60 protein-coding genes (2 of these 60 running past the window's edge) are annotated in these 53174 nt (G+C 70.4%); 26 read left to right on the top strand and 34 right to left on the bottom strand.

What is annotated here, in order from left to right; translation table 11 throughout:
* The 8 genes from DFQ59_RS09520 to DFQ59_RS09485 form a co-directional block, all read right to left on the bottom strand.
* Window positions 1-79, bottom strand: the start of a protein-coding gene (locus DFQ59_RS09520; RefSeq protein ID WP_114279454.1) for a SulP family inorganic anion transporter. It extends 1400 nt beyond the left edge of the window; only the first 79 of its 1479 coding nucleotides appear in the window; it begins with the start codon at window positions 77-79; its stop codon lies beyond the left edge, outside the window.
* Between the two features lie 381 nt (window positions 80-460).
* Window positions 461-1777, bottom strand: a complete 1317-nt coding sequence (locus tag DFQ59_RS09515) for an alkaline phosphatase PhoX (protein WP_114279453.1) — start codon at window positions 1775-1777, stop codon at window positions 461-463.
* Between the two features lie 172 nt (window positions 1778-1949).
* Window positions 1950-2858 carry a c-type cytochrome gene (locus DFQ59_RS09510; RefSeq protein WP_245937240.1) on the bottom strand — a complete coding sequence of 303 codons (909 nt, stop codon included), beginning with the start codon at window positions 2856-2858 and terminating at the stop codon, window positions 1950-1952.
* 23 nt (window positions 2859-2881) lie between these two features.
* Window positions 2882-3517 (bottom strand): c-type cytochrome, encoded by a 636-nt coding sequence (locus tag DFQ59_RS09505; protein WP_114279452.1) that lies wholly within the window; start codon window positions 3515-3517, stop codon window positions 2882-2884.
* A gap of 204 nt (window positions 3518-3721) precedes the next feature.
* Window positions 3722-4795 carry a molybdenum ABC transporter ATP-binding protein gene (gene modC / locus DFQ59_RS09500; RefSeq protein ID WP_114279451.1) on the bottom strand — a complete coding sequence of 358 codons (1074 nt, stop codon included), beginning with the start codon at window positions 4793-4795 and terminating at the stop codon, window positions 3722-3724.
* Complete coding sequence (gene modB, locus DFQ59_RS09495; protein ID WP_114279450.1) at window positions 4792-5472, bottom strand: molybdate ABC transporter permease subunit; 681 nt, start codon at window positions 5470-5472, stop codon at window positions 4792-4794. The genes modC and modB overlap by 4 nt, the downstream gene beginning before the upstream one ends.
* A gap of 9 nt (window positions 5473-5481) precedes the next feature.
* Window positions 5482-6246 carry a molybdate ABC transporter substrate-binding protein gene (modA, locus tag DFQ59_RS09490; protein WP_114279449.1) on the bottom strand — a complete coding sequence of 255 codons (765 nt, stop codon included), beginning with the start codon at window positions 6244-6246 and terminating at the stop codon, window positions 5482-5484.
* Window positions 6247-6249: 3 nt separating this feature from the next.
* Window positions 6250-6651, bottom strand: coding sequence for a winged helix-turn-helix domain-containing protein (locus tag DFQ59_RS09485; protein WP_114279448.1), 402 nt, complete (start codon window positions 6649-6651; stop codon window positions 6250-6252).
* A gap of 245 nt (window positions 6652-6896) precedes the next feature.
* Here DFQ59_RS09485 and DFQ59_RS09480 point away from each other — a divergent pair, with 245 nt between their 5' ends.
* On the top strand, window positions 6897-7085 hold the full coding sequence (locus DFQ59_RS09480) for a PA3496 family putative envelope integrity protein (protein ID WP_114279447.1): 189 nt from the start codon (window positions 6897-6899) through the stop codon (window positions 7083-7085).
* A 44-nt stretch (window positions 7086-7129) separates the two neighbouring features.
* On the opposite strand, the gene DFQ59_RS09475 is transcribed toward DFQ59_RS09480, so the two are convergent.
* A complete protein-coding gene (locus tag DFQ59_RS09475; protein ID WP_114279446.1) occupies window positions 7130-7972 on the bottom strand; it encodes a LysR family transcriptional regulator in 843 nt (280 codons plus the stop codon).
* A 108-nt stretch (window positions 7973-8080) separates the two neighbouring features.
* Here DFQ59_RS09475 and phoB point away from each other — a divergent pair, with 108 nt between their 5' ends.
* From phoB to DFQ59_RS09420, 11 genes are all read left to right on the top strand, one after another.
* Window positions 8081-8773, top strand: coding sequence for a phosphate regulon transcriptional regulator PhoB (gene phoB / locus DFQ59_RS09470; RefSeq protein ID WP_114279445.1), 693 nt, complete (start codon window positions 8081-8083; stop codon window positions 8771-8773).
* A 182-nt stretch (window positions 8774-8955) separates the two neighbouring features.
* On the top strand, window positions 8956-9999 hold the full coding sequence (locus tag DFQ59_RS09465) for a PstS family phosphate ABC transporter substrate-binding protein (protein WP_114279559.1): 1044 nt from the start codon (window positions 8956-8958) through the stop codon (window positions 9997-9999).
* 123 nt (window positions 10000-10122) lie between these two features.
* Complete coding sequence (pstC, locus tag DFQ59_RS09460; RefSeq protein ID WP_114279444.1) at window positions 10123-11511, top strand: phosphate ABC transporter permease subunit PstC; 1389 nt, start codon at window positions 10123-10125, stop codon at window positions 11509-11511.
* 18 nt (window positions 11512-11529) lie between these two features.
* Window positions 11530-12813 carry a phosphate ABC transporter permease PstA gene (gene pstA, locus DFQ59_RS09455; RefSeq protein WP_114279443.1) on the top strand — a complete coding sequence of 428 codons (1284 nt, stop codon included), beginning with the start codon at window positions 11530-11532 and terminating at the stop codon, window positions 12811-12813.
* Window positions 12814-12973: 160 nt separating this feature from the next.
* Entirely contained in the window at window positions 12974-13753 is a 780-nt protein-coding gene (gene pstB, locus DFQ59_RS09450) for a phosphate ABC transporter ATP-binding protein PstB (protein ID WP_245937246.1), read from the top strand.
* A gap of 37 nt (window positions 13754-13790) precedes the next feature.
* A complete protein-coding gene (gene phoU / locus DFQ59_RS09445; protein ID WP_114279442.1) occupies window positions 13791-14516 on the top strand; it encodes a phosphate signaling complex protein PhoU in 726 nt (241 codons plus the stop codon).
* 77 nt (window positions 14517-14593) lie between these two features.
* On the top strand, window positions 14594-16015 hold the full coding sequence (phoR, locus tag DFQ59_RS09440) for a phosphate regulon sensor histidine kinase PhoR (RefSeq protein ID WP_211314858.1): 1422 nt from the start codon (window positions 14594-14596) through the stop codon (window positions 16013-16015).
* A 158-nt stretch (window positions 16016-16173) separates the two neighbouring features.
* Window positions 16174-16890, top strand: coding sequence for a phosphate signaling complex protein PhoU (gene phoU, locus DFQ59_RS09435; protein ID WP_114279441.1), 717 nt, complete (start codon window positions 16174-16176; stop codon window positions 16888-16890).
* Between the two features lie 73 nt (window positions 16891-16963).
* Window positions 16964-17872 carry a Ppx/GppA phosphatase family protein gene (locus tag DFQ59_RS09430; protein WP_211314857.1) on the top strand — a complete coding sequence of 303 codons (909 nt, stop codon included), beginning with the start codon at window positions 16964-16966 and terminating at the stop codon, window positions 17870-17872.
* A 72-nt stretch (window positions 17873-17944) separates the two neighbouring features.
* On the top strand, window positions 17945-18499 hold the full coding sequence (locus DFQ59_RS09425) for a universal stress protein (protein ID WP_114279440.1): 555 nt from the start codon (window positions 17945-17947) through the stop codon (window positions 18497-18499).
* 124 nt (window positions 18500-18623) lie between these two features.
* Window positions 18624-19400, top strand: a complete 777-nt coding sequence (locus DFQ59_RS09420) for a M90 family metallopeptidase (protein ID WP_114279439.1) — start codon at window positions 18624-18626, stop codon at window positions 19398-19400.
* Window positions 19401-19490: 90 nt separating this feature from the next.
* Here DFQ59_RS09420 and DFQ59_RS09415 read toward each other — a convergent pair whose 3' ends face one another.
* On the bottom strand, window positions 19491-19694 hold the full coding sequence (locus DFQ59_RS09415) for a cold-shock protein (protein ID WP_114279438.1): 204 nt from the start codon (window positions 19692-19694) through the stop codon (window positions 19491-19493).
* A gap of 290 nt (window positions 19695-19984) precedes the next feature.
* Between DFQ59_RS09415 and thiD the strand changes: the two genes are divergently transcribed.
* Window positions 19985-20794: a bifunctional hydroxymethylpyrimidine kinase/phosphomethylpyrimidine kinase gene (gene thiD / locus DFQ59_RS09410; RefSeq protein ID WP_114279437.1), complete on the top strand. Its 810-nt coding sequence runs from the start codon at window positions 19985-19987 to the stop codon at window positions 20792-20794.
* A 248-nt stretch (window positions 20795-21042) separates the two neighbouring features.
* Here the strand turns inward: thiD and DFQ59_RS09405 are convergent, their stop codons facing one another.
* Entirely contained in the window at window positions 21043-21747 is a 705-nt protein-coding gene (locus DFQ59_RS09405) for a ParA family protein (RefSeq protein ID WP_170142107.1), read from the bottom strand.
* Between the two features lie 138 nt (window positions 21748-21885).
* Between DFQ59_RS09405 and DFQ59_RS09400 the strand changes: the two genes are divergently transcribed.
* Window positions 21886-22917, top strand: a complete 1032-nt coding sequence (locus DFQ59_RS09400) for an alpha/beta fold hydrolase (protein WP_245937239.1) — start codon at window positions 21886-21888, stop codon at window positions 22915-22917.
* 16 nt (window positions 22918-22933) lie between these two features.
* On the opposite strand, the gene DFQ59_RS09395 is transcribed toward DFQ59_RS09400, so the two are convergent.
* Window positions 22934-23356, bottom strand: a complete 423-nt coding sequence (locus DFQ59_RS09395; protein WP_114279435.1) for a hypothetical protein — start codon at window positions 23354-23356, stop codon at window positions 22934-22936.
* 712 nt (window positions 23357-24068) lie between these two features.
* Here DFQ59_RS09395 and DFQ59_RS09390 point away from each other — a divergent pair.
* The 4 genes from DFQ59_RS09390 (at window position 24069) to DFQ59_RS09375 (ending at window position 27989) form a co-directional block, all read left to right on the top strand.
* Window positions 24069-25142 carry a lipoyl protein ligase domain-containing protein gene (locus DFQ59_RS09390; RefSeq protein WP_114279434.1) on the top strand — a complete coding sequence of 358 codons (1074 nt, stop codon included), beginning with the start codon at window positions 24069-24071 and terminating at the stop codon, window positions 25140-25142.
* Between the two features lie 104 nt (window positions 25143-25246).
* Window positions 25247-25588 carry a hypothetical protein gene (locus tag DFQ59_RS09385; RefSeq protein WP_114279433.1) on the top strand — a complete coding sequence of 114 codons (342 nt, stop codon included), beginning with the start codon at window positions 25247-25249 and terminating at the stop codon, window positions 25586-25588.
* A gap of 344 nt (window positions 25589-25932) precedes the next feature.
* Entirely contained in the window at window positions 25933-26739 is an 807-nt protein-coding gene (locus DFQ59_RS09380) for an ATP-grasp domain-containing protein (RefSeq protein ID WP_114279432.1), read from the top strand.
* 5 nt (window positions 26740-26744) lie between these two features.
* Window positions 26745-27989, top strand: coding sequence for an SLC13 family permease (locus DFQ59_RS09375; protein ID WP_211314856.1), 1245 nt, complete (start codon window positions 26745-26747; stop codon window positions 27987-27989).
* 67 nt (window positions 27990-28056) lie between these two features.
* Here the strand turns inward: DFQ59_RS09375 and DFQ59_RS09370 are convergent, their stop codons facing one another.
* Window positions 28057-28260, bottom strand: a complete 204-nt coding sequence (locus tag DFQ59_RS09370) for a cold-shock protein (RefSeq protein ID WP_114279431.1) — start codon at window positions 28258-28260, stop codon at window positions 28057-28059.
* A gap of 299 nt (window positions 28261-28559) precedes the next feature.
* Between DFQ59_RS09370 and DFQ59_RS09365 the strand changes: the two genes are divergently transcribed.
* On the top strand, window positions 28560-28769 hold the full coding sequence (locus DFQ59_RS09365; protein ID WP_114279430.1) for a hypothetical protein: 210 nt from the start codon (window positions 28560-28562) through the stop codon (window positions 28767-28769).
* A 1-nt stretch (window position 28770) separates the two neighbouring features.
* On the top strand, window positions 28771-29220 hold the full coding sequence (locus DFQ59_RS09360) for a CBS domain-containing protein (protein WP_114279429.1): 450 nt from the start codon (window positions 28771-28773) through the stop codon (window positions 29218-29220).
* A 30-nt stretch (window positions 29221-29250) separates the two neighbouring features.
* Here the strand turns inward: DFQ59_RS09360 and rtcA are convergent, their stop codons facing one another.
* Together rtcA and DFQ59_RS09350 are read right to left on the bottom strand one after the other, a co-directional pair.
* A complete protein-coding gene (gene rtcA / locus DFQ59_RS09355; RefSeq protein ID WP_245937238.1) occupies window positions 29251-30300 on the bottom strand; it encodes an RNA 3'-terminal phosphate cyclase in 1050 nt (349 codons plus the stop codon).
* Window positions 30301-30307: 7 nt separating this feature from the next.
* Window positions 30308-30853 carry a THUMP domain-containing protein gene (locus tag DFQ59_RS09350; RefSeq protein ID WP_114279428.1) on the bottom strand — a complete coding sequence of 182 codons (546 nt, stop codon included), beginning with the start codon at window positions 30851-30853 and terminating at the stop codon, window positions 30308-30310.
* A 166-nt stretch (window positions 30854-31019) separates the two neighbouring features.
* On the opposite strand from DFQ59_RS09350, the gene DFQ59_RS09345 reads away from it, so the two are divergent.
* From DFQ59_RS09345 to DFQ59_RS09335, 3 genes are read left to right on the top strand one after another with little or no spacing between them, the layout of a single operon-like run.
* Window positions 31020-31325 carry a hypothetical protein gene (locus DFQ59_RS09345; RefSeq protein WP_114279427.1) on the top strand — a complete coding sequence of 102 codons (306 nt, stop codon included), beginning with the start codon at window positions 31020-31022 and terminating at the stop codon, window positions 31323-31325.
* 8 nt (window positions 31326-31333) lie between these two features.
* A complete protein-coding gene (locus tag DFQ59_RS09340) occupies window positions 31334-31795 on the top strand; it encodes an NUDIX domain-containing protein (protein WP_114279426.1) in 462 nt (153 codons plus the stop codon).
* A gap of 12 nt (window positions 31796-31807) precedes the next feature.
* Complete coding sequence (locus DFQ59_RS09335) at window positions 31808-33265, top strand: formylglycine-generating enzyme family protein (RefSeq protein WP_114279425.1); 1458 nt, start codon at window positions 31808-31810, stop codon at window positions 33263-33265.
* Window positions 33266-33520: 255 nt separating this feature from the next.
* Here DFQ59_RS09335 and DFQ59_RS09330 read toward each other — a convergent pair whose 3' ends face one another.
* The 6 genes from DFQ59_RS09330 to DFQ59_RS09305 all read right to left on the bottom strand — a co-directional run bounded on the left by DFQ59_RS09330 (window position 33521) and on the right by DFQ59_RS09305 (window position 39654).
* Window positions 33521-34219 (bottom strand): SDR family oxidoreductase, encoded by a 699-nt coding sequence (locus DFQ59_RS09330; RefSeq protein ID WP_114279552.1) that lies wholly within the window; start codon window positions 34217-34219, stop codon window positions 33521-33523.
* A gap of 299 nt (window positions 34220-34518) precedes the next feature.
* On the bottom strand, window positions 34519-35589 hold the full coding sequence (locus DFQ59_RS09325; RefSeq protein ID WP_114279424.1) for a PA0069 family radical SAM protein: 1071 nt from the start codon (window positions 35587-35589) through the stop codon (window positions 34519-34521).
* A 22-nt stretch (window positions 35590-35611) separates the two neighbouring features.
* Window positions 35612-35962: an FKBP-type peptidyl-prolyl cis-trans isomerase gene (locus DFQ59_RS09320; RefSeq protein ID WP_114279551.1), complete on the bottom strand. Its 351-nt coding sequence runs from the start codon at window positions 35960-35962 to the stop codon at window positions 35612-35614.
* Between the two features lie 51 nt (window positions 35963-36013).
* Window positions 36014-37225, bottom strand: a complete 1212-nt coding sequence (locus DFQ59_RS09315) for a methyltransferase domain-containing protein (protein WP_114279423.1) — start codon at window positions 37223-37225, stop codon at window positions 36014-36016.
* A gap of 86 nt (window positions 37226-37311) precedes the next feature.
* Window positions 37312-37965: a 2OG-Fe(II) oxygenase gene (locus DFQ59_RS20510; RefSeq protein WP_114279422.1), complete on the bottom strand. Its 654-nt coding sequence runs from the start codon at window positions 37963-37965 to the stop codon at window positions 37312-37314.
* A gap of 90 nt (window positions 37966-38055) precedes the next feature.
* Window positions 38056-39654: a gamma-glutamyltransferase family protein gene (locus DFQ59_RS09305; RefSeq protein WP_114279550.1), complete on the bottom strand. Its 1599-nt coding sequence runs from the start codon at window positions 39652-39654 to the stop codon at window positions 38056-38058.
* A 301-nt stretch (window positions 39655-39955) separates the two neighbouring features.
* Between DFQ59_RS09305 and DFQ59_RS19825 the strand changes: the two genes are divergently transcribed.
* Both DFQ59_RS19825 and DFQ59_RS09295 read left to right on the top strand, forming a co-directional pair.
* The gene (locus DFQ59_RS19825; protein ID WP_170142106.1) at window positions 39956-40237 is read left to right on the top strand and encodes a hypothetical protein; all 282 of its coding nucleotides are present in this window, start codon (window positions 39956-39958) and stop codon (window positions 40235-40237) included.
* Window positions 40234-40767 (top strand): gamma carbonic anhydrase family protein, encoded by a 534-nt coding sequence (locus DFQ59_RS09295; protein ID WP_114279420.1) that lies wholly within the window; start codon window positions 40234-40236, stop codon window positions 40765-40767. Before DFQ59_RS19825 ends, DFQ59_RS09295 begins: the two co-directional genes overlap by 4 nt.
* Window positions 40768-40788: 21 nt before the next feature.
* Here the strand turns inward: DFQ59_RS09295 and DFQ59_RS20505 are convergent, their stop codons facing one another.
* Genes DFQ59_RS20505 through DFQ59_RS09275 form a run of 5 tightly spaced genes read right to left on the bottom strand, consistent with a single transcriptional unit; the run spans window position 40789 to window position 44732 of the window.
* Window positions 40789-40911 (bottom strand): hypothetical protein, encoded by a 123-nt coding sequence (locus tag DFQ59_RS20505; RefSeq protein ID WP_281268241.1) that lies wholly within the window; start codon window positions 40909-40911, stop codon window positions 40789-40791.
* 31 nt (window positions 40912-40942) lie between these two features.
* On the bottom strand, window positions 40943-41752 hold the full coding sequence (locus DFQ59_RS09290) for a sulfite exporter TauE/SafE family protein (RefSeq protein WP_114279419.1): 810 nt from the start codon (window positions 41750-41752) through the stop codon (window positions 40943-40945).
* 25 nt (window positions 41753-41777) lie between these two features.
* Entirely contained in the window at window positions 41778-43100 is a 1323-nt protein-coding gene (locus DFQ59_RS09285) for a TRAP transporter large permease (protein ID WP_114279418.1), read from the bottom strand.
* Complete coding sequence (locus tag DFQ59_RS09280; protein WP_114279417.1) at window positions 43082-43624, bottom strand: TRAP transporter small permease subunit; 543 nt, start codon at window positions 43622-43624, stop codon at window positions 43082-43084. Before DFQ59_RS09280 ends, DFQ59_RS09285 begins: the two co-directional genes overlap by 19 nt.
* A gap of 13 nt (window positions 43625-43637) precedes the next feature.
* Window positions 43638-44732 (bottom strand): TRAP transporter substrate-binding protein, encoded by a 1095-nt coding sequence (locus tag DFQ59_RS09275; protein ID WP_114279416.1) that lies wholly within the window; start codon window positions 44730-44732, stop codon window positions 43638-43640.
* Window positions 44733-45232: 500 nt separating this feature from the next.
* Here DFQ59_RS09275 and DFQ59_RS09270 point away from each other — a divergent pair, with 500 nt between their 5' ends.
* Window positions 45233-45679 carry an Lrp/AsnC family transcriptional regulator gene (locus DFQ59_RS09270; protein ID WP_114279415.1) on the top strand — a complete coding sequence of 149 codons (447 nt, stop codon included), beginning with the start codon at window positions 45233-45235 and terminating at the stop codon, window positions 45677-45679.
* Window positions 45680-45885: 206 nt separating this feature from the next.
* On the opposite strand, the gene DFQ59_RS09265 is transcribed toward DFQ59_RS09270, so the two are convergent.
* The 8 genes from DFQ59_RS09265 to urtC form a co-directional block, all read right to left on the bottom strand.
* A complete protein-coding gene (locus DFQ59_RS09265; protein ID WP_114279414.1) occupies window positions 45886-46212 on the bottom strand; it encodes a hypothetical protein in 327 nt (108 codons plus the stop codon).
* A 416-nt stretch (window positions 46213-46628) separates the two neighbouring features.
* Window positions 46629-46928: a hypothetical protein gene (locus DFQ59_RS09260; protein WP_114279413.1), complete on the bottom strand. Its 300-nt coding sequence runs from the start codon at window positions 46926-46928 to the stop codon at window positions 46629-46631.
* Between the two features lie 5 nt (window positions 46929-46933).
* Window positions 46934-47530, bottom strand: a complete 597-nt coding sequence (locus tag DFQ59_RS09255) for a cytochrome c oxidase subunit 3 family protein (RefSeq protein WP_114279412.1) — start codon at window positions 47528-47530, stop codon at window positions 46934-46936.
* Between the two features lie 239 nt (window positions 47531-47769).
* Window positions 47770-49557: a nitric oxide reductase activation protein NorD gene (locus DFQ59_RS09250; RefSeq protein ID WP_114279411.1), complete on the bottom strand. Its 1788-nt coding sequence runs from the start codon at window positions 49555-49557 to the stop codon at window positions 47770-47772.
* Window positions 49558-49620: 63 nt separating this feature from the next.
* Window positions 49621-50664 (bottom strand): aliphatic amidase, encoded by a 1044-nt coding sequence (locus DFQ59_RS09245; RefSeq protein ID WP_114279410.1) that lies wholly within the window; start codon window positions 50662-50664, stop codon window positions 49621-49623.
* 78 nt (window positions 50665-50742) lie between these two features.
* A complete protein-coding gene (gene urtE / locus DFQ59_RS09240; protein ID WP_114279409.1) occupies window positions 50743-51432 on the bottom strand; it encodes an urea ABC transporter ATP-binding subunit UrtE in 690 nt (229 codons plus the stop codon).
* 13 nt (window positions 51433-51445) lie between these two features.
* Window positions 51446-52195 carry an urea ABC transporter ATP-binding protein UrtD gene (gene urtD / locus DFQ59_RS09235; protein ID WP_114279408.1) on the bottom strand — a complete coding sequence of 250 codons (750 nt, stop codon included), beginning with the start codon at window positions 52193-52195 and terminating at the stop codon, window positions 51446-51448.
* Window positions 52192-53174 carry the 3' portion of an urea ABC transporter permease subunit UrtC gene (urtC, locus tag DFQ59_RS09230; RefSeq protein ID WP_114279407.1) on the bottom strand. The gene runs 115 nt beyond the window's last position, so 983 of the gene's 1098 nt are visible here — the last part of the coding sequence; its start codon lies off the right edge, out of view — the gene reads right to left on this strand; the stop codon is at window positions 52192-52194. Before urtC ends, urtD begins: the two co-directional genes overlap by 4 nt.

Below are 53174 nucleotides of genomic sequence, written 5' to 3'. Positions count from 1 at the left end.
GCGCCAGCGCCACGACGAGCCCGGCGAGCAGGTCGGCGCGGATGCTGATGAACCAGTTCTTGCGCAGGGTATCCAGCATTTTCCAGTCAGTCGGTTGTCGATGCCCCCGCCCCGATGGGCGGCGGGTGCGGGCGGGTACGGGCAATACCGGGCCGGCCGCGCGGGCCGGCGGCCTCTACGGGGGGCGGGATAAGGTCCCGGTGCGGCAGGAACCGGGCGTCGCTTCGGATTGCCGTGGCAGGGTGTGGCGGTCATCCGGGCGGAAACGGGCGGGCCCGGGCGGCTGCGGCTGTCCATATCGGACAACCCTGATAAAGGGCGCGCACGGTACCATACCGCCCCGCCCTTTGCACCCCGGGGCGGGCGGGCAATGAAGAAGAAGGCGGCGCCTGGCGGCGCCGCCTTCGGGAGGTCCCGCTCGCCGGTGCGCCGGCGAGCGGGTGAGGTGCCGCATGCGACCTCAGCGGCGTTTCAGGTTGCGGTTGGTGATGGCCCAGGTGCCGTCGGCGTACTCCTTGGCGGCGTGCTGCACGTTCACGTACAGGGTGTGCGGGTCCTTGCCGAAGTAGATGCCGGTGCCCTCGGCGCCGCTGTCCACCATGGCGGCGAACAGGTGCACCGCATCGGCCGAGCCGTCGCCGTCGAGGTCCCGGTCGGCGACCCAGATGTCGGAGCCGCCGGTGTCCTCGACGATCCACAGCCGTCCGTCGGGGCCCTCGGCCAGGTTGTCAGGGTTGTTGAAGTTGGGGTTGCCGCCGGCGGGCGCGTTGTCCCCCGCGCTCACGTAGGCGGTGACCACCTGCCGCTTCAGGTCGATGGCCAGCACGCGGTCCTCGCTGGTCTCGGACACGTAGAGCACCTGGCCGATGGCCTCCACGTCCTCCGGACGGCCGAACTCGGTGGCCTCGACCCAGTCGGCCGCCACCTTGGCGTCGATCCGCACCTGGTCGCGATCCAGGGCGACCCACTCGAAGGCGCCGAGGTGCGGGTGGCCGCTGCCGTAGGACTGCTCGGCGTCGCTGAGCCCGGTGAGCTTGAGCGCGTAGAGCTGGCCCGTGGAGAGATCGCCGTAGGTGTCCGGCACGAAGCGGAAGATGGAGCCGCCGTTCAGCTCGTCGATGACATAGACGGCGCCGTCGGCGCCCACCTCGACGCCCTCGTGGCGGATGCGGCCCACGGCGGGGCGATCCACGACATCGGCGGCGACGGTGCGGTCCTTCGGGTCGAGGAACAGCTCGTAGACGCGACCCTGGGGATCCTCCTCGGCGAACAGCACGGTCCCCCACGGGGTCCAGCGGATGCCGTCGAGGTCGCGGCCCTGGGTGAAGTCGGGGAACTGCGGGCCGATGGCCGGGGCGGTCGCGGCGCAGTCGCTCGCCTGGGCGATGACCTTGGCCGCGCCGGTGTCGAGATCCACCACGGACACCGCGCCGCACTCGTCCACCTCGTGGGTGCGGTAGAGGAAGCGGCCCGCCTGGGGGCCGGTCTCGTTGACGGTGTTCATGTCGCTGAGGTCCGGGAAGTCGCGGCCGATGTCCGTGCCGTCGGTGTCGGTGACGTAGATGTTGAGATCGGTCTCGTCGGCGACCTTGTACATCACGTAGCCGTCGGGGATCAGGTGGGGCTGGTCCCAGTCGTTGGTGAGCACCTCGGCCGACTTCACGAGGGGCGTGAAGGCCATGGGGCCGTTCACGGCCGGGCCGGCGGCGGCGGTGCCGAGGCCGGACAGCAGCGTGGCGCCGACGAGGAGTGCGAGGGGGGTCTTCCGGTGGGTCATGGTCGTGTTCTCCGTCCCCAACAGGGTTATCGGGCGTGTGGACGCCGCTCGCGGGAGCGGCTCGGAGCCACGACTCTAGATGCCGGCTGTTACGGCGGGGCGGCGGTGGCGTTAAGGAATGGTTACCCGTTGCCGGCAGGCGGGCCGGGGCGCGGCGCCCCGGCCCGCCTGCTCACTCCGCGCCGCCCGCGAGCGCGTGTCCGCCCACCTCCTCGCCGTACTCGCACTGGTGGCCGTGGAAGGTCTTCTTCGTCTCCGCCAGGTCACCCTCGAAGCGCGGGTCCTGGGGCCGGTCGTGGCTGTTGATGTAGAGCGCCACGTCCCAGGCCTGCTGGTCGGTCAGGCTGCCGCCCTGGCTGAGCGGCATGTTGGCCTTGATGAAGCCCGCCGCGGTGTTGACCCGGTGCATGCCGGCGCCCCAGTTGTAGGAGTCGGGGCCCCACAGGGGCGGGAAGACGTAGCGGCCGTCCACCTGCCGGCCCGCGCCGTCGTCGCCGTGGCACAGCGCGCAGTTGTCCCGGTAGACCGCCTCGCCGCGGGCGAAGTCGGGCGCCTGCTCCGGCCTGGCCAGCTTGGGGAAGCCGCGCCCGGGCAGGGCCTTGCCGATGGGGGCGCCGGTGGCGAGCCAGTAGTGGTAGGTGACCAGCGCGGTGAGCTCGCGGCTGCCGGCCGGCGGCGGGGTGCCGTTCATGCTGTAGGTGAAGCAGCCCTGGATGCGCTCCTCCATGGTGTTCACCTTGTCGTTCTTCTTGCGGTAGGCCGGGTACATGCCGAAGGCGGCCCACAGGGGCGCGGAGCCGGCCCGGCGGCCGCGGTCCAGGTGGCAGTTCACGCACTTCATGCCGTTGCCGGTGTAGGTGCCGCGCAGCTGGTCGGTGTTGAGGAAGAGATCGCGGCCGAGGCGCACCATCTCGCCGAAGGCGTTGTCGGGGATCGTCTCCTCGGCGGGCGGGCTGAAGGCGGCCTCGCCGGCGGGGGCGGCGGGCAGCTCCACCTGGAAGTCCTTCTCGGGGGCGGCGCCGGCCAGGAGGGGGAGGGCCGCGGCCAGGGTCGCGGCGAGGATTCGGTTCATGGTCTTCATGGCATTGCTCCTGCGGGCGCGCATCAGCGGGGCCGGGTGGCGAACCAGGCGGCCACCGCCTGGATCTCGGCGTCGTCCAGACGCTCGGCCACGCCCTTCATCAGGTTCATGGGATCATTGGCGCGGGTGCCGTTCTTCCAGGCGTGGAGCTGCGCGGCCAGGTAGCTGGCGTGCTGGCCGGCGAGCCCGGGGAAGGCGGCGCCCAGGCCGCGGCCGCCGGGGCCGTGGCAGCTCTCGCAGGCGGGCACCTGGCGATCCCAGGCGCCGAGGGTGGCCAGGCGTTCACCGGCGGCCGCCTGCTCCGTGGCGGGCGCCCCGGCGGCAGTGCCGGCGACCTGGGCGGCATAGAAGGCCGCCGCGTCGGCCGCCTGTTCATCGGTCAGGGCCTGGGCGATGGGCTGCATGACGGCGTTCCGGCGCCGGCCCTCGCGGTAGTCGCGGATCTGGCGCGCGAGGTAGTCGGCGTCCATGCCCGCCAGGCGCGGGAAGCCGCCGCCGGCGTTGCCGGCGCCGTCCACGCCGTGGCAGGTCATGCAGGGCAGGGCGCCGGCGCCGTTGCCCTGCATGACGATGGTCTTGCCCGCCCCGGTGTCGGCGCCGTGGGCCAGGGGCGCGAGCAACAGCGCAGCGAGCGCGGCCGCGAGTCGCGTTCTGTTCATGGTCTCTTCCTCAAGGGTCGATGCCTGTCTGATTGTCGTGTGCGGATCGGTTTCACGGCGGCGCGGCGGGGGGCCGAACCGGCGAGGGGCGGTATATTAGTAATTTAGTAGGAAATAATTAACCCCGCGGGAGCGGGGTCTTTGGGGGTGGCGGGAAGGCCGTGGGGCAGCCGGGGTGTGGCCGCGGCGGTCCGCGCGGGGGATTCAGTCGATGATCGCGACGCTCTTGATCTGGGCGAAGAGTTCCAGGCCGGGGCGCAGCCCCAGCAGGCTCGCGGACTTGGCGGTGATGCGGCTGAGCAGGCGGATGCCCCCGGCCTCCAGCTGCACGATGCGCTGGGCCGGCCCCTCCTCGACGATGGCGCCGACGCGGGCGGGGAAGACGTTGAGGATGCTGCTGGCGCGGGGCGCCTCCAGGGCCAGGCTGACATCCTTGGCCAGGATCCGCAGCCGGTGCCGCGCGCCCACCGGGGCCTCCACCGCGCGCACGCTGAAGCGCCCGCCGGGGAAGTCGAGGTAGCTCAGGTGGAACTCCGGGTCGTGGGCGGCCACCCGCGCCTCCACCACCGCGGCCGCCCCCTCGCCGTGGGCCAGGGGCAGGTCGAGGCGGGTGAGCAGCTCGGCCACCGGGCCGCTGCCCTGGACCCGGCCCGCGCCGATGAGGACGAGGTGGTCGGCGAGGCGCACCACCTCGTCCAGGGAGTGGCTCACGTAGAGCACCGGGACCGGCAGCACCTCGTGCAGCCGCTCCAGGTAGGGCAGGATCGCCGCCTTGGCCTCCCGGTCCAGCGCGGCCAGGGGCTCGTCCATGAGCAGCAGGCGGGGCCCGGCCAGCAGCGCCCGGGCGATGGCCACCCGCTGGCGCTCGCCGCCGCTCAGGGTGGCGGGCCGGCGCCCGAGCAGGTGGCCGATGCCGAGCCACTCCACCGCCTGCGCCTCGTCTATGCGACGCTCCTCCGCCGGGGTGCGGCGCAGGCCGTAGTGCAGGTTTCCGCGCACGCTCAGGTGGGGGAACAGGGCCGCCTCCTGGAACACGTAGCCCACCCGGCGGTGGTTGGGCGGCAGCCGTAGGCCGGTGCCGCTGTCCTCCCACGGCGTCTCCCCGAGCCGCAGGAAGCCCGCCTCCGCCTGCTCCAGCCCGGCGATGCAGCGCAGCAGCAGGGTCTTGCCGCTGCCGGAGCGCCCGAACAGGGCGGTGACGCCCCGCCCGGGCGCCTCGAAGGCCGCGTCGAGGCGGAAGGCGCCCCGCTGCAGGCGGTAGCGGACCTGGAGGCTCATCGCATGCGCACCCGGAAGCGGCGGTTGGTGACATAGACGCCCAGCAGCATCACGAAGGAGAGGCCCAGCAGGGAGGCGGAGAGCAGGTGGGCGCTGCCGTAGTCGAGGGCCTCCACGTGGTCGTAGATGGCGATGGAGAGCACCTGGGTGCGGCCGGGGATGTTGCCGCCGATCATCAGCACCACCCCGAACTCGCCCACCGTGTGGGCGAAGCCCAGGGTGGCCGCCGAGAGCAGGCCCTGGCGCGCCTGGGGCAGCACCACGGTGAGGAAGCGGTCCAGCGGCGCGGCGCCCAGGGTGGCCGCCGCCTCCAGGGTCCGCTCCTCCAGGCCCTCGAAGGCCGTCTGCAGGGGCTGCACCACGAAGGGCAGGGAGTAGATCAGCGAGCCGATGACCAGCCCGGTGAAGGTGAAGGCCAGCGCGCCGCCGCCCAGGGCGCGCCAGGGGCCGCCGAGCAGCCCGTCGGGCGCCAGGGCGAGCAACAGGTAGAAGCCCAGCACCGTCGGCGGCAGCACCAGGGGCAGCGCCACCAGCGCCTCCAGGGGCAGCTTCAGCACGCTGCGGGTGCGGGCGAGCCACCAGGCCAGCGGGGTGCCCAGCACCAGCAGCAGGAGGGTGGTGATGAGCGCCAGCCGCAGGGTGATGAGCAGGGCCTGGAGGTCGCCGGGGCTGAACATGGGCCGGTGCTACCGCTCCGGGGGCGCCGGCACGTCGTAGCCGTAGCGCTCGATGATGGCGACGGCCTCGGGGCCGCGGAGGTAGTCCAGGAATGCCTGCGCCGCCGGGTTGCGGGCGGCGCTGCCGAGCAGGACCGCCTGCTGCTCGATGGGGGCATGGAGCGCCTGGGGCACCAGCCACTGGGAGCCGGGCTGCCCGCCGGCCCGTACCTGGGCCAGGGCCACGAACCCCAGCGGGGCATTGCCGGAGGCCACGAACTGGAAGGCCTGGCCGATGTTCTCGCCCCGCACCAGCCGTGGCTGGATCCCGTCCCACAGCCCCAGCCCCTCCAGCACCTCCTGCGCCGCGGCCCCGTAGGGGGCGCTGCGGGGATTGGCGATGGCCAGCCGCTCCAGGCCCGGGTCGCGCAGGACGGCGCCCTCGGCGTCCACCCGCTCCGGGTCCGGGCTCCACAGCACCAGCCGGCCCACGGCGTAGGTGAAGCGGCTGCCGGCCACCGCGTAGCCCTCCCGCTCCAGCCGCTCGGGACGGGCGCTGTCAGCGGCCAGCAGCACGGCGAAGGGGGCGCCCTGGGTGATCTGGGTATAGAGCTTGCCGGTGGAGCCGCTGCTGGCCAGCACCTTGTGCCCGGTGGCCCGGGTGAAGGCGGCGGCCACCTCCTCCAGCGTGGCCTTGAAATTGGCGGCCACGGCGACGCTGACCTCCCCGGCCCGGGCGCCCGTCGCGGCGAGCAGGGCGGCGATCAGCAGCAACTGAAGGGGGTGTCTGCGCACGGTTCAGGGCTCCTTGTCGGAAGGCGTGGATGGGGGGGCGGGATCGGCCGCGGGGGCGAGACGCCCGGTTTCCGTTTCCAGGAAGGCCTGGTGGCGCCGCTCGAGCGCGCGGTAGTCGTGGATGGCGCGGCTACCGGTCCCGGTGAGCACCGCGCCGCCGCCGCCGCGGCCGCCGGGCTGCTTCTCCACCAGGGGCGCGGGCGCGCAGCGGTTGATGGCCTCCACCAGTTCCCAGGCCCGGCGGTAGGACATGTGCAGGGCGCGCGCGGCGGCGCTGATGGAGCCGTGGGCGGCAATCGCCTCCAGCAGCCGGACGCGGCCGCCGCCGAGGAAGGTGCCGTCCGCGGACTCGATCCAGCAGCGGCCGCGGACGCGGTAGCTGGTGACTTTGGTCTTCTCGTTCATGACCCCGGGTCCCTGGAAGCTGAACGTAATATACCGCAGGGAATAACGATATCCATACCAAATGAGGGGTACTTGGCTGAATGGCGTCGGACCGGCGGTCGATAAATATCTTTTGTCGTCGCAATCGAAACAATTCACTTTCCATCCGTGTGGATTCCGGCTAGATAAGGCGCAGTTGAAGCGGCCGCCACGAGCCGCGCAGCGGTGAAGGTTTGGACGAGGATTTTTTTCGAGGTTCGGCGGGTATGAATGATGTGGACGACGTCTTTGCGATTGACGATGACGGGGCGGATCCGGTGTTCGAGGCGGGCCATGGGGCGGAGCGCCACGGCGATGCCGACCACCGGCGGCGCATCGAGCGCTATTTCGAGCTGAAGCGCCTGCGCGAGCAGGTGCAGGATCTCGGTTACGAGGACTACGACCTCGACTACTGAGGAATCGCCGCCCGGGGCGACCCGGGCGGCGCGATTGCGCCCGGTCAGGCCCCGTCCAGGAGCGCCAGCGCCTGGCGGATGACCTCTTCCCGCTCGCTGCCCGGCCGGTAGACCGCGTAGGCGGGCCGTTCGATGGGCGCCGCGTCCGCGACCCGGTGCAGCCTTCCCGCGGCCAGGTGGGGTTCAGCCAGCCGCTCGGGCAGGTAGGCGGCCCCGCCCCGCTCCAGGATGAAGCCGAGCGCCAGGGTGCCGTGGCTCATGCGCAGAGACGGCGTGGGCAGGTCCGGGTAGCGCCGGGCCAGCTCCAGGGCCGTGCTGGCGCCCCAGTCCACCCGTACGAATCCCTCGCCCAGCGCCTCCATGGCGCCGGCGCCCTCCACGCTGCTCACCAGGACCAGGTTCACCGTTCCCACCTCGCGCACCGTCTCGCCCGGCAGCCGCGGCGGCTCGAACAGCACCGCGATGTCCAGAACCCCGTCCAGCAGCCGCCGCAGCAGCAGTTCGCCCGGCAGGGTCTCCGCCTGCAGCGCGATGTCCGGCAGCTGTTCCCGCAGCCGGCACAGCCAGCCCCGCAGCAGGCTCTCCCACAGGTCGTAGGCCCCGCCCAGCGCCAGCGAGGTGCGGTACTCCGGGCCCAGTCCCGACTCCTGCCGGGCCCGCGACCAGGCGCCGACGATGGTCTCGGCATGCTTGAGCAGCCGGGTGCCTGCGGCGGTGAGGCGGATATCGTTGCGCTTGCGGGTGAACAGCTGTTGGCCGAGGGTCTCCTCGAGCAGCCGGATGCGGGCGCTCACCGCCGATTGGGTGAGGTGCAGGCGCTCGGCCGCACGGGCGAAATGGCGGGTCCGTTGCAGCTCGAGAAAGGTGCGCAGCAGTTCGATGTCCAAGCGGGACTCCGGTACCGTCGGGGTGTCATGCCGCTGTCATATTCAGCGGTTGTAATAATTTCAACCTTGAATTATGCATGATGTACAAACCGGAGTGATCGGATTCCCATGGCTTCTGCGAATATCCTGGTAGTTGAAGACGAGCCCGCCGTCCGCGAGATGCTGCGTTTCGTCCTGGAACAGGATGGCTTTTCCGTCCACGAGGTGGAGGATGCCGAGACCGCGCGCGAGCGCATCAACGCCCAGGCGCCCGACCTGCTGCTGCTGGACTGGATGCTGCCCGGCGCCAGCGGCGTGGAGCTGGCCCGCGGCCTGAAGCGCGATCCCCTGACCCGCGAGATACCCATCATCATGCTCACGGCCCGCGGCGAGGAGGACGACAAGGTGCGGGGGCTGGAGAGCGGGGCCGACGACTACGTCACCAAGCCCTTCTCCACCCGCGAGCTGCTCGCCCGCATCCGCACGGTGCTGCGCCGCGCGGCGCCCCATGCCGGGGAGGAGGCGGTGCAGGTGGACATCCTGACCCTGGATCCCGGCAGCCACCGGGTGAGCGCCGGCGACGCGGCGGTGGAGCTGGGGCCCACCGAATTCCGCCTGCTGCACTTCTTCATGACCCACCCCGAGCGCGTCTACAGCCGCAGCCAGCTGCTGGACCGGGTCTGGGGCACCAATGTCTACATCGAGGAGCGCACCGTGGATGTCCACATCCGGCGACTGCGCAAGGCGCTGGAGCCCACCGGCTGCGATGCCCTGCTGCAGACCGTGCGCGGTGCCGGCTACCGCCTCTCGGCCCGGCCCTGAACACCCCCTCCGGTTTTATTTCAGCGTGCAGTAAATCTGTAACAAACGGTTCCTATACTGCGCCCACGTAACACGACGACTGGGCGGTCGAGAGTGAAAGGCCGCCACCCGGTTCGGCACACGCAGACCGTGCGCCGACAAGCCAACAGACTCACAACAACTCTTCAGAGGTGACATCCGTGATCAAGAAGGCTCTCGCCAGTGCCCTGGCCGTAACCGCCGCTTTCGCCGTCGGCAGCGCCAACGCCGCCGCCCGCGACTACATCAGCATCGTGGGCTCCTCCACGGTCTATCCCTTCGCCACCGTGGTGGCCGAGCAGTTCGGCAAGACCTCCAGCTTCAAGACCCCGAAGATCGAGTCCACCGGCTCCGGCGGCGGCCTGAAGCTGTTCTGCGCCGGCGTCGGGGTGGAGAATCCCGACATCACCAACGCCTCGCGCCGCATCAAGAGCAGCGAGGTCGAGACCTGCGCCGCCAACGGCGTGAAGGAGATCGTCGAGATCAAGATCGGCTACGACGGCATCGCCGTGGCCAACTCCAAGCAGGCCGGGCAGTTCAGCCTGACCCGCCGCGACCTCTACCTGGCGCTCGCCAAGGACGTTCCCGCCGCCGACGGCAGCGAGAAGCTGGTGGCCAACCCCTACAAGACCTGGAAGGACGTCAACCCGGCCCTGCCCGCCACCGCCATCGAGGTGCTGGGTCCGCCTCCCACCTCCGGCACCCGCGACGCCTTCGTGGAGCTGGTGATGGAGCACGGCTGCAAGGACACCCCCTGGGTCGCCGCCATGGAGAAGAGCGACAAGAACGCCTTCAAGGCCGCCTGCTTCACCATCCGCGAGGACGGCGCCTACATCGAGGCCGGTGAGAACGACAACCTGATCGTGCAGAAGCTCGAGGCCAACCCGGACGCGCTGGGCATCTTCGGCTTCAGCTTCCTGGACCAGAACACCGACATGGTGCAGGGCTCGCTCATCGACGGCGTGGCGCCCACCTTCGAGGCCATCGCCAGCGGTGACTACCCCGTCTCCCGCCCGCTGTTCTTCTACGTGAAGAAGGCTCACGTGGGCGTCATCCCGGGCATCCAGGAGTACGTCAACGAGTTCACCAGCGACAAGGCCTGGGGCCCCGAGGGCTATCTCGCCGACAAGGGCCTCATCCCGATGCCCGAGGAGGAGCGCGCCAAGTTCGCCAACGACGCCCGCAACATGACGCCGATGGAGATGTAAGCGCACTGGGTGCGACAGCATGACGACGGCCGGGCGGGCCTGAAAACCCTCCCGGTCGTTGCCGTTTCAGAACGGCGCAACTAAGTTTCTACACTAACCACCGACCAGCCGCCGCCGACCGCCATGTCCGTGACCACGCTCGCAATCGTCCTCCTGGCGCTTTCCGCCGCCGCCTACTACGTGGGCCGGCAGCGCTCCTTCGCCGTGTCCCGCGGGTCCGGCGGGGTGCGCGCCCTGCACTCCCTGCCCGGCTACTACGGGATGCTCACCGCGCTGTGGTGCGGCCTGCCGGCGCTGCTGGTGCTGGCGGGCTGGGTGGCCTTCGAGCCCTACATCGTCACCAAGCTCGTGGTGGCCGGGCTGCCCGATGAGATCCGCGCCCTGCCCGACGCGCGCCTGGGCCTGGTGGTGAACGACATCAGGAACCTGGTCAGCGGCAACATCGTCTCCGCCCAGGTGGACCCGGCCATGCAGGCCGCGGCGGACCACTACCGCAGCCTGGTGCAGACCGGCTCCGCCGCCCTGGCGGTGGTGGTGCTGGCCCTGGCCGCGGGCGGCATCGGACTCGCCTGGAAGCGCATCCACCCCGGGCTGCGGGCCCGCAACCAGGTGGAAGGAGTGGTGAAGGCCTTCCTGGTTCTCTGCTCCACCATCGCCATCTTCACCACCATCGGCATCGTGCTCTCGGTGCTGTTCGAGGCGCTGCGCTTCTTCCACTCGGTGCCGGTATCGGAGTTCCTGCTGGGGCTGAAGTGGAGCCCGCAGATGGCCATCCGCGCCGACCAGGTGGGCTCCTCCGGCAGCTTCGGCGCCGTGCCGCTGTTCACCGGCACCCTGATGATCTCGTTCATCGCCATGTTCGTGGCGGTGCCCATCGGGCTGATGTCCGCCATCTACCTCTCCGAGTACGCCAACCGCCGCTTCCGCGCGGTGGCCAAGCCGCTGCTGGAGATCCTCGCCGGCATCCCCACCGTGGTCTACGGCTTCTTCGCCGCCCTGGTGGTGGCGCCCGCCCTGCGCGACGGGGGCGCGGCCCTCGGCCTGGACGTCTCCTCCGAGAGCGCGCTGGCGGCGGGCCTGGTGATGGGCATCATGATCATCCCCTTCGTCTCCTCCCTCTCCGACGACGTCATCAACGCCGTGCCCCAGTCCCTGCGCGACGGCTCCTACGCCATGGGCGCCACCCGCTCGGAGACGGTGCGCAAGGTGATCATTCCGGCGGCCCTGCCGGGCATCGTGGGCGGGGTGCTGCTGGCGGTCTCGCGGGCCATCGGCGAGACCATGATCGTGGTGATGGCCGCCGGCCTGGCGGCCAACCTGACCGCCAACCCCCTGCAGGCGGTGACCACCATCACCGTCCAGATCGTGACCCTGCTGGTGGGCGACCAGGAGTTCGACAGCCCCAAGACCCTGGCGGCCTTCGCCCTGGGCCTGATGCTGTTCGTGGTCACCCTGATCCTGAACGTCATCGCCCTGCACGTGGTGCGCAAGTACCGCGAACAGTATGAGTGACCGCGGAGCGAACCATCCATGAAGAATCAGCGCGCCATCGATATCGTCAACGCCAGCCTGAAGCGGCGCTATGCCGCCGAGCGGCGGTTCCGGCTCTACGGCATCGCCGCCATCGCCGCCGGGCTGCTGTTCCTGGCCCTGCTGTTCACCAGCATCGCGGCCAACGGCTACAGCGCCTTCCTGCAGACCCACGTCCGGCTCGACATCAACTTCGACCCGGCGGTGATCGATCCCGAGGGCAGCCGGGCGCCGCAGGCGCTCTCCGGGGCCAACTACGCCGCCCTGGTGCGCCGCTCGATGCAGGAGCTGTTCCCGGAGGTCACCGGGCGGCAGGATCGCCGGACCCTCAACGGGCTGGTGAGCAGCGGCGCCAGCTACCAGCTGCGGGACATGGTGATGGCGGACCCGGCGCTCATCGGCACCACCCGCTCCGTGTGGGTGCCCGCCGACGACGACGTGGACATGTACGCCAAGGGCCACATCCCCGTGGACGTGCCGGAGGCGCAGCGGCGCATCAAGGATCTGCCCCTGTCGTGGCTGCGGAAACTGGAGTCCGAGGGGCGCATCGAGAAGCGCTTCAACACCACCTTCTTCACCGCCGGCGACTCCCGCGAGCCGGAGCTGGCCGGCATCCGCGGCGCCCTGATGGGCTCGCTGTACACGGTCATCGTGACCCTGGCGCTCTCCTTCCCCATCGGCGTGGCGACCGCGATCTACCTGGAGGAGTTCGCGCCGAGAAACCGCTGGACCGACCTCATCGAGGTGAACATCAACAACCTGGCGGCGGTGCCCTCCATCGTCTTCGGCCTGCTGGGCCTGGCGGTGTTCCTCAACTTCATGGCTCTGCCCCGCTCGGCGCCGCTCGTCGGCGGCCTGGTGCTCACCCTGATGACCCTGCCCACCATCATCATCGCCGGGCGCGCGGCGCTGAAGTCGGTGCCGCCCTCCATCCGCGAGGCGGCCCTGGGCATCGGCGCCTCCAGGCTGCAGACGGTGACCCACCACGTGCTGCCGCTGGCCCTGCCCGGCATGCTCACCGGCACCATCATCGGCATGGCCCAGGCCCTGGGCGAGACGGCGCCGCTGCTGATGATCGGCATGGTCGCCTTCATCGTGGACATCCCGGGCGGCTTCTTCGACCCGGCCACCGTGCTGCCGGTGCAGATCTTCCTCTGGGCGGACAGCCCGGAGCGGGCCTTCGTTGAGCGCACCTCCGCGGCCATCCTGGTGCTGCTCGGCTTCCTGGTCATCATGAACGCCATCGCGGTGCTGCTGCGCAAGAAGTTCGAGCGGCGCTGGTGAGTTACGGTTTAGAATCCGACCGAGGTCAAGCATCATGAACAGCATTTCCTACGAGGCCAAGATGGGTATGGAACAGCGTGAGGGCGTGACGGCCGGTGCCGCCCGGCCCGGGGATGCCGTACCCGCGGCCGATGTGTCCGGCAAGGCGGAGGATCGGCGCATGGTGGGGGACCACACCCACCCCAACCCGGTGATGGTGTGCCGGGACGTGACCGTCCACTACGGCGAGAAGCGCGCCATCCACGATGTGAGCCTGGACGTGGGCGCCAACGAGGTGATCGCCATGATCGGCCCCTCGGGCTGCGGCAAGTCCACCTTCCTGCGCTGCCTGAACCGCATGAACGACACCATCGACGGCTGCCGCGTCAGCGGCTCCATCCTGCTCGACGGCCAGGACATCTACGACCGCCGGACCGACGTGGTGCCGCTGCGGGCCCGGGTGGGCATGGTGTTCCAGAAGCCCAACCCCTTCCCCAAGTCCATCTACGAGAACGTGGCCTACGGGCCGCGAATCCATGGCCTGGCCCGGTCCCGGACCGAGCTCGACGAGATCGTGCAGACCAGCCTGGAGAAGGCCGGCCTCTGGGGCGAGGTGAAGGACCGCCTGGACCAGCCCGGCACCGGGCTCTCCGGCGGCCAGCAGCAGCGCCTGTGCATCGCCCGCACCATCTCCGTCAGCCCCGAGGTGATCCTGATGGACGAGCCCTGCTCGGCGCTGGATCCCATCGCCACCGCGCGCATCGAGGAGCTCATCGACGAGCTGCGCGGGAACTACAGCATCGCCATCGTCACCCACTCCATGCAGCAGGCCGCCCGCGTCTCCCAGCGCACCGCCTATTTCCACCTGGGGGACCTCATCGAGGTGGGCGACACCGCGGACATCTTCACCAATCCGCGCCACCGCCTCACCGAGGACTACATCACCGGCCGCTTCGGCTGAGCCAATCGACACCGGGCGCAAGGAGAGAACTCGACCCATGACCAAGCCCACAGAAGGTCACATCGTCAAGCGCTTCGATGACCAGCTGACCCACCTGCACGGACTGGTGCTGCAGATGGGCCAGATGGTCATCGAGCAGCTGCAGCGTTCCCTGCGGACCCTGGAGGAGGAGGATGTGGAGACCGCCAGGGAGGTGGCCGAACGGGACCAGGAGGTGAACCGGCTGGACATCCGGGTGGACGACGAACTGGTCCGGGTGCTGGCCATGCGCGCGCCGGTGGGTAAGGACCTGCGCGAGGTGATGGCGGTGGCCAAGTCGGTGACCGATCTCGAGCGGGTGGGCGACGAGGCGCGCCGGGTGGCGCAGCTGACCCAGCGGCTCTACGGCGGCAACGGCGCGAGCCCGAACCCCAGCCTGCTGCGGGATCTCTTCGAACTGGGGCGGGGGGTGACCGCCGCCCTGGAGACCACCCTGCGCGCCTTCGAGTCCCTGGACCTGGACCTGGCCCTGGAGGTGCTGCAGCACGACGAGACGCTGGACGGCGAGTTCCAGTCCGCCCTGCGGCGCCTGTCCACCTACATCATGGAGGACCACCGCAACGTGGGCCACGTGGTGGAGGTGGTGCTGGGGCTGCGGGCCCTGGATCGCATCGGCGCCCATGCCAAGAACATCGCCGGCTACATCATCTACCTGGCCAACGGCCGCGACGTGCGCCATGTGCCCACCGAGCGCCTGCTCGAGGAGCTCAGGGCCGGCGGTTGATGCATCCCCCTTCCGCCTCCTCGCCCATGGCGCCTGAAACGCCCCCCGTTGATGAGCAGAGCCCGCCGGCAGGGGCCGTGAAGGAGCTGCCCCGCCCGCTGGCCCGGCTGGCCCTGGGCGCCACCCTGCTGCTCTGGGCCCTGCGTTCCCGGGCGGCCTGGCGCCGGGAGCTGGTCTGGGTGGCCGGGCTGCTGCTGCTCGCGGGCACGGCATTCGTCAGTGGCTCGCCGGGCTGGTCGCGCCTGGCGCTCGCGGGGCTGGCCGCATACGCGCTGCGCCAGTTCCTGCTGCTGCTGCGGCTGGGGCGCTGGCTCAACGGTTCCGGCACCCTGCCGGCCGTGCGCGGGGGCTGGGGCGAGGTGCTGGGCGGCATCGCCCGCCTGCAGCGCACCGGGCGCAAGCGCAAGCGCAAGCTGACCCGGGCGCTGCGGCGGTTCAACGAGGCGACCGATGCCCTGCCCGACGCGGCGGTCGCCCTCGGGCCCCGGGGCGAGATCGAGTGGTGGAACCCCACCGCGGAGCGGCTGCTCGGCCTGCAGCGGGGGATCGACCACGGGCAGCGCATCACCGACCTGATGCGCCATCCCGAGTTCGGGGCGCGGATGCGCAGCGGCGACTGGGCGACGGCGCTGGAGCTGCCCTCGCGCGCCGATGAGCGTGTCTGGCTCAGCGTGCGGGTGGTGACCCTGTCGAAGAAACGGCGCCTGCTGCTGGCACGGGATATCACCCGCCTGCGCCGGCTGGAGGAGATGCGCCGGGATTTTGTCGCCAATGTCTCCCACGAGCTGCGCACGCCGCTGACGGTGATGAGCGGCTACGTGGAGGCGCTGCTGGAGACCGAGGCCGGCGGCAACCCGGCCCGGGAGCGGGCGTTGAAGCGGATGCAGGAGCAGACCCGGCGCATGCAGACGCTGGTGGCCGACCTGCTGCACCTCTCCCGCCTGGAGCTGGATCAGAAGGGGCGGCAGCTGGAGCCCTGCCCGGTGGCCGGCGTCGTCGACGGGGTCTACGAAGAGGCGCTGGGGCTGAGCGGCGGCCGTCACCGGGTGGAGCTGGAGCAGGACCGCGGGCTGGGGCTGCTCTGCCAGCCCGACGAGCTGCGCAGCGCCTTCTCCAACCTGGTCTCCAACGCGGTCCGCTACACTCCCGAGGGGGGCAGCATCCGCATCCGCTGGTACCGGGACGGGAATGGCGAAGCCTGTTTCGCGGTGACCGACAGCGGGACCGGCATCGACCCGGTGCACCTGCCCCGGCTCACCGAGCGCTTCTACCGCGTCGACGTGGGGCGGTCCCGGGAGACCGGCGGGACCGGGCTGGGCCTGGCCATCGTCAAGCACGTGCTCACCCACCACGACGGCCGCCTGACGGTGGAGAGCGAACCGGGGCGCGGCAGCACCTTCACCTGCCGCTTCCCGGCCGGGCGGGCGGTCCGGCTCGGCGGCGGGGATGAGGAGGCGGATGGCGCGGCAGGGCCGGAGGATGACGGCGGCGCGGCGTGACAACACCGGCTCCGTCCTCGGACAGGCTGCGCCGAAGCGGGGCGTGGCGGTAAACTTGGACGGATGGCGGACACCTGGTAACCAAAGTGTCATTGCGGAACGGTAGCCTCACGTAAACGGGCGCCGGTCCGGGTGCATGGGCCACGATGGGCGGAGACATGGCGGGCGAAATCCACAAGGGACACATCTATCAGCGCTTCGATGCCGAGCTGGCCGACCTGCGCAGCAAGGTCCTCACCATGGGCGGCATGGTCGAGCAGCAGCTCGCCGACGCCCTGCGCGCCCTGAGCGAACAGGATCACGACCTGGCCGCGCGCGTGGTGGCCGGCGATCTCGAGGTGAACGGCTTCGATGTGGACATCGACGAGGAGGCCACCCGCATCATCGCCCGGCGTCAGCCCACGGCCATCGACCTGCGGCTGATCCTGACCGTGCTGCGGGTCACCAACGACCTGGAGCGGATCGGCGACGAGGCCGAGCGGGTGGCGCGCATGGCCGACCGGCTCGCCGAGGCGGGCGAGGGGCGCGGGCACGAGAACAGGCTCGGCCACATCTCCCAGCGGGTCTCGCGCATGCTCCATGACGCGCTGGACGCCTTCGCCCGCATGGACGTGGAACTGGCGCTCAAGGTGGCGCGCGAGGACGCGGACGTGGATCGCGACTACGAGGGGATCATGCGCCTCATGATCACCTACATGATGGAGGATCCCCGCACCATTCCCGCGGTGCTGAACGTCCTCTGGGCGGCCCGCGCCATCGAGCGCATCGGCGATCGCTCGCGCAACATCTGCGAGTACGTCATCTACCTGGTGAAGGGCAAGGACGTGCGCCACACCAGCGTCGAGCACATGGCCGAGGAGATGGAGCGCCGGTAGTGGCTGTTGCCCGGGGCAGGGATTCGCGTCTGTTCCGCGGCTGTCCGCCGGGGCCGGCCGGGGCGCGCAGCCGGTGAAGTTCGCCGCCGTCGACATGGGCTCCAACGCCGTGCGCCTGCTGCTGGCGCAGGTGTTCGAGGGGCCGTCGGGGCCGGTGTTCAAGAAGGAGGCGCTGGTGCGCATGCCCCTGCGCCTCGGCGACGACGCCTTCCTGCGCCGTGAGATCTCCCCCGACAAGGCCTGGCAGCTCGTCAAGACCCTGTCCGGCTTCCGCTGCCTGATGGACGCCTACCAGCCGCTCGCCTACCGGGCCGTGGCCACCTCCGCCATGCGCGAGGCGCGGAACGGTCCGATCCTGGCCGGGCAGATCCACGACCAGTGCGGACTGCGCCTGGAGATCATCAGCGGCGAGGAGGAGGGCTCCATCATCTTCGCCAACCACTTCGAGGAGCGCCTGGAGGCGGGTGGCGCCTACCTCTACCTGGACGTGGGCGGCGGCAGCACCGAACTCACCCTGTTCGGCAGCGGCTGCAGCACCGCCTCGGCCTCCTTCGACATCGGCACCGTCCGGCTCCTGGACGGGATGGTGCCCGAATCCCGCTGGCGGGAGATGAAGGCCTGGATCACTGCGGCCATCCGTGGCTGTCCCGAGATCCAGGGGATCGGCAGCGGGGGGAACATCAACAAGATCTTCCGCCTCTCCGGGCGCAAGGAGGGCCAGCCCATCACGCCGAAGCACATCCGCGCCACCCACGCCCGGCTCAGCGCGCTCAGCTTCGAGGAGCGCATCCGCGATCTCGGCCTGCGCCCGGACCGGGCCGACGTCATCGTGCCCGCCGCCCGGATCTACCTGTCGGTGCTGCGCTGGGCCGGCATCCGGCGCATGTATGTCCCCCAGATCGGGCTCGCCGACGGGATCGTGCGCCAGCTCTACGAGCAGCACCGGGGCCGGGAGCCCGCGACCGCCGGCGCGCCGGTGTAAGGAAACGGTCATCCCGCCGTCATCTTCTCCCGGCAGACTCGGATCCAACCCCATGCGCCGGCCGTTCCCGTCATGTCCGCCCAAGGCACCGACAACGACATTGCCGTACCCGCCTACCTGGTCCCGGTGGATTTCGGGGCGCCCGCCCGGGCCGCGCTCGTGCATGCCGCCGAGCTCGCCGCGGAGGGGCGGGGCCGGCTGCTGATCCTCCACGTGCTGCACGAGCCCGTGAACCGCCCGGGTCTCTATCAGCGCGCCAGCGGCCGGCGCCGGGGCCTGACTCCCCTGCAGGCCGGCGCCGGGTCGCTGCTGCAGGCGTTCCTCGCTGCGCTGCGGCAGGAACGGCCCGATCTCACCGCCCTGGAGCGCGCGCAGACGCTGCTGGTGAGGGGCCTGCCGGCGGAGTGCATCGTCGCGGTTGCCGGACAGCGCGCGGTGGCCGCCATCATCCTCGGGCGGCGCCGGCGGAACGGTCTTTCCCGCTGGCTCAACGGTTCGGTCGGCGACCAGGTCCTGCGCCGGGCGCGCTGTCCGGTCACCCTGGTGCCCCCGGCGATCCCCTGCGCGGGGGCGGAAGCACCCGCGGCGGCGCCCGTCTCCGCCGGCTCCGGCGCATCCGCTGCCTGAACACCCCGGCGGCGGTTCTCGCAGCGCCGTTTCCACCGCGTTAACATCCCCGTGAAGGACAACCCGATGCCCGGGGCCGCGGCCGTCCCCGCGCCCTGTCGCCACCTGTCCACGGGGAGGATGCGTGTTCTCGAGTTTCCGTAACTGGCGCCGGCGCCGGCTCCTGGCGCGGTTGCGACCGGAGGTGCCGGAGGCGCAGTGGCGCACTGTATGGGCGCGTCTGCCGCTGCTGAAGGGGCTGCCGCAGGAGGCGGAGAAGCGCCTGCGGGACCTGGCGCTGCTGTTCCTGCACGAGAAGAGCCTGGAGGGGGCCGCGGGAACGGTGATCGACCGTGAGCGGGCGCTCGTCATCGCCCTGCAGGCCTGCCTGCCCATCCTCAACCTGGGGCTCGAGTGGTATCACGGCTGGGTTTCGGTCATCGTCTATCCCGACGAGTTCATGCCCGAGCGCGAGTGGGTGGACGCCGACGGCGTGGTCTGGGTCTCGCGCCAGCCGCTGTCCGGCGAGGCCTGGCAACGCGGGCCGGTCGTTCTCTCCTGGTCCGACGTGGAGGCGGGTACGATCCTGGACGGCTACAACGTGGTGCTGCACGAGTTCGCCCACAAGCTCGACATGGTCAACGGCAGCGCCAACGGCCATCCGCCGCTGCACCGGGGCATGAACGGCGCGGCATGGAAGCGCGTGTTCAGCGCGGCCTACGGGGATTTCACCGGGCGCATGGAGCGGGGGCTGGCGAGCGGCATCGATCCCTACGCGGCCGAGTCGCCCGGCGAGTTCTTCGCCGTGCTGAGCGAGCTGTTCTTCGAACGGCCGCGGGTGCTGCGCGGCGAGTATCCCGAGGTCTACCGGTTGCTGGCCGAGTTCTACCGCCAGGACCCGGGCGCCCGGCTCCCGGGCTGAACCGCCCGGGTCGCGGTTCCGTTGCAGTGCCCCGCAAACGCGAACCCCGCCGTCAAGGCGGGGTTCGCGGGCTGGCAGCCATACTACATTTTATTGTGGGACAACGTTCGCCGCGGCGAGCCCCTTCGGACCCTGCTGGGTTTCGAAGGTGACGGCCTGGCCTTCGGCCAGCGACTTGAAGCCATTGCCCTTGATGGCGCTGTAATGCACGAACACATCGGCGCTGCCGTCATCCGGAGCGATGAACCCGAAGCCCTTGGAGTCGTTGAACCACTTTACCTTGCCTGTTGCCACGATACTTACCTCTGCTGCATACCGGGTTGAAGCGGAATTGCCATCCACGGCCTCGGCGCCGTGATTCCGGTCCGCCCCCGAAGGCGCCGGCAGGAATCACTTTCTCTCGACCGCAGTCACTGAGCCACTGATTAATCAGTGGTTCCCGTGCAGTATAGACACAGCTTTTCGAGGCTTCCACAGGCACGGCGCCCGCATCCGGCGGGCAGCCGCGAATCGCCGTCCTGTGTCATCATCACGGGAGAGGGGGCCGGCCGGCCGGCGCCGGACCCTGTGCGGGAGACCGGGTTATGCGGGGACGTGTGCTTATCGTGGCGGGTTCCGATTCGGGCGGGGGCGCCGGAATCCAGGCCGACATCAAGACGGTCACGGCGCTGGGCGGGTTCGCCGCCACGGCGGTGACGGCGCTCACCGCCCAGGACACGACCGCTGTCCACGACGTGTTCGGGGTGCCGCCCGCCTTCATCGCCCGCCAGATGGAGGTGGTGCTGGCCGATATCGGGGCCGACGCCATCAAGACCGGAATGCTGCACACGGCGGCGGTGATCGGGAGCGTGGCCGGGGTGCTGGAGAAATCCGCTCCGGACACGCCGCTGGTGGTGGACCCGGTGATGTTCGCCAAGGGCGGGGCGCGGCTGCTGGACCCCGCAGCGGAGCAGACCCTGCGGGAGCGGCTGCTGCCCCGGGCCACGGTGATCACGCCCAACGTCCCCGAGGCGGAGGTGCTGCTGGGGCGGACCATCGACACCCCGGAGGCGCTCGAGCCGGCGGCGCGGGCGTTGCTGGCCCTGGGTCCCCGCGGGGTGCTGCTGAAGGGGGGGCGGCTGGCGGGCGCCGTGGTCACCGACGTGCTCGCCACCACTGCGGGCGTCAGCCGCTACGACAGCCCGCGGATCGCGACCCGCAACGTGCACGGCACCGGCTGCACCCTGGCCTCGGCCGTGGCCGCCGGCCTGGCCCGGGGGCTGGCGCTGGAGGCGGCGGTGGCGCGGGCGCGGGCCTTCGTCCAGGCCGCCATCCGCACCGCGCCGGGCCTCGGCGCCGGCCACGGCCCCCTCAACCACGCCCTGCGCGAGGGGCCGGATGGAAGTTTTGAATAGACAGGATTGACGGGAACACGGAGGCAGGCCTGTTATCCGCAGATTACGCTGATTACGCGGATTATTATGTTCAGGTGTGATGGGCGTGAGCGGGCGGTGATTCCGGATACGCCGGAACTCCGGGTCGACTTTTCTGCTGCGGGGGCATCCTCACGGGTCCGGCGGCGTAACCAACCGCCGCGCCTTTACCGGAATCACGACCCATCGGCGTCATCTGCGCAATCTGTGGATAAACGAATCCTGACGGCTCAGCCGCGCTGGGCGCGGGGCTCCAGGTCGAGCTGGGACTGCGCCGGGCCTTCCAGCCACTCCACCAGGGGCCGCCACTGGGCGCGGTCGATGCGCACGGTGCGGGAGTCCATCTCGTGGACGCTGATGCCGGCGTCGGCGGCCCGGAGATAGTTCGGGGTTTCGCGCAGGCAGGCCACCAGGGGGATGTCCAGCTTCTCCGACAGCCGCTCCAGGGGGGCCAGGATGCCGGGGGTGTTGCTGCGCACGCGGTTGGCCACCAGGCCGATGGGCAGGTGGGGCGCACAGGTGCGCATCACGGTGGAGAGCTCCTCGATGAAGTTGGCGGTGGCGTGGGCGTCGATGGCCGAGGGCAGCACCGGCACCAGCACGGCGCTGGCGGAGCGCAGCAGCTCGGTGAGCTCCATGCGCTTCATGGAGGCGGGAGTGTCGAGGATGACGCGCCGCGTCTCCTGGGGCAATCGCATGAGGAACGAGCGCGTCACCGGGGCGGAGTTCTTTTGGCCCACGGCCACGCCGTGGATGCGCGGCAGGGAGGCGGCCCGCAGGCTCAGCCAGTGGCTGGCCGAACACTGGGGATCGTAGTCGAACAGTGCCGTGCCGATGCCGTTGCAGGCGAAATAACCGGCGAGATTCGAGGCAAGGGTGGTCTTACCGCAGCCTCCCTTGCTGTTGAGGACGACGTAGCGTCGGAGTTCGGACATTCGGTAACGATCCGGATAGCATTCTCTGGTTGCGTCAAGACCCATGCTCCGCTGTCCACGGGGCCACAGGCGTATTGTAACGCCCTTCGGGCGGGGCGTTGCGAGACCGCAATTAGCGGTTCTTCAAGGAGATAAACGTTGAACCGGCTGCGGGGCATTGTCAACAGCCAAGTGTGGGAAGTATGCCGCACGGGCCTCGTGGCGGCGCTCCTGCTGCTGGCGGCCGGATGCGCCGGGCGGCCGGTGGCGGATGCCGGACCGGGACCGCTGCCGGTGCGCCTGGAGAGCGGCACGGCAAGGATGGATGACGGCTTCCGGCTGCCCCTGCGTCGCTGGGCTCCGGCAGGCCGACCGCTGGCCGTGGTCCTCGCCCTGCACGGCTTCAACGATTACGGGAACGCCTTCGCCGGCGTGGGCGCCTACCTCGCGGCCCAGGGTATTCTCACCGTCGCCGTGGACCAGCGCGGTTTCGGGGCCGCCCCGGACCATGGCCGATGGGCCGGCGGCGGGCGGATGGTGGCGGATGCGGCCCGGCTGCTGCGGCTGCTGCGGGCGCGCCATCCCGGCACTCCCCTGTACCTGCTCGGGGAGAGCATGGGCGCGGCCGTGGCCCTGGAACTGCTCGGCGGGCCGGAGCCGCCGCGGGTGGAAGGGGCGATCCTGGTGGCGCCGGCGGTGTGGGGACGGGGTGCCACCACCCCGTTGCTGCGCCTGGTCCTGGAGCTGTCGGCGCGGGTCTGCCCCGGCTGCACGGCGACGGGCGAGGGGCTCGACATCCATGCCAGCGACAACCTGGAAATGCTGCGCGCCCTGGGCCGGGATCCGCTGGTGGTGAAAGCCACCCGGCTCGACACCCTGCGCGGCCTGGTGGAGCTCATGGACGGGGCGCTGGGGGCGGCGGACAGGGTCCGGGCGCCCCTGCTGGTGCAGTATGGCGCCCACGACCAGGTGATTCCGCGCCCGGCCCTGTGCCGCCTGCTCGCGCGCCTGCCCGCGCAGTCCCGGCGGGTGGCCTTCTATGCCCGCGGCTACCACATGCTCACCCGGGATCTCGAGGGTGAGCGGGTGCGGCGCGACCTGGCGGCCTGGATTCGCGACGGCGCCGCGCCGCTGCCCTCGGGGGAGGAGCGTTCGCCGGCGGCCTGGTGTCCCGCCCCGCCGCCAGAGTGACGGCCTTCGGGGGTGCTCAGTCGAGCTCGGGCAGGGGGGAGAGGAGGTACCACTCCTTGGCGTCCACATCCAGCTCCCAGTCGTGCTCGTAGACGATGCTGCGCACCCGCTGGGTGTATTCGTGGGTGTAGTCGATGCGGCTCTGGACGTGGGCCCGGTCCCCGGCGGGGGAGAATTGCACCCCGAGCAGGTCCACCGCGGTCACCCGTATCTCCCGCAGGCGATCGTAGTCCGGTTCCGGCGACACGGTTCCCCCCGGCCGGTGCAGGGCGTTGGCAAGCTGGAACTCGCCCCAGCGCACGGCGTTCTCGAAGGCCCGCAGGCGGGCCTCGAAGCGATCCTGGCTCTCTCTCTGCTGCATGCCGGCGCAGCCGGCCAGGAGCAGCATGAGCAGGCCCAGGGTGATCAGGGCATGGCTGGGGCGGGGCGTCGGTTTCATGGTCTCGGGTTCCTGCGTGGGCAATGCGCTGCCGGGGCGGAGCCGGTGTCGACGTGTCCGGCAGGCGGTGATGGTGCCGTCGGCCGGTGAACTGGTCACGAGAATGCCGTTTTCGCCGGAACGCTGCAAGCGACCCCGTCATGCCTGGCGGATTGGTTGATCCAACGCGAAGGTGCAAGCGGTGAACGGGTGGCCATGAAGCCCCGGGGGTTCCTTGCGCCGGACGCTTCCCCCCCGGCGCGTTTTCCCCCCTGCCCGGGCCGGCTACTGGCGTACCGATACGGCCTCCGCAGCGGGTGACTGCGGGCATGGCTGGTGAATTGCCGCGCCAGAGTGCGTGAAATGGCCCATCATGGCCGACAGGCCGTTATGTAACCGATTGATTGTCAACGAATGTCCTGTTGGCACAAAGAATGCTATCTATAGGGCAACCAACAGTGAAGGCGGGCGGACGGTCCGCGGGTTTCACCGGTTGGCCGACCTGTGGCGCGTCATGACGCCTCCCCCCGACCCCCTTGGCGTCGTGGTGGCGACACAGGCCACGGTAAAAGTAGCCTCGTTCAGAATGCCGGTCCGCCCCTCTCCCCGGGAGGCGGACCATTTTTTTGCCCGTAGCGGTCCCTCCCGCGCCACGCCCGCTGGCCGCCTCGGTTCACCCCGCCGCCCGGCTCCGCCATAATCCCGATTCCCGACCTTTCCGTGGAGATCGCCCATGCGGTTGCGCGTCATTGACTTCGGCAGTGTTCCGGCCCTCCGCTCCCAGGCGGTCTACCACGGGCTCGCGGAAGCTTTCCGGCCCGGCGACGGCCCGGTCCTCAGCCTGGTCAACCCCAGCGACCCCTACGTCTGCATCGGCCTGCACCAGGAGGTGGCCCTGGATGTGGACGAGGACTATTGCCGCGGCGCCGGGCTGCCGGTCATCCGCCGCCACGTGGGCGGCGGGGCGGTCTACCTCGATGCCGGGCAGATGTTTTTCCACTTCATCTATCCACCGGCGCAGGTCCCCGCCCGGGCGGTGGAGATCTACCCCCGCTTCATCGAACCGGTGGTGCGCACCTACCGGGCGCTGGGCGTGGAGGCCGCCTTCCGCCCGGTGAACGACATCCATGTCCACGGCCGCAAGATCGGCGGCACGGGCGCGGCGCGCATCGGGGCGGCGGCGGTGATGGTGGGCAGCTTCATGTTCGATTTCGACATCGAGACCATGGCCCGCTGCGTGCGCGTTCCCTCGGAGAAGTTCCGCGACAAGCTGCGCCTCACCCTGCGGGACTACATGACCACCCTGCGCCGCGAGCTGGACCAACCGCCGAGCCGTGCGCACCTCAAGACCCTGTTCCTGGAGCAGGTGGAGACGTGCCTCGGCGTCACGGCGGTGGAGGACCGTCCCACGGCGGCCGAGGAGGCCGCCATCCGCGCCGCCGAGACGGAGCTGGCCGACCCGGAGTGGACCCACCGGCTGGGCCGCCGGCGGGCCGCCATGGGGGTGAAGATCGCCGCCGGAACCCACCTGACCGAGGGGCTCCACAAGGCGCCGGGCGGACTGGTGCGGGTGATCCTGCGGGAGCGCGACGGGCGCATCGACGACCTGCTCATCGAGGGGGATTTCACCGCCCTGCCCGATGATGGCGTGGCGGCGCTGGCCCAGCGCCTGCGGGGCGTCGAGCTGACCGGGGCGGCGCTGCTCCCCGCCATCACGGGGGCGGTGGCGGAGATCGGCCTCGACCTGCCCGGCGTGGCGCCCGGGGACCTGGTCGCCGCGCTGCTCGGGGCGCTGCACCGGCCTTGACAGCGCCCGCCGGGCATCATCGCCCATCCCCCCGGGGAGATGAGTGCCACGGGGCCGGCCCTGTATACTGCGGTGAGAATCGGCCCAACCGAGGGAGGACCCCCATGCGCAATCCCCTGCTCCTGCTGCTTCTCTGCGCCGCGTTCCTGGCCGGCTGTACCCAGGAGGCGCAGAACAAGATCGGTCGCGGCATCCGCAACTGGACCGGCGACAATGGCGTGCTCGACGTCTACGCCGCCGACAAGCTGGTGCTGCGCCTGGTCAAGGTGGACAAGCTCAGCACCGCCTACGGGACCGAAGACAGCCAGCCCCGCCCCTACCGCTACGGCTACGGGGTGGTGGACGAGAACTTCAACCTCCAGGCGGACCCGGGCGAGAAGAAGATCTACTTCGAGGTGAGCGACTACTCCACCAGCTACGTCTTCTACGAGAACTACAAGGACTGAGGCCGACCGCCTGGCACCGGTTGCCGGAAGCCGGTTGCCCGTCACCCTGAGTGCGTGAATGCGTGAATGCGTGAATGCGTGAATGCGTGAGTGCGTGAGTGCGTGAGTGCGTGAGTGCGTTAGTGCGTTAGTGCGTTAGTGCGTGAGTGCGGTTGCGCGGGCCCGCTGTTTCCGGGGACGCTCTTGGCGGAACACGGAACACGGAACACGGAACACGGAACACGGAACACGGAACACGGAACACGGAACACGGAACACCCTTCCCCGCCATAAATTTCCCTTGCCAATCACCCCGGCGCGAATAGAATAGCCGCGCCCTCAACCACCCATGGTCGTATCGTCGTATGCGGCTGGTCTCGTTCAATCCCTATCGCAGCCTCGATATCCCGGGGATCACCTACATCAAGCCCGAGGAGGTGTTCCGCCACCGGGACATCCTGCGGGAGGCCGACTGGGTGCTGTTTCCGGAGTACTGGCAGGTCAACGCCCTGGTCTACGGCCTGAAGCGGCGCATCTTCCCCAGCCTGGCCAGCTACCACCTCGGCCATGACAAGGTGGAGATGACCCGGGCCCTGTGGTCGGTCTGTCCCGACCATCTCCCCCATACCGTGATCCGGGCCGCCACCGAGGCGAACGTGGAACAGGTGCTGGAGGAGTTCTCCTTTCCCTTCGTGGCCAAGGAGCCGCGCAACTCCATGGGCCGCGGCGTGCACCTGATCGAGGATCGGCGCGGCTTCCTCGACTACGCCGCCCGGAACGAGGTGCTGTACGTGCAGGAGTACCTGCCCCTGGAGCGGGACCTGCGGGTGGTGGTGGTGGGCGAGCGGGCGGTGGCCGCCTACTGGCGCATCGGGGCCGAGGGCGCTTTCCACAACAACGTGGCCCGGGGCGGCGGGGTGAGTTTCGACGGGGTGCCGCCCGAGGCCCTGGCGCTGGCCGAGCGGGTGGCCGCGGATCTCGGCATCGACCACGCCGGCTTCGACCTGGCGCTGGTGGACGGCCAGCTCTACTTCCTGGAGTTCAATGTCCTGTTCGGCAACCAGGCGCTGAATGGACGCGGCATCTCCCTGGGGCGGCACATCCTCGATTATCTGGAAGGCGCCGGCATCCCGCCGCTAGAGCCCGACCGGCACCTCCCCGTCGCCATCTGACACCCGTGTCCGACCTGCCCGTCCTTGTCCTCCTGGGGGTGCTCGCGCTCATCGTGGTCCGCCGGGCCGGTGCGCTGCGGGTCGCCATCTGGCAGGCCATGCTGGCGGGCGCGGCGATCGTGTTGCTGACCGGCGCCACCACGCCGGCCCGCGCCTGGGACGCCATCGACCGGGACGTGATGCTGTTCCTGTTCGGGATGTTCGTCGTGGGGGAGGCGTTGGTGGAGAGCGGCTACCTGTTCTTCGTCAGCTACCGCCTGCTGCGCCGGATCCGCAGCAGCGGAGGCCTGGTGCTGGCGGTCCTGGCCGGCTCGGGTTTCACCTCGGCGCTGCTGATGAACGACACCCTGGCCATCATCGGCACGCCGCTGATGCTGCTGCTGGCGCGCCAGCACGGCCTCCCGCCCCAGCTGCTGCTGCTGGCGCTGGCCTTCGGGGTCACCACCGGCAGCGTCGCCAGTCCCATCGGGAACCCGCAGAACCTGCTCATTGCGCTCAGCGGCGGGCTGTCCAGTCCGTTCCTGGAATTTCTCGGCGGGTTGCTGCTGCCGACCCTCATCAGCCTGGTGCTGGCCTGGTGCGTGCTGCGTGTCGTCTATCGGCGCCATTTCCATCCCGCCCCCCTGTGCCATGCCGCCGTCGGGATCTCCGATCCGGCCCTGGCCCGACTGGCGCGGCTGGCCCTGGGGCTGGTCCTGGCGGGGGTGGCCGCACGCATCGCAGCGGCGCTGTGGTGGCCGGGGCTGACCTTCCGCCTGACCTGGATTGCCCTGGCCGGCGCCCTGCCACTGCTGCTGTTCAGTCCGCGCCGGGGCGTGCTGCTGCGGCGCCTGGACTGGCACACCCTGGTCTTCTTCGCAGCCCTGTTCGTGCTCATGGAGAGCGTGTGGCGGGCACCCCTGTTCCAGTCGCTGGTGGCGGCGGCGGGCGGGGGGCTCGATACCCTGCCCGTGGTCATGGGCGTCGGGGTGGGGCTGAGCCAGCTGGTCTCGAATGTTCCGCTGGTGGCCCTCTACCTGCCGGTCCTTGCCGACAGCGGCCCCCAGCTGCTGCTGGCGCTGGCCGCCGCCAGCACGCTGGCGGGAAATCTCCTGGTTCCGGGGGCGGCGAGCAACGTGATCATCATCCAGGCCGCGGAACGGCGTGACGGCACGAGCCTCGGATTCCTGGAGTTCGCCCGGGCCGGCATTCCCCTGACCCTGCTGCAACTGGGTATCTTCGGCTGGTTCCTGGGCCGCGGCGTCGCCTGAGGGCCGGGAACGGAAAAAGGAAACCCCGCCGGTGGCGGGGTTTCGGGGAGAACGGGGGAGTCTGTTTTCAGGAAGGGACGACGTTGGCCGCCTGCAGGCCCTTGGGGCCGCGCTGGATCTCGTAGGTCACCGACTGACCTTCCTTGAGGGTGCGGAAGCCGGAGCCCTGGATGGCCGAGTAGTGCACGAACACGTCCTCGCTGCCATCGTCAGGGGCGATGAAACCGAAGCCCTTGGAGTCGTTGAACCATTTGATCTTGCCAGTCGCCATGTGATTCACCTCACTCGAAATTCACGAAACGGAATTTGTGCCTGCATTCCGCGCCGGGCAGTCGCGCCGCGCGTAACACGGGCTGTGCTGCAAGTACTGGGATTTCAAGGAGGTTGCTGAATGAACTTCCGAGACAACCGGTACTGGAACTGCAGACATTCAAAAATAAACACCGTGGTTGGTAATACCACAAGCGGACTGATGTCTTGTTTACAGATTTTTACCATTCGGTCACGGTGGCCGACCGGGGTTGCAGGGACGATACTATCGAGTGAAGGGGCGCGCGTGGAGGCTGGCCGATGAACGCTGCCGGGAAAGGCGAACCCTGGGACGACCTGGCGGAGGATGCCCGGCTGCGGCTGCTGGAGGAGTACGGCCACTGGCTCGACGCACTGCCTCCCACCTGTTCCCTGGAGGAGAAGAACGCACGTTTTGCCGCCTGGCTCGCGGCCCGGGGTGTCGCCTGGACACCTCCGGCGCTGCGGCCCGGGAAAGCGGAGGGGCGCTGACATGTCCGTGGGAGAGATCTGCAGCCGCGAGGTGATCGTGGTGACCGGCGCCGCCGGCATCGGCGAGGCCGCCCGGCTGATGCGCCAGCATCACGTGGGCGACCTGGTGGTGGTGGAAGAGCATGAAGGGGGGCGCCGGCCGGTCGGCATCGTCACCGACCGGGACCTGGTGGTGGAGGTGCTGGCGCAGGAGGTGGCGCCCGCCGGCCTCACCGTCGCGGACATCATGAGCCGGGAGCTGGTGACCGCCCGCGAGGACGACGATCTGCTGGACACCCTCGCGGAGATGCGCGCGGCGGGAGTCAGGCGGGTGCCGGTGGTGGACGCCGGCGGTCTGCTGCTCGGCATCCTCACCGTGGACGACCTGCTGGACCTGCTGGCGGAGGGGATGGTGGAGTTGGTGCGGCTGGTGACCCGGGAGCAGCGCCGCGAGCGGCACGAGCGGCCCTGACCGCCCGGCCTGCCGGCAGGACCCCGGGGATCAGTCGCCCGCAAGGGTGATGCGCCAGTCGTCCGCGGCAATCTCCTCGCTACGGAAGCGCAGCGGCAGGAAGCGTTCGATCACCGCCATGTTGGTGAGCGTGTGCCGGGTCGGGCGCAGGGTGCGCAGGGCCCCGCCGCCGGCCAGCGCCAGGGGCAGGAGCAGCTGGTCCGCCAGGTGCTCGCCCACCGGCACGCCGGCCGCCAGGTACCGGCGCACCGCCCCGGCCACTCCGGCCGCCACCGTCTCCGCCGGCACTCCCCGTTCCCCGAAGCCGGTGAAGATCTCGGTGATCTCCCGGCTCTCCACCTCCACCACCACGGCATTGCCGGGTCCGCGGCCGGCGGTCACGGCCTCCACCCAGCCGGCCTCCGGCGGCGGATCGAGGCTCCGGGCCAGGACCGCCAGCTCGCGCTCGGCGATATGGTGGGGCAGGCGGGCGATCAGCACATGGGCGCGGATGCCCAGCAGCGGCCCGCGCTCCTCCAGCACCAGGGGGGAGAGGGCGGCGGCGGGTTCGATTTCCACCTCCAGGCAGCCACCCCCGGCGGGGTAGAAGCCCGGTCGCACCAGGCGCGCCGCGACCCGGGCGCCCATCCGGCGCAGCAGCGGCAGGTAGGCCCGCTCGAGGAAGGCGAAGCTCGGGGCGAGGGGGTTGTGGGTGCCGCCCTCCAGCACCAGGCGGCTGGAGCGCGGCGCGGTGGCCAGGGCCGGGAGCAGGGTCTGCAGCACCAGGGTGGTGCTGCCGGCGGTGCCGATGTCGAACCGGTACTCGCCGGGCCGCACCGGACCCGGCGTGAAGCGCAGCTCCATCGACCCGGGCTCCGCCCCCTCCACCCGGGCGTCGCTGAGCAGCGCCGCGGCCTTCACCGCTGCCAGGTGCTGGGGGCGCAGCCCCGGGCGGGCGCGGGCGGCGCGGATGCGGATCAGCCGGATGGCCCGGCCGCGGCACAGGGCGAGGGCGAGCGCGGTGCGCAGGATCTGGCCGCCCCCCTCGCCCTGGGAACCGTCGATGGTGAGGAACTCCTGCATGGGGCGGGTCTCGCGCACGCGGGCCTCAGTCGAGCCCCAGCAGCGGATGGCGTGCGATCGCCGCCCGGGACCACAGCGACAGCCCCGCCCGCTGTCCCACTGTCTCCACCGCCAGGATGGCGTCGGGATCGCTGAAGTCGATGCGGGCCGGCGCGCCCCGGGCCTCCAGGGCCTCGAGCAGGAAGTGATCGAGGAACTGCTCCTCGGCCTGGCTGGAGAGACGGCCGTGGAAGCCGCGCCGGTGCATGCGCACGTGGAAGCGGCTGTTGCCCAGGCGTTCGAGCCACGCCCCGGCGACCTCCCGGGCCTGTGCCTCGAAGCTCGCCGGGCTCTGGAAGCCGAAGGTCCGCTCCACCGGCACCACGCGGGCGAGCGCTGCGGCCAGGGCCGGCGCCGCGAGGGCGGCCGCCTCCACGGCGGGCAGCAGCTCCAGCGGGGCGTCGCAGCGCATCACCAGGACGTTGTAGAAGGGTGTGCGCGCCACCGTGCCCAGGGCGGCGAGCAGCGTCAGCGCGGCGCGGAAACCGCCTTCCCGCACGGTGATCACCGCATTCCAGTCGTGAACCTGCATTTGTCGCCCTCCTGAGCCTCAGTATAGGAAGCGCGGGTCCACACCGGGCGGTGCCATGGACCATACTTCACGGGGATGTATGGGTGGATCGCCATCCCGGGCGCGGGCCACGGAGGCAACGGCGCCGGGGCGGGCGAGAGCTGCAACCGGCGACGGAGGGCGGACCATGGCGGATGACACCGGGACCGGGCCGGACCAGGGCGTGGAGCCGCGCGAGGTCCTGGCGCTGGAAGTGGAGTGCTATGCCGGCTACCGGGGCGAGGAGAGTCCGGTGCGTTTCCGCCTGGGTGGGCGCTGGCTGGAGGTGGAGGAGATCATCGATCGCTGGCTGGCGCCGACCCACCGCTACTTCAAGTTGCGGGCGCGGGGCGGCGGGGTCTACATCCTGCGGCACGCCATGGATGAGCAGCGCTGGGAGCTGACCCTCTACGACAGCGACAGCCGTCCGGCGGAGCGTCTCTCTTCCAGTTGAGGCGGGGAATGGGGCCTGTTCACATCCTTTCCGCGGGCGTGGTGGTGGTGCGGAGGTGGCCGGACGGCTGGCGCTTCCTGCTGCTGCGCGCCTGGGGCAACTGGGACTTCCCCAAGGGCGAGGTGGAGGCGGGCGAAGTCCCGCTGGCCGCCGCCCGCCGGGAGGTGGCGGAGGAGACCGGGCTGACGGAGCTCGGGTTCCGCTGGGGAGAAGGGTGGTTCGAGACGGCCCCCTATGGCCGGGGAAAGGTGGCACGCTACTACCTGGCGGAAGCGCGCCAGGGCGAGGTGACCCTGCCGCTCAATCCCGGGCTGGGCCGCGCGGAGCACCACGAATACCGCTGGGTTGCCGGGGATGCCGCCGGGCAGTTGCTGCCGGCGCGGCTGCAGCCCGCCCTGGAGTGGGCGCGGGCCACCCTGCGGCGTGAGGGCGGGACCGAATCCACGCCCGTCCATGAACCTGATTCCTGAGGAGAGGCCTGCATGGATCAAGGGTATCGTTGTCCGCTGTTTGCACTGCTTCTGTTCCTGCACCCGCCGGCCCCGGCCTGGGCCACCGGAACGCAGCCCGCGGGCGGGGAGGGCGGCGACGCCGGGCCGGCGACCGAGATCTTCCACGTCCGCAATGGCATGGGGGGCTTCGAGGTGCCCGTGGCGCAGGTGGAGCGGGTGGAGACGGCCGGGGCGGAAGTCGTCCTGACGACGATTTGGGGCGAGCGCCTGACGGGGGTCCTGGACCCCGCCGTCCAGACCCGGCCCCGGGCGGGCGGGGAGGCGCGCGAGGTTCCCGTCGACCCGAACGGGCGGCCGCGGCATGACGCCGGGGGAGCGGCGCTCGCCGGCCCGGACCTGCTGGAGTTCCGCAACGGGGATCGCCTGCGGGTGCGGATCGTCGACGGGGACTACCTGATCAAGACCGCCCAGGGCATGCAGATGCTGCACCGGGACCAGTTGCGGACCCTGGGCCTGGCCGGCGGCAGCGAGACGGCGGAGGAGCGGGCGCAGGTGATGGCCCGGTTCAACACCCCGGGCGCCATGGCCCGGGGCGAGCTCATCAACGGCCGCATCGCCGCCCGCTCGGCCTACGGCCAGTCGCTGTCGCTGCCGGTCCATGCGGTGAACCGCGTGATGTTCGATGCCTTGCCCGCCGATCTCACCCCGGCGGAGTCGCGCGCGCTGCTGGAGGCGCCGTGGCGGCTGGCCGGCCGGACCTTCCACGACCGTCTGCCGGGGGGCGACAGCGGCCCCGAGCTGGTGGTGCTGCGGGGTGGGCGCTTCCTGCGCGGTGACCTGATGGGTGATGGCGACCTCGACGAGCAGCCGGTCAGCGACATCAGCCTCGAGCATCCCTTCGCCATCGGCCTGCACGAGGTCACCTTCGCCGACTACGACCGTTTCTGCACCGCCGCCGCCCGTCCCTGTCCCGGGGACAGCGGCTGGGGCCGGGGCGACCGGCCGGTGGTGAACGTCACCTGGGAGGATGCCCGGGCCTACACCGCCTGGCTCAGCGAACAGACCGGCAAGCGCTACCGGCTGCCCACCGACGCCGAATGGGAGTACGCCGCCCGGGGCGGGACCACCACCCGCTACTGGTGGGGCAGCGAGGCCGGCACCGCCCGGGCCAACTGCGCCGGCTGCGACGGGCTCTGGGACGGCGAGCGCAGCGCGCCGGTGGGCGAGTTTCCCCCCAACCCCTTCGGGCTCTACGACACCGCCGGCAACGTCTGGGAGTGGGTGGCCGACTGTTACCACGACACCTTCGCCAACGCGCCCGCCGACGGCGGCGCCCTGGACAAGCCGGGCTGCGGCAAGCGGGTCATCCGCGGCGGCGCCTGGAGCTTCCCGCCCCAGGAGATGCGCTCCGCCAACCGCTGGCGCGACTTCCCCAGCCGCCAGAGCGACGACACCGGCTTCCGCGTCCTGCGCGAGCTGGATTTCTAGGTTTAGTAGACAGGATTTACAGGATAGACAGGATTCAAGAAAAAAGCCGTTTAACCGCAGATTGCGTTGATTTGAAGGAAAATGAAAACACCTGCAGTCTTTGGGCAGCGGTGACGTCTTGTTGTGCCGCCACATGCCACGGCCCTGCGGTCACGACGAGACTTCAGGCACCCTCGACGGACGTAGTCCGGGGAGAAAAACCGTCTTCAAAAATCCTGTTCATCCTGTCAATCCTGTCTATTGATCAATCAACCCCTACCAGGGGATTTCGGTGCCGTCGTAGCGGAGGAAGCGGGCGTTCCAGGCGGGGGTGTAACTGGCCACCCGTTCGCGCATGGCGCGGACGCTGGTCTCGCAGTCGAGGCGGCCGTCGGGGCCGCCCATGCGGGTGCGGACCCAGCCGGGATGGAGCAGGAGCACGCCGATGCCGCGCGGCTCGAGCTCGTGGGCGAGGCCCTTCATGGCAGCGTTGAGCGCCGCCTTGCTGGAGCGGTAGGCGTAGTCTCCCGGCGCTGTGATGTCGTGGATGCTGCCCATGTGGCTGGTGACGGCCGCCACCAGCCGCCCATCGCCGCGGGCCAGGTGTTCCACGAAGGCCTCGGTGACCCGCACCGGGCCCAGGGTGTTGACGCGGAAGGTCTCCTCCCAGTGGTCGTAGCGGATGCGGCCGAGGCCGTCGGGTACGTACTTCTCGAAGTAGGCGCCGGCGTTGTTGACCAGGAGATCCAGCGGTTCTTCCGCCAGATCCCAGGCCAGGGCCCGGATCTCGTCGTCGCGGGTCACGTCCAGGCGGTGGGTGGTGAGGTTGTCGTGGGCGGCGGCGAGCGCCTGCAGTTCCCGGGACTCCAGCGGGTGGCGCGCGCTGGCGAACACGCGCCAGCCGGCCCCGGCGTACTGCCGGGCCCACTCCAGTCCCAGTCCGCGGCTGGCGCCGGTGATGAGCACGCTCGGCATCATGGCCTCCTCTCTTCTCCGGGCGGGTTGCGGGATATCCCGGCGGCAACAGCAAAGATGACCCGGGCTCCTCAGATTACACGGATTGCGCAGATTATGGATTCAGGTTCGAGACGCCTGAGTCGAATGGCGTGCCGGGTACCTTGGACAGGCTGATCCTGGTCCGGCTCCAAGTGCATGCTCAAGAGCCTCGTTGCGTACGCGAACAGCACGGCGTTTCCGGAACCAGGGCCAATCGGCGTAGTCCGCGGACAAAACCATCTTTTCACCAAGCCTGTAAATCCTGTCCGTTCAGCGGCTCAGAACAGCCCCAGCTGGCCGCCCGGGGAGGGCCGACGGAAAAGATCGCAGGCGAGCGGCTCAGGGTCGGTGTAGCCGAGGCGCCGGGCGGCGAGGCGGAAGCGCTGGCGGATGAGGTCGGCGAAGGGGCCGCTGCCGCGCATGCGGGTGCCGAAATCGGCGTCGTAGGCCTTGCCGCCGCGGCTGTCGCGGATACGGCTCAGCACGTGCTCCGCCTGCAGCGGCGCGTGGGTCCGCAGCCAGTCGTCGAACAGCTCCCGGGTCTCGTGGGGCAGGCGCAGCAGCACGTAGCCGGCATGGCGGGCGCCGGCCGCCCGGGCCGCGGCCAGCAGCCGCTCCAGCTCCGGGTCGGTCAGCACCGGGATCACCGGCGCCGCCAGCACGCTCACCGGCACCCCGGCGGCGGTGACCCGGCGGATGGTCTCCAGCCGCCGCGCCGGCGTGGCCGCGCGGGGCTCGAGGCGCCGGGCCAGCTCCGGGTCCAGGGTGGTGAGGGAGACCACCACCCGGGCCAGGTTCCGCTCCGCCAGTCCGGCCAGCAGGTCGAGGTCGCGCTCCACCAGCGCCGACTTGGTCACCACGAACAGGGGGTGGCGGGCCTCCGCCAGCACCTCCAGCACCCGCCGGGTGAGGCGCAGCTCCCGCTCCACCGGCTGGTAGGCGTCGGTGTTGGCGCCCAGCATCAGGGGCGCGGGGCGGTAACCGGGCGCGGCCAGCTCGGCGGCCAGCTGTTCGGGAGCGTCGGGCTTGTACAGCAGCCGGGTCTCGAATTCGAGCCCGGGGGAGTAGCCGAGCCAGGCGTGGGTGGGGCGGGCGTAGCAGTAGACGCAGCCGTGCTCGCAGCCACGGTAGGGGTTCACCGAGCGGTCGAAGGGCACGTCGGGCGAGTCGTTCCGGCTGATGACGGTGCGGCTGGTGTCCCGCTCCAGGGTGGTGGCGATCGGCCCCGGCGGCGCCTCCAGGCTGCCCCAGCCGTCGTCCACCGCCGCGCGCGCCTCGGCGGAGAAGCGGTTGTCCGGGTTGGTCAGGGCGCCGCGGCCGCGGACCGGACGGTGGGGAGGGGCGCTCATGGCGGCGGGCGGCGCGGCGGGCTCACTCGGAGATGTCGAGCAGCTCCACCTCGAACACCAGCGTGGCGTCGGGCGGAATCACGTTGCCGGCGCCGCGGGAGCCGTAGCCCAACTCCGGCGGCACGGTCAGGCGGCGGGTGCCGCCCACCCGCATGCCCGGCACCCCCTCGTCCCAGCCGCGGATGACGAACTCCACCCCCAGCGGGAAGCTGAAGGGCTCGCCGCGCTCGCGGCTGGAGTCGAAGCGGGTGCCGTCGGCCAGCCAGCCGGTGTAGTGGACGCGCACCGTCTGGCCGCGGCCGGTGGCCAGGGCGCCGGTGCCGGTCTCGAGATCCTCGATCACCAGTCCCGCGGGGGTGGTCTGATGGGTCATGGTCATCCTCCAGTCGTGCCCGGGGCGGATATCGCCCCTCCGGGTGCCGGATTATACGGCCTCCCCGGTCCGGCGGCCCCAGACGGCGAACAGGGGATCGGAGGCGCCCAGCCGGGCGCTGTACTTGTCATCCCCGGGCCGCGGGAGGCCGCGCAGGGACCAGGTCTCCAACTCCCCGAAACCGCCGGCGTCGCGGAACCAGGCCAGCACCAGGCCCATGCGCTCGAACTCGTGCAGCTGCGGCCAGAGCTGGATCGCCTTGCCCGGGAACCAGCGGTTGGAGAAGGTGACCAGGAAGGCGCCGCCCGGGCGCAGCACCCGGCGCACCTCCCGGAACAGCTCCCGCGGCCGCACCAGGTACTCCACCGAGAGGGCGCAGAGGACCGCGTCGAAACTCTCGTCGGCGAAGGGCAGCCGCGGGTCGGCGTTGAGATCGTGCACGAGGCGCTCGTCGAGGCGCGGGTTGGCCTCCAGCTCCTCCCGGTTCATGCCCAGCCCGGTCAGGCGCTCGAGCGCGAGGGTTCCGGGCAGGTGCGAGGTCCAGCTGCTCATGAGGTCCAGCACCCGCCCGCCGGGCCGGAGCATGCGCCCGTGGAAGGCGCTGAGGCGGGCCAGCGCGGTGTCGTCCAGGTGGTGCGCCAGGCGCGGGATGGCGTAGAAGCGCTCGTCGGGCTCCTCGTCCAGGCGCGCGAAGGGATCGTCGGACCGGAAGTCCACTTCCAGGTCCGGCTCCAGCGCCTGCATCCCCGGTCCGCCGCTGGCGGCTTCCAGCGCCCAGTCCCGCGCCAGTCCGCCGCGTTCCGGTCCGCCCCCATCGTGCCGGGCCACCAGCTCCCCGGCCAGGCGCAGGTCGCGCCCTGCCAGGGGGTGGTTGAGATCGAAGCGCAGCCGCTTCTCCTCCAGCGCCACGCAGCGGCAGGGCATGCGGTCCCCGCGGGAGTAGCCGGGGAGTCGCTGCAGGATGCCCACGGGATAGAAGCGCCCCAGGCGCGGCTCGATGGTCATGCCGCGGCGGAAGTGGCGATCGAACTGCTCCGGCGCCACGCTCACCACCCGGTCGCGGCTGCGGGGCGGCACCGGCTCCTCCTTCGGCAGGCGCGTTTCCAGGCGTGTGCCCGGCCCGGATTCCGCCAGTGCCTCGAGTCCCGGCGGCAGGTAGTCGCGCCAGAGGTTCAGGCTGTCGGTGCAGGTGATGTCGGTGTGGCGGGCCAGCCCGCTCTCCCAGCACAGCTCGAACACGGCGCTGGCGGTCTGTCGGCGCATGGGTCTTCCTCGTTCGGACAACCGCTCAGCCTCAAGGTAACCGCCTGCCGGACGTGAAAAAAGACGGCAATCGTGGGGGCAAGGCCTCAGTCCCGCAGGCGCAGCCAGCCGGTGAGGCTGAGCCGATCGCGGCGGGCGGGCAGCACCTCGTGGGGGAAACGCTCGCTCAGGAAGGCGGCCAGCGTGCCGCCCCGGGGTTCGATGTCCACCCGGCGGGTCGGGTCTTCCCCGTCGGTATAGAGGCGCAGCTCGCCGCCGTCGCCCGGCGCCCAGTCGCCATTCAGGTAGAGCACGCAGGTGACCAGCCGGTGGCGGGCGCCCTCGAAATTGTCCATGTGGCGGGCGTAGAAGCTGCCCGGGGGGTAGACGGCGAAAAAGCCCTCGAACTCGAACAGCCCCAGCCACAGGCTCTCGTTGAGCGCCAGGCGCAGCCGCTCGATGCGCTCCAGGTAGGGCCGCAGGGCCGGGGCGGGGGCGGCCGGGTCGATCCAGTGCACCCGGTCGCTGCGGATCTCCGGGCGCAGCCGGAGGTTCGCGCCGACGCCGATGCGGGCGTGGCGGAAGCCGCCCTCCTCCCACAGGGCCTGGCACTCGGCGGCCAGCGCCCCGGTCTCGGCGGGGGAGAGGAACGCCTCGGCCACGCACCAGCCCGGACCGGCGAGGGCGGCGGCGATGGGTCCGACAGGATCGGCGGTCCCGTCGCCGGCGGCGGGTTGGGACGGCAGCTGGGGATCAGGCATGGGTCACGCCCGGCGGCGCAGGTAAGGTGGTGCCTGTTTACCACGCCCCGGCGCTGCCGGGAAGCGATTTCCGTGTGCTCCCGGATGGACCTAGAAGGCGGCGACGCAGCCGTCGCTGCGGGGGTCGGCGGCACCCTCGATGAGGCCGCCGGGGTGGCGCACCAGGGCGCCGGCGTGGCCCATCATCTCGTCGAAGCCGGCCACCACCTCCACCGGGTGGCCGCGGCGGGCCAGCTCCTCCACCACCGCCGCCGGGAAGCGCCCCTCCAGCTTGAGGGTGTTGGAGTTGGAGCCCCAGGTGCGGCCGAGCAGCCAGCGGGGGGCGGTGATCGCCGCCTGCAGCTCCTGGCCGAAGTGGGCGTAGCGGGTGTAGACGGCCGCCTGGGTCTGGGGCTGGCCGTCGCCGCCCATGGTCCCGTAGACCATCACCCGGCCGTCGTCGAAGCGGGCCAGCGCCGGGTTGAGGGTGTGGAAGGGCTTGCGCCCGGGGCGCAGCTCGCGGGGGTGGTGGCGCTCGAGGTGGAAGCTGGCGCCGCGGTTCTGCCAGCACAGGCCGGTGGCGGGCAGCACCACGCCGCTGCCGAACTCGTGGTAGACGCTCTGGATGACGCTCACCGCCCGGCCCTCGGCGTCGATGGCGCCGAACCAGGTGGTGTCGCCGGTGTCGCCGGCGCCCTCCCAGGGCAGGGCCCGGTGCATGTCCACCAGGTTGGCCACCCGGTCGAGGTGGATCGGGTCGATCAGCTCCTCGGCCGGGGTGGCCATGTCCCGGGGGTCCCGCACGTGGCGGTCGCGCAGCCGGAAGGCCTGCTTGGTGGCCTCCACCAGCAGGTGCACGTAGTCGGCGCTCTCCGGGGCAAGGGAATCGGTGTGCTTGCGCTCGTAGAGGCCGAGGATGGCGAGCGAGGCCACGCCCTGGGTGGGGGGCGGCATGTTGTAGAGGGTGCCGAGCCGGCCCGGGAGCTCCAGCGGGGCGGTCAGCTCGGCGTGGTGGGCGGCCAGATCGGCGGCGCCCACCGGGCTGCCCACGGCCTCGAGGTCCGCGGCGATGGCCGCGGCCAGCTCGCCGCGGTAGAAGTCGTCCAGACCCGCCGCGGCGAGCCGCTCCAGGGTGGCGGCCAGGCGCGGCTGGCGCAGCAGGTCGCCGGCGGCGGGCACCACCCCGCCGGGCAGATAGGTCTCGGCAAAACCGGGCTGGGGCTCGAGCCCGGCGCGGAAGCGGGCCGTGTTGCGGGCCTGGCTGGCGGTGACGGGGATGCCGGTGCGGGCATGGTGGATGGCGTCGGCGAGCAGCCGCTCCAGCGGCAGGCTTCCGCCCCACTGCTCGCGGCTGAGGGTGTAGGCGGCGTCCCAGCCGGAGACGGTGCCGGCCACGGTGTTGGCGGCCAGCGGCCCGCGCACGGGGATGGCCTGGTGTCCGCGCTGGCGGTAGAAGTCGGGGGTGAGGGTCTGCGGGGTGCGGCCGCAGGCGTCGATGGCCTGCACCTCCCCGCCCGGGGCGGCCAGCAGCCAGAAGCTGTCGCCGCCGAGGCCGGTCATGTGGGGGTAGTGGACGGCCAGCGAGGCGGCCATGGCGATGGCGGCCTCCAGGGCATTGCCGCCCTCGCGCAGCACGTCGCGGCCGGCCTGGGCCGCGAGGGCGTGGGGGGCGACGGCCATGCCGCCGAGGGCGCGGGTGGTGTTCAGCATGAAATTTTCCTTGTTGTTGCCGTTCGGGTGGTTGAGTTCGCCGGCCATCTCCCCTGCCCGGCGCCGGTCCGCGGCGGAACGGTCGGGCCGGGTGGCGCGCGCTGCGCTGCAGCTCCAGTCTCCCGTGCGCCCCCGGCCAAGGCAAGGCGCGGATGGCCGAACTGTGGCATGTCCCGCACTGCCGGGGGCGGTTCCCCCCATGCAGGGCGGCCTTCGCCGGTCTATGATCCGTTGTACTGCGCCTCCAGGAGTGACGCAGTACACTAACTTCTCCAGTACGGCCAGGGACGGGTCCGGCAGCGTGTCAGAATCCGGCATCAGGCAACGGCTGCTCGGCCTGTTGATTCCCCTCGTGCTCGCCGCGGCGAGCTTCGGCGGGATGATCCTGGTCCACGAGTTCCTGGCCCCCGCGGCCGGCGATCCGGACCCCGATGCCCTGCCGGCCCCGGCCGCCGGTCCGGCGGCCGGGGCCGGGGCCGGGTCCGCCTGCGACCCGCTGCAGACCTGGGCGCCGGCCTGGCGCCTGTGCACCACCCTCGAGGGTTCGCCAGGGAGCCCCGACACCCCGCGGGAGACGCCATGAACATCCGCCCCTACCTCGATCGCCGGCCCCGCTTCGCCGCGGGGGTCTACGTGGACCCGCTGGCGCTGGTGATCGGCGATGTCAGCCTGGGGCGCGACAGCTCCGTGTGGCCGTTCACGGTCATCCGCGGCGACGTCAACCACGTCACCATCGGCGCGCGCACCAACATCCAGGACGGCTGCGTGCTGCACGTCAGCAGCCCCGGCGAGGACAATCCCGCCGGTCACCCCCTGGTGGTGGGCGACGGGGTCAGCGTCGGCCACAAGGCGGTGCTGCACGGCTGCACCATCGGCGACCACTGCCTCATCGGCATCGGCGCCCTGGTGCTGGACGGGGCGCGGGTGCCGGCGGAGACCCTCATCGGGGCCGGCGCCCTGGTGCCGCCCGGCAAGGAGCTGGAGAGCGGCTTTCTCTACGTGGGCAGTCCGGCGCGCCAGGCCCGGCCCCTGAACGACGCCGAGCGGGCCCTGCTGTGGCGCATTCCCGACCACTACGTGGCCCTGAAGGAGCGGCACGCGGCCGGCCTGTGACGGCAGCGCTGCCACGGCGGTTCAGTCGCCCAGGATCGCCGCCGCCGCCGGCGTCAGCGGGATGAGGTCCCAGGGGCCGAGCCCGGCCACCGACTCCAGCCCCATCGCCCGTCCCCCGCTCCCGTGTACCGTAGTCACAAGCATAGACAATGGGATCCGGAGGGCCGGGGTGCGATCAGAGCACCGCCATCTTCGCGCCCACCAGCAGCAGGAACAGCGCGAACACCCGCTTGAGCTGGCGCACGTCGAGGCGGTGGCAGAGGCGCACCCCCACGGGGGCGAAGAGCATGGTGGCGGGCACCAGGGCGGCGAAGGAGAGCCAGTTGACGAAGCCGGTGGAGGCCGGCGGCAGTCCCGCCGCGCCCCAGCCGGTGAGGATGTAGCCGAGGGTGGCCGGCACGCTGATGAGGAAGCCGAATACCGAGGCGGTGCCCACCGCCCGGTGCATGGGGAAGGCGAACAGGTTCAGCATGGGCACCGCCAGGGTGCCGCCGCCGATTCCCAGCAGGGCCGAGAAGCCGCCCACCACCCCCGCCAGCAGTGCCTGCGGTCCCCGCCCGGGCAGGCGATCGGCCAGCTGCGGCGCAGCGTGGCGGGCGGTGTAGAGCATGTGCACGGCCACCAGGATCAGCAGGCCGCCGAACAGGGTCTTGAGCAGGGCGCCGGAGACCAGGTTGGCCACCAGCATGCCGAGCCCGACGCCGAGCAGGATGAACAGCGCCCAGCCCCGCACCACCGCCCGGTCCACCGTGCCGCGGCGGGCGTGGCTGCGGGCGGAGATGACCGAGGTGAGGATGATGGTGGAGAGGGAGGTGCCCACCGACAGCGGCATGGCCGTGTCCACCGGGATGCCGAGGCCGGTGTAGACGTGGTAGAGCATGGGCACGATGACGATGCCGCCCCCCACCCCCAGCAGCCCGGCCAGGATGCCGGCCGCCGCGCCGCAGGCCAGCAGCAGCGGCAGCAGGATCAGCAGTTCGTTCACGTGTGGCTCCTTGGGTTCGCGGAGGCTACCAGCCCACGGCGCGGGGCAGCCAGGTGGCGATGGCGGGGAAGGCCATCACCAGGCCGATGGCCACCGCCTGCAGGCCGATGTAGGGAATGACGCCGAGGTAGATGTCGCGGGTGTCCACCTCCGGCGGCGCCACGCCCTTGAGGAAGAACAGCGACCAGCCGAAGGGCGGGGTCAGGAACGAGGTCTGCAGGTTCAGTGTCACCAGCATCGCCAGCCACACCATGTCGGTCCCCGTGGCGTGGAAGAAGGGCAGCAGCAAGGGCAGCACGATGTAGGAGATCTCGATCCACTCCAGGAAGAAGCCGAGCACGAACAGCATCAGCATCATGAACAGCAGCGCGCCCCACTCGCCGCCCGGCACGCTGTCGAACAGGCTCTCCACCAGGTAGTCGCCGTCCAGGCCCCGGAAGCTCAGGCTGAAGACCTGGGCGGCCATCAGCACGAACATGATCATGCCGGTGATCTTGAAGGTGTCCTGCAGGGTGTCGGTGAGCACCCGGCGGTTCAGGTTGCCGCTCAGGAGCACCAGCACCACGGCGCCGAGCGCCCCCATGGAGGCCGCCTCGGTGGGGGCGGCGATGCCCCCGATGATGGAGCCGAGCACAGTGAAGATGAGGGCCAGCGGCGGCAGGACGGTCTTCACCAGCTGCAGCAGCAGCGTCCGGCGCGGCAGGGCGGCGCGCTCCTCGGCGCCGATGGGCGGCACCCACTCCGGGCGCAGCCGGCCGAGGGCGATGATGTAGAGGACATAGAGCCCGGCCAGCAGCAGACCGGGCAGCACCGCCGCGGCGAACAGGGTGCCCACCGACTCGCCCATGATGTCCGAGAGCAGGATCAGGATCAGGCTCGGGGGCAGGATCTGGCCCAGGGTCCCCGAGGCGCAGATGGTGCCGCAGGCGAAGCTCTTCTTGTAGTTCCGCCGCAGCAGGGGGGGCAGGGCGATGAGTCCCACCGTCACCACCGTGGCGCCGACGATGCCGGTGGAAGCGCCCATCAGCACCCCCACCCCGACGATGGCCAGCGCCATCCCGCCGGGGGATTTCCCCGCCAGATGGCCCACCACGTCGAGCATGTTCTCGGCGATGCGCGACTTCTCCAGCAGCACCCCCATGAACACGAACAGCGGGATGGCCAGCATGGTGTAATTGGTCACCACGCCGAAGATGCGCGCCGGCAGCAGGTTGAACAGATCGGTGCCGAACCCGGCCAGCCCGAAGGCCAGGCCGGTGGCGGCGATGGCGAAGGCTACCGGGATGCCGGCCAGGATCAGCACGAACAGCCCGCCCACCATCAGCAGGGCTAGCGTTTCCGGCTCCATGTGACGCTCCTGTCGTCGAGTCCGATGCGGGCCATGGTGGCCAGCAGCATCGAGAGGGCCTGCACCGCGATGAGGGTGAAGCCCAGCGGGATGAAGGCCTTGATGAGATAGCGGTAGCCGAGCCCGCCGGGATCGGGCGACACCTCGCCGATGGCGTAGGCCTGGTGGGTGAACTTCAGCGACAGCCAGGCGATGAACAGGGCGAAGGGGATGATGATCACCAGCGGCACCAGCCCGTCGATCCAGCGCCGGACGATTTCCGGGTAGCGCTGGTAGAGGATGTCCACCCGCACGTGCTCGTTCTGCTGCAGGGTGTAGGAGGCGGCCAGCAGCGACAGGGCCGCCAGCAGGTGCCACTCCAGCTCCTGCAGCGCCACCGAGCTGGTGTGCAGCAGGTAGCGGGCCAGCACGTTGCCCGCCACCAGCAGCACCAGCGCCAGGGTCAGCCAGGCGGCCCCGCGGCCGACGCGTTCAACGAACGCGTCGAGCCGCCGGGCGTGCCGGGCCAGGGGACTGTCGGTCATCGGCCCGCTCCGCTCACAGCTGGGTCTGCACCACGGTTTCGCTGCGCGCCTGCCAGGCATCGTGCTTCTGCTTGAAGGCGAAGTAGCTGTCGTGGACCTTGCGCACCATCGGGTCGGCCGCCGCGTGGCTCTCCAGGGTCTCCATGGTCACGGTCTTCAGCCTGGCCACGATCTCCGGCGACAGGGTGCGCACCTCCACCCCGTAGTTGGTGACGAGATCCTCCAGGGCCTCGGAGTTGTTGGCCTCCGACCAGGTGTGGCTGATGAGGTTGCAGGCCTCGGCCGCGGCCCGGACGATGGCCTGCAGGTCCTCGGGCAGGCCCGCCCAGGCTTCCTTGTTCACGAGCAGCTCGGTGGTGTTGGAGGGCTCCGACCAGCCGGTGGTGTAGTAGTACCTGGCCGCCTTGTGCAGCCCCATGCGGCGGTCCTGGTAGGGGCCGACGAACTCCGCCGCGTCGATGACGCCGCGCTCCAGCGCCGGGAAGATCTCGCCGCCGGGCAGCAGCTTCACGCTCACCCCCAGGGTCTCGTAGACCTTGCCGGCCAGTCCCGGGATGCGCATGCGCAGGCCGTTGAAGTCCTCGATCTTCTCCACCGGCTCGCGGAACCAGCCGGTCATCTGCACGCCGGTGTTGCCGGCGGGCATGCCGATGACGTTGAAGGGGGCGTAGACCTCGTCCCACAGCTCCTGGCCGCCGCCGTGGCGGATCCAGGCGTTCATGCCCTGGAAGTTCATGCCGAAGGGCACCGTGGTGAAGTACTGGGCGGGGAAGGTCTTGCCGGCCCAGAAGTAGGCGTTGCCCCAGTTCATCTCCACCGTGCCCTGGGAGACGGCGTCGAAGCCCTCCAGGGCCGGGATCAGCTCGCCGGCGGCGTAGTGCTTGATCTTCAGCCGGCCGCCGGACATGGTCTCCACCATCTTGCAGAAGTCCGTGGCGCTGCCGGGGCCGACGGTGTAGAAGGGGGCGCCCGGTCCGTAGGCGTTGGTCATCTTCCAGCGGAATTTCTGCTTCGACTCCGCGCGGACGATGGCGGGGGCCATCGTGGCGGCGCCGGCCAGTGCGCCGGCCATGCCGGCCTTGAGGAAATCGCGTCGCTTGAGGGTCATGGCGCTGCTCCTGTCTGTGTCGGGTTCGGAACCCGGCCGCATCGGACGGATGTCAACCGGGGCTGAAACCGGGAGAGCAAGGCCTGTGCCAACCGGGCAAGGAACTTTCAAGCGACTGTTTTAAAGGGAAAGTTGGATTTCCACCGGGTGCCGGGACCGGAACGGGCGCCGGGAGCCGCACCAGGATGGTGTGGGGTGCACCATGTTGCGAATGTCAACCGGGATGGGTTTCCCGACGCCGTGGCATTCCGTTTGTCAGGCAAATGAATCCGATTTGCTCACGGCGCTGATCCCAGTCGTCCGGTCCATTGCCGTTTGTCAGGGGCCCCAGGCGCGATTGGCTGCCTCAAAATGGTGCGAACGGCACCATTCCGAGGCGTCGGGCTCGTCGCCGGGCCCATGAAAACCGCGTCATCGGGGAAAGGGGGGGTGAGCACCGATCTTGCATTGCGTCCGGGACCGGGCCTGGAAAGGCCCCACGACCGACTGGACGGAGCCCAATGAACAATACCGACACCCGCATCGTCAGCCTGCTGATCAAGAACGGCCGCATGGCCTACGCCGACATCGCCCGCGAACTGGGCGTCTCCCGCGCCCACGTGCGCGAACGGGTCAGGCGCCTGCAGGAGGACGGCATCATCGAGCAGTTCACCGCCGTCATCAACCCGGAGAAGACCGGCAAGACCCTCTCGGCCTTCGTGGACGTGAAGGTGGCGCCGGTGGCCATCGAGTCGGTGGCCCGGGAACTGGCCGGACTGCCGGAGGTGGTGAGCCTCTACATCATGAGCGACCTGCAGAGCCTGCACATCCACACCCTGACCGAGGACTTCGAGGCCCTCGACCGCTTCACCAGCCGCCACATCTTCTCCCGCCCCCACATCCTCAGCGTGGAGTGCAAGACCCTGCTCTCGCGGGTGAAGCACCGCCGGGGCGGGCCGCGGCTGTAGGCCGCCGCCCATCCGGTCGCGCAGGAGGTTGGGGCGTAAACGCGGTTCCGTGGGACTGGAGCGACGCCCGGGTCAGGGGCAGCTTGGCCGGTTGACAGCGGCCTGGCCAGGCCCGCTCCCTGCGCGCCACCAGGTCAAGTGGGGAGGGATGAAAGACGCGGCACCGTTCCCGTACGTGTTCGATGCATTCCGGCCCCGTGGGAGGCTCAGCGTTTGTCGGGAATGTCGTGCCTGGTGAGCCGGCGCTGTGCGCCGTGTGACTGGCTGAACTCGAACTCCTTCAGCGCGGCCTCGGCCCTCCTGTCCACCATCCGCTGCTGGCGGTGGACATGCCTGAGCTCATCGCTGCTCAGCGACAGCCGGCGACGATTCCGGTACTGGACGCGCATGAAGATCGCCAGGGCACCCGCGCACAGGAATGTGCATCCGGGCCACAAGGCCAGCGGTTTGGGTAACTCGTAAAGACTGGTGAGACCCGCCACGAGATAGCTGGCGGGCAGAGATTCATAGATCGCCTTTGGCCACCACAACATCCCTGTTCCTCCTTTGCTGCTTGACTCCTTGGCTTCGTATGATGCTTTGGTCGGCCTCTAATCAACAACCTAGCTCATCCCCCGCCCGAGAGCAAGCCCATTCAACGGGTCCCGGCCAACGGGTCGGACCTGCGCAACATGCGGATTAATAAGGCAACAATTCCATGAATCGTCGGTATTTCCGGTTCGGAAAGGCGATCCCGGGAAGGAATCGGCAGCCCTGGCGAATCCCAATCGCCACCGCGCGTCCAGAGACACGAGCGGTGGGGGGTGAAGTCGGCCATCGCAAGATGGGCTGGCTCCCATGTCAGGGGCATTCGGCTGTGCCATGTCAGGGGCATTCGGCTGTGCAAACAGATGCTTGTCCAGGTCCGACCCCGGAGCGCGCCAGTTGCCGGCGATGGGACCGGATGCGCCTACTTCAGGGTCAGCAAACGCGCGATCCCGGGACCGAACAGGGTGACGAGGATCAGGGCGATCGGCGCCAGGGCGATGAATACCCGCACCACGCGGCGGACGAAGGGGTGCGCCCGGTCCGCCTCGATGAAGCGGTCGGCGATGATGGCGCACTTGATCCAGATGACGACGGCCATCAGCAGGGGCAGCCAGGGAATGGCGGCGCTCCACTTGCCGAGGGCGATGCTGGCGAGGGTGAGGGCCACCAGGATCAGCCAGGCGCGGGTCAGGGAGGGGAGGCTGTCGGTCCGGGCGCTCATGGTGTTCAGGCCAGCAGGTAGAAGAGGGTGAACAGGACCAGCCAGATCATGTCGGTGGCGTGCCAGTAGCTGCCGAGCGCTTCCAGTCCGGCGTGGTTTTCCGCGCTGTAGGCGCCGAAGGCGAGGCGTCCGAGGACGAAGAGGATGCCGAGGATCCCCCAGGTGGCGTGCACCAGGTGATTGATGGTCAGGTAGTAGTAGACGGTGATGAAAATCCCGGCGCCTCCGTCCAGCCCCTGGGCCAGGTTCCGGCCCACCTCCAGGTACTTTACCAGCGGGTAGCCGAGGGCCACCGCCAGCGCGGCGCAGAGCCACAGGAGGGCCTGCCGCCGCCGGTCGCGGCGCATGGCGCTCACGGAACAGGCGATGCAGTAGCTGCTGGTCACCATCAGCAGGGTGATGGCGGCGCCGGCCGTGGTCGAGAGCCGGCCGGGGCCGGCGTGAAACGCCTCGGGGAAGTGGGCGCGGGCGACGAAGTAGACGGCGAACAGCACGCCGAATTCGACGAATTCACAGGTGATGCCGACCCAGATCGCCATGTTGCCCGGGAAACGCCCCGCGGCGGGTTCGGCTCGCACGGGGTCCAGCGTCGCATCGACCATGACCGGCCTCCGGTTGCCCGAGGGTGAGCGTACCGGCGGCCGGCCGGCATGGCCTTGAGGCGGGTCAAGCCGGTGGGCGGCCAGGATGATCGGCTGCCCGGATGGATTTCATGCTCCGATGCGCAGCACGGGTACACCTGGCGGCCGCATCCCATCCCATCGCCTGCCGTCCCGGCATGGAGGTGGTCGATTCCTGCCGTGCATTGCGCCGACGGTGAGATCCCTCTTGCGCGTGACACTCACCGCCGCCGCGTCAGCGCCAGGTAGAGCCCGGTCAGCCGCTCCGGCAGCCGCGCCACGTGGTCCACGACGCCGTAGTGGTTGCGGCCGAAGATGGTGCCCACGTAGCGGTCGGCGCGGGGGTCGAGGCTCAGGCAGTAGGTCTGTATCCCCGTGGCCCGCAGCGCCTGCACGGCGTTGCGGGCGTCCTGCACCAGGTAGTCCGGGTCGAACACGTCCACGTCGGATGGCTCGCCGTCGGTGACCACCAGTACCAGCCGGTGGGAGGTGGGTTCCCCCTGCAACTGCGCTCCCGCGTGGCGCAGGGCCGCGCCCATGCGCGTGGACCAGCCGGCGGCCATGCCGGCCAGGCGCGCCCGGGACGTGTCGTCGTAGGGGTCGGCGAACTCCTTGAAGCGCCGGTAGTGCACCTCGTGGCGGCCGTTGGAGGCGAAGCCGTGCACGGCGAAGCGTTCGTGCAGCGCCGATAGGGTGTGGGCCAGCAGCACGGTGGCCTCCAGGGTCAGGTCGAGGAGGGTGCCGCCGGTTTCCATCACCGGCGTGTTGGCCGACTCGGAGAGATCCAGCAGGAGGAGGGTGGAGAGATCGCCCTCGGGGTAGGGGGCGGCACGGATGTAGAGGCGGCTGTCGGGTTCGAAGCCGGCGCGCATCTCCACCAGCGCCCGCAGGGCGGCGTTCAGATCCAGATCGTCGCCGGTGGTCTGGCCGCGCTGGCGCTGCAGCCGTTGCAGGCGCAGGGCCATGATGAGGCGCTGCAGCCGCCCCAGCAGGAAGCGGTTGCGTGCCAGCAGCGCGTCGATGCGCGCCAGTGGCCCCGCGTCGGGGATGCGGTCGTGCACCGTGCACCAGCGCGGGCGCAGGATGCCGGTGCGGTGGTTCCACTCGGGATGGAGCACCGGTTCGCCGGTCCGCTTCGGCGAGCGGCGCAGGTACTCCAGCGGCGCGTCCTCCGTCACCGGTTGCACCCGGAAGCCCTCGGGCCCGGGGCCCTGTGCCGGCTCCTCGGTGAAGGCGAGGTCGCGGCCCCCCGCCGGCGACTCCACCATCCGGCTGCCCGGCGTCTCCTGCCGGGGTGGAGGCTCCGAATCGGCGTCGCCCACAAGCTGCTCGCGCTCCAGCGCCCAGAGGTGGCGGTGGTCGTCGCGGTAGGGGGCCGGCAGCGGCGGATGACCCTCGTCCATGGCGAGGCGCATCTGGCCGATGTCGTGGGCCAGGGCGGTGCCCAGCTCGCGGGCGAGCGACGGATCGTCCAGTCGGCCACGCGCCTCGCGGAAGAGGCGCACGCCCTTGGCCACCCAGTGGTTGTCGTCGTGGTGAGCCGGGTCGAGCAGCGCCAGGGAGAGGCGCGAGAGCAGGGCGGGAAAGGTGACGTTGTCGGGCCGGTAGCGCGGGTGCAGGCTCGCCCAGAGCCGGCGCAGCCCAGGAAACTGCGCGATGGCGAGCGCCTCCACGCGGGCGTCCTCCACGAGGCCGATGATGGCGCGCTGGCGCGGCCTGAGCTGGTCGCCCAACTGCAGCGGGCAGGGCGCGGCCAGGTGGGCGGCGGCATGGGCGGCGGCGGCGCGGTAGAGGGGGAGGGCGGGCAGACCCAGCCCCGCCGGCCAGACTGCGGGCAGATGGATCGATTCGCCTTCGAGGTAGGGAGCGATGCCCCCCGGAGCGACGGGAGCGATGGCCCGCGGGGTGCCCCACAGGGCGGTGACGTAGAGCCCCAGGTGGCGGCGCAGCTGCCGCAGGGTCGGCTCGCACCCGATGGGTTCGGGCACCGGCGGGGCGCGGTCGGTCATGGCGGTGGGGCTGTGTCCGGAAAGGGAGGGTGCCGGCCCCGCGGGGCCGGCACCGGCGGGGTGCTACTTGTGGCTGCCGGCGTCGGCATCGTTGGGGATGCCGGCGATGGGGCACTCGGAGGTGCCCACGGTGGTGCGGGTGATGGCCTCCACCTGCGCCTTGGCCTTGGCCGGATCCTTGACCCAGGTGCTGTAGAACTCGTAGGGGCATTCCGCCACGCCCTCGGTGCTGTCGCCCGAGTTGATGGTTCCGGTGTAGCCGCGGTGCAGGAGCTTGAACAGGTGGTTCTGGCTCTGCCAGGTCTTGCGCGCGTCGCGGATGGCGGAGACGGAGAGCTCGGCGTACTGGATGCCATACTCCTCCTCGCCGCATTCGCCCAGGGTGCGGCCGTCGAAGCCGACGATGGCGGAGTGGCCGAAGTAGGAGTAGACGCCGTCGAAGCCGGTGGCGTTGGCCACGGCCACGTAGCTGTTGTTCATCCAGGCCATGGCCTTGGCCACCATCACCTGCTGGTCCTTGGCCGGGTACATGTAGCCCTGGCAGCGGACGATGAGCTCGGCGCCCTTCATGGCGCAGTCGCGCCAGATCTCCGGGTAGTTGCCGTCGTCGCAGATGATGAGGCTCACCTTCATGCCCTTGGGGCCGTCGGAGACGTAGGTCTTGCCGCCGGGGTACCAGCCCTCGATGGGGCACCAGGGCATGATCTTGCGGTACTTCTGCACGATCTCGCCCTGGTCGTCGATGAGGATGAGGGTGTTGTAGGGGGCCTTGTTGGGGTGCTCCTCGTGCTGCTCGCCGGTAAGGGAGAACACGCCCCAGGTCCTGGCCTTGCGGCACGCCTCGGAGAAGATGGCGGTCTCCTCGCCCGGGCAGGTGGAGGCGGTCTCGTACATCTCCTTCGGGTCGTACATGATCCCGTGGGTGCTGTACTCGGGGAAGATCACCAGGTCCATGCCCGGCAGGCCCTGCTTCATGCCCACCACCATGTCGGCGATCCTGCGGGCGTTGTCCAGGACCTCGGCCCTGGTGTGCAGCCGGGGCATCTTGTAGTTCACGACGGCCACGCCGACGGTGTCGTTGCTGGAGGAGATGTCTCCGTGTCTCATGGGTCTGCTCCTGTTCTCTATCGTGTTGCTGGGGCTGGGTTGTACGGGGCGGGCGCTCCGGGGAACGCCCGGCCGCGGCTAGACGGTCAGGAACTGCTTGATGCGCGCCTCGTCCACGCCCGCGCGGGTGTCCTCGTGGATGACGGCGCCCTTCTCCATGACCAGGAAGCGATCGGCCACCGCCAGGGCGAAGCTCAGCACCTGCTCGGTGACCACGATGGACACGCCGTGCATGGCCTTGATCTCGTTCAGGGTGCGGGCGATGTCCTTGATGATGGAGGGCTGGATGCCCTCGGTGGGTTCGTCCAGCAGGATCACCTTCGGTTCGGTGACCAGGGCGCGGGCGATGGCGAGCTGCTGCTGCTGGCCGCCCGAGAGGTTTCCGCCCTTGCGGTGGCGCATGTCGAACAGCACCGGGAAGAGGGAGTAGATGCTCTCGGGCACCTCGCGGGTGCCCTGCTTCTCCAGCCCGGTCTGGATGTTCTCCTCCACCGTCAGGGTGGGGAAGATCATGCGGCCCTGGGGCACGTAGGCGATGCCGTGGCGCACGTGGGTGTGGCTCTCGGCCCGGGTCAGGTCGGCGCCCTCCATGGCCACCCGGCCGCTCTTCACGGGCAGGATGCCCATGAGCGCCTTCAGCAGGGTGGTCTTGCCCATGCCGTTGCGGCCCATGATGGCGAGCGTCTCCCGCGGCTGCACGGTGAAGCTCACGTCGTGCACCACGTGGCTCTGGCCGTAGGCGACGTTGACGGATTCTGCGTTGAACATGTGGTGTCCCCGATCAGTGGCCCAGGTAGACCTCGATGACGCGCTCGTCCCGCTGAACGCTCTCGATGGAGCCCTCGCTGAGCAGCCGGCCCTGATGCAGCACGGTGACGCGGTGGGCGATGTTCTTGACGAACTCCATGTCGTGCTCGATGACGATCACGGCGCGGTTGCGGGTGATGCGGTTGAGCAGCTCGGCGGTCTGCTCGCGCTCCCGGGGACTCATGCCGGCCACCGGCTCGTCGAGCATCATCAGCTCCGGCTCCTGCATCAGCAGCATGCCGATCTCCAGCCACTGCTTCTGGCCGTGGCTGAGGGCGCCGGCCTCGGCATCGAGCCGGTCGCCGAGGAAGATGGCCTCGGCCACCTCGTCGATGCGCTCGCGCAGCTTCGCGTCGCGCTTGAAGAACAGCGAGGCGAACACGCCGTGGCTGCGCGGGTAGGAGATCTCCAGGTTCTCCGCCACCGAGAGGTTTTCGTAGATGGACGGGTTCTGGAACTTGCGCCCCACGCCGAGGCGCACGATCTCGTGCTCGCGCATGCGCGTCAGCTCGCGATCCCTGAAGCGGATGGAGCCGGCGGTGGCGCGGGTCTTGCCGCAGATGAGATCGAGCAGGGTGGTCTTGCCGGCGCCGTTGGGTCCGATGACCACCCGCAGCTCGTTGGGCGCCACGTAGAAGTTGAGGTCGTCCACCGCCCGGAAGCCGTCGAAGGAGACGCTGAGCCCCTCCACCTCGAGGATCATGTGCTCCTGGGGAGTGTTCATGCCCGGGCCTCCTCTGCCACGGCGGTGACCGGCAGGGCGCGGCCGCGCGGGCGAAGACGCTGGCGCAGGTTGTCCACCAGGCCGGCGAGGCCGTTGGGGAACACCATCACCACGGCGATGAACAGCGCGCCGATGAAGTAGAGCCACAGCTCCGGGAAGTTCTCCGAGAGGAAGGTCTTGCCGTAGCTCACCAGCAGCGTGCCGTAGACCGCGCCGATGACCGAGTAGCGCCCGCCGACCGCGGCGAACACCACCATCTCGATGGAGGGCACGATGCCCATCAGCGAGGGCGAGATGAGCCCCACCTGCAGGGTGAACATGGCCCCGCCGATGGCGGAGAACAGCGCCGCCACGCAGAAGACGAAGATCTTGAAGTTGGAGACGTCGAAGCCGGAGAAGCGGACCCGGTCCTCCTTGTCGCGCACCGCCACCAGCAGCTTGCCCAGGCGGCTGTCGAGGATGAAGCGGCTCGCCAGCAGCACGCCGATGAGCAGCGCCGCGTTGACGTAGTAGAGGGTGAGCTTGGCGCTCTCGCTGTAGAGGTCCCAGCCCAGCAGGGTGCTGAAGTTGGTGATGCCGTTGATGCCGCCGGTGAGCCCCTGCTGGCCGATGAACAGGATGGAGAGGATCCACGCCAGCGCCTGGGTGATGATGGCGAAGTAGACCCCGCCCACCCGGCGCTTGAACATGGCCGCGCCGATGAGCCAGGCCAGCAGCGTGGGCACCACGAAGATCGCCAGCAGCGTGAAGCCGAAGCTGTGGAAGGGCTGCCAGAAGGCCGGCAGCGACTCCAGGCTGTTCCACACCATGAAGTCCGGCAGCTCGGCGCCCGAGGACTCCAGCTTCAGGAACATGGCCATCAGGTAGCCGCCGAGGCCGAAGAAGATGCCCTGGCCGAGGCTGAGGATGCCGCCGTAGCCCCAGCACAGCACCAGCCCCACCGCTACGAAGGCGAAGGAGAGGTACTTGCCCGCCAGGT

Source organism: Thioalbus denitrificans (genome assembly GCF_003337735.1).
In the GTDB taxonomy this organism is placed as follows: Bacteria; Pseudomonadota; Gammaproteobacteria; order DSM-26407; family DSM-26407; genus Thioalbus; species Thioalbus denitrificans.
Note: the sequence above shows the minus strand (reverse complement) of the source record. Positions and strands in the feature narration are given on the sequence as shown.

What these genes read in the sequence shown, in the direction of transcription:
- DFQ59_RS09250 (WP_114279411.1), bottom strand. Translation starts at nt 49,557, where the DNA reads ATGACCGACCGCGCCCCGCCGGTGCCCGAACCCATCGGGTGCGAGCCG.
- DFQ59_RS09325 (WP_114279424.1), bottom strand. Translation starts at nt 35,589, where the DNA reads ATGAGCGCCCCTCCCCACCGTCCGGTCCGCGGCCGCGGCGCCCTGACC.
- DFQ59_RS09405 (WP_170142107.1), bottom strand. Translation starts at nt 21,747, where the DNA reads ATGTCCGAACTCCGACGCTACGTCGTCCTCAACAGCAAGGGAGGCTGC.
- phoB (WP_114279445.1), top strand. Translation starts at nt 8,081, where the DNA reads ATGGCTTCTGCGAATATCCTGGTAGTTGAAGACGAGCCCGCCGTCCGC.
- DFQ59_RS09385 (WP_114279433.1), top strand. Translation starts at nt 25,247, where the DNA reads ATGCGCAATCCCCTGCTCCTGCTGCTTCTCTGCGCCGCGTTCCTGGCC.
- DFQ59_RS09485 (WP_114279448.1), bottom strand. Translation starts at nt 6,651, where the DNA reads ATGAACGAGAAGACCAAAGTCACCAGCTACCGCGTCCGCGGCCGCTGC.
- DFQ59_RS09510 (WP_245937240.1), bottom strand. Translation starts at nt 2,858, where the DNA reads ATGAAGACCATGAACCGAATCCTCGCCGCGACCCTGGCCGCGGCCCTC.
- DFQ59_RS09390 (WP_114279434.1), top strand. Translation starts at nt 24,069, where the DNA reads ATGCGGTTGCGCGTCATTGACTTCGGCAGTGTTCCGGCCCTCCGCTCC.
- pstC (WP_114279444.1), top strand. Translation starts at nt 10,123, where the DNA reads ATGTCCGTGACCACGCTCGCAATCGTCCTCCTGGCGCTTTCCGCCGCC.
- phoU (WP_114279442.1), top strand. Translation starts at nt 13,791, where the DNA reads ATGACCAAGCCCACAGAAGGTCACATCGTCAAGCGCTTCGATGACCAG.
- DFQ59_RS20510 (WP_114279422.1), bottom strand. Translation starts at nt 37,965, where the DNA reads ATGCCTGATCCCCAGCTGCCGTCCCAACCCGCCGCCGGCGACGGGACC.
- DFQ59_RS20505 (WP_281268241.1), bottom strand. Translation starts at nt 40,911, where the DNA reads ATGCTTGTGACTACGGTACACGGGAGCGGGGGACGGGCGATGGGGCTG.
- DFQ59_RS09270 (WP_114279415.1), top strand. Translation starts at nt 45,233, where the DNA reads ATGAACAATACCGACACCCGCATCGTCAGCCTGCTGATCAAGAACGGC.
- DFQ59_RS09340 (WP_114279426.1), top strand. Translation starts at nt 31,334, where the DNA reads ATGGGGCCTGTTCACATCCTTTCCGCGGGCGTGGTGGTGGTGCGGAGG.
- pstA (WP_114279443.1), top strand. Translation starts at nt 11,530, where the DNA reads ATGAAGAATCAGCGCGCCATCGATATCGTCAACGCCAGCCTGAAGCGG.
- DFQ59_RS09285 (WP_114279418.1), bottom strand. Translation starts at nt 43,100, where the DNA reads ATGGAGCCGGAAACGCTAGCCCTGCTGATGGTGGGCGGGCTGTTCGTG.
- DFQ59_RS09505 (WP_114279452.1), bottom strand. Translation starts at nt 3,517, where the DNA reads ATGAACAGAACGCGACTCGCGGCCGCGCTCGCTGCGCTGTTGCTCGCG.
- pstB (WP_245937246.1), top strand. Translation starts at nt 12,974, where the DNA reads ATGGTGGGGGACCACACCCACCCCAACCCGGTGATGGTGTGCCGGGAC.
- DFQ59_RS09295 (WP_114279420.1), top strand. Translation starts at nt 40,234, where the DNA reads ATGAACATCCGCCCCTACCTCGATCGCCGGCCCCGCTTCGCCGCGGGG.
- DFQ59_RS09515 (WP_114279453.1), bottom strand. Translation starts at nt 1,777, where the DNA reads ATGACCCACCGGAAGACCCCCCTCGCACTCCTCGTCGGCGCCACGCTG.
- urtD (WP_114279408.1), bottom strand. Translation starts at nt 52,195, where the DNA reads ATGAACACTCCCCAGGAGCACATGATCCTCGAGGTGGAGGGGCTCAGC.
- DFQ59_RS09360 (WP_114279429.1), top strand. Translation starts at nt 28,771, where the DNA reads ATGTCCGTGGGAGAGATCTGCAGCCGCGAGGTGATCGTGGTGACCGGC.
- modB (WP_114279450.1), bottom strand. Translation starts at nt 5,472, where the DNA reads ATGTTCAGCCCCGGCGACCTCCAGGCCCTGCTCATCACCCTGCGGCTG.
- DFQ59_RS09365 (WP_114279430.1), top strand. Translation starts at nt 28,560, where the DNA reads ATGAACGCTGCCGGGAAAGGCGAACCCTGGGACGACCTGGCGGAGGAT.
- DFQ59_RS09480 (WP_114279447.1), top strand. Translation starts at nt 6,897, where the DNA reads ATGAATGATGTGGACGACGTCTTTGCGATTGACGATGACGGGGCGGAT.
- DFQ59_RS09265 (WP_114279414.1), bottom strand. Translation starts at nt 46,212, where the DNA reads ATGTTGTGGTGGCCAAAGGCGATCTATGAATCTCTGCCCGCCAGCTAT.
- urtE (WP_114279409.1), bottom strand. Translation starts at nt 51,432, where the DNA reads ATGTTCAACGCAGAATCCGTCAACGTCGCCTACGGCCAGAGCCACGTG.
- DFQ59_RS09380 (WP_114279432.1), top strand. Translation starts at nt 25,933, where the DNA reads ATGCGGCTGGTCTCGTTCAATCCCTATCGCAGCCTCGATATCCCGGGG.
- DFQ59_RS09350 (WP_114279428.1), bottom strand. Translation starts at nt 30,853, where the DNA reads ATGCAGGTTCACGACTGGAATGCGGTGATCACCGTGCGGGAAGGCGGT.
- DFQ59_RS09255 (WP_114279412.1), bottom strand. Translation starts at nt 47,530, where the DNA reads ATGGTCGATGCGACGCTGGACCCCGTGCGAGCCGAACCCGCCGCGGGG.
- DFQ59_RS09330 (WP_114279552.1), bottom strand. Translation starts at nt 34,219, where the DNA reads ATGCCGAGCGTGCTCATCACCGGCGCCAGCCGCGGACTGGGACTGGAG.
- phoU (WP_114279441.1), top strand. Translation starts at nt 16,174, where the DNA reads ATGGCGGGCGAAATCCACAAGGGACACATCTATCAGCGCTTCGATGCC.
- DFQ59_RS09275 (WP_114279416.1), bottom strand. Translation starts at nt 44,732, where the DNA reads ATGACCCTCAAGCGACGCGATTTCCTCAAGGCCGGCATGGCCGGCGCA.
- DFQ59_RS09260 (WP_114279413.1), bottom strand. Translation starts at nt 46,928, where the DNA reads ATGAGCGCCCGGACCGACAGCCTCCCCTCCCTGACCCGCGCCTGGCTG.
- DFQ59_RS09245 (WP_114279410.1), bottom strand. Translation starts at nt 50,664, where the DNA reads ATGAGACACGGAGACATCTCCTCCAGCAACGACACCGTCGGCGTGGCC.
- thiD (WP_114279437.1), top strand. Translation starts at nt 19,985, where the DNA reads ATGCGGGGACGTGTGCTTATCGTGGCGGGTTCCGATTCGGGCGGGGGC.
- DFQ59_RS09345 (WP_114279427.1), top strand. Translation starts at nt 31,020, where the DNA reads ATGGCGGATGACACCGGGACCGGGCCGGACCAGGGCGTGGAGCCGCGC.
- DFQ59_RS09305 (WP_114279550.1), bottom strand. Translation starts at nt 39,654, where the DNA reads ATGCTGAACACCACCCGCGCCCTCGGCGGCATGGCCGTCGCCCCCCAC.
- DFQ59_RS09335 (WP_114279425.1), top strand. Translation starts at nt 31,808, where the DNA reads ATGGATCAAGGGTATCGTTGTCCGCTGTTTGCACTGCTTCTGTTCCTG.
- DFQ59_RS09315 (WP_114279423.1), bottom strand. Translation starts at nt 37,225, where the DNA reads ATGCGCCGACAGACCGCCAGCGCCGTGTTCGAGCTGTGCTGGGAGAGC.
- DFQ59_RS09320 (WP_114279551.1), bottom strand. Translation starts at nt 35,962, where the DNA reads ATGACCCATCAGACCACCCCCGCGGGACTGGTGATCGAGGATCTCGAG.
- modC (WP_114279451.1), bottom strand. Translation starts at nt 4,795, where the DNA reads ATGAGCCTCCAGGTCCGCTACCGCCTGCAGCGGGGCGCCTTCCGCCTC.
- DFQ59_RS09425 (WP_114279440.1), top strand. Translation starts at nt 17,945, where the DNA reads ATGTCCGCCCAAGGCACCGACAACGACATTGCCGTACCCGCCTACCTG.
- DFQ59_RS09280 (WP_114279417.1), bottom strand. Translation starts at nt 43,624, where the DNA reads ATGACCGACAGTCCCCTGGCCCGGCACGCCCGGCGGCTCGACGCGTTC.
- DFQ59_RS09395 (WP_114279435.1), bottom strand. Translation starts at nt 23,356, where the DNA reads ATGAAACCGACGCCCCGCCCCAGCCATGCCCTGATCACCCTGGGCCTG.
- DFQ59_RS09370 (WP_114279431.1), bottom strand. Translation starts at nt 28,260, where the DNA reads ATGGCGACTGGCAAGATCAAATGGTTCAACGACTCCAAGGGCTTCGGT.